General features: G+C 36.3%; 59 protein-coding genes and 2 pseudogenes. 52 read left to right on the top strand and 9 right to left on the bottom strand.

Annotated elements, in window-relative coordinates; translation table 11 throughout:
- Nucleotides 1-278 precede the first annotated feature (278 nt).
- The 5 genes from AB7942_RS18620 (at nucleotide 279) to AB7942_RS18600 (ending at nucleotide 4,427) form a co-directional block, all read left to right on the top strand.
- Nucleotides 279-1,283: a DnaD domain protein gene (locus AB7942_RS18620; protein ID WP_369448045.1), complete on the top strand. Its 1,005-nt coding sequence runs from the start codon at nucleotides 279-281 to the stop codon at nucleotides 1,281-1,283.
- Between the two features lie 296 nt (nucleotides 1,284-1,579).
- The gene (locus tag AB7942_RS18615; RefSeq protein ID WP_369448044.1) at nucleotides 1,580-2,155 is read left to right on the top strand and encodes a LysE family translocator; all 576 of its coding nucleotides are present in this window, start codon (nucleotides 1,580-1,582) and stop codon (nucleotides 2,153-2,155) included.
- Nucleotides 2,156-2,180: 25 nt separating this feature from the next.
- Nucleotides 2,181-2,960, top strand: coding sequence for an AraC family transcriptional regulator (locus AB7942_RS18610; protein WP_369448043.1), 780 nt, complete (start codon nucleotides 2,181-2,183; stop codon nucleotides 2,958-2,960).
- Between the two features lie 45 nt (nucleotides 2,961-3,005).
- The gene (locus AB7942_RS18605) at nucleotides 3,006-3,989 is read left to right on the top strand and encodes an MBL fold metallo-hydrolase (protein WP_369448042.1); all 984 of its coding nucleotides are present in this window, start codon (nucleotides 3,006-3,008) and stop codon (nucleotides 3,987-3,989) included.
- 60 nt (nucleotides 3,990-4,049) lie between these two features.
- Nucleotides 4,050-4,427 (top strand): hotdog family protein, encoded by a 378-nt coding sequence (locus tag AB7942_RS18600; RefSeq protein WP_369448041.1) that lies wholly within the window; start codon nucleotides 4,050-4,052, stop codon nucleotides 4,425-4,427.
- A 249-nt stretch (nucleotides 4,428-4,676) separates the two neighbouring features.
- On the opposite strand, the gene AB7942_RS18595 is transcribed toward AB7942_RS18600, so the two are convergent.
- Together AB7942_RS18595 and AB7942_RS18590 are read right to left on the bottom strand one after the other, a co-directional pair.
- Nucleotides 4,677-5,321 carry a YczE/YyaS/YitT family protein gene (locus AB7942_RS18595; protein WP_369448040.1) on the bottom strand — a complete coding sequence of 215 codons (645 nt, stop codon included), beginning with the start codon at nucleotides 5,319-5,321 and terminating at the stop codon, nucleotides 4,677-4,679.
- Between the two features lie 20 nt (nucleotides 5,322-5,341).
- A complete protein-coding gene (locus AB7942_RS18590) occupies nucleotides 5,342-5,782 on the bottom strand; it encodes a GNAT family N-acetyltransferase (protein WP_369448039.1) in 441 nt (146 codons plus the stop codon).
- A gap of 128 nt (nucleotides 5,783-5,910) precedes the next feature.
- On the opposite strand from AB7942_RS18590, the gene AB7942_RS18585 reads away from it, so the two are divergent.
- The 3 genes from AB7942_RS18585 to AB7942_RS18575 are packed head-to-tail and all read left to right on the top strand — an operon-like array spanning nucleotide 5,911 to nucleotide 7,554.
- Nucleotides 5,911-6,363, top strand: coding sequence for a MarR family winged helix-turn-helix transcriptional regulator (locus AB7942_RS18585; RefSeq protein WP_369448038.1), 453 nt, complete (start codon nucleotides 5,911-5,913; stop codon nucleotides 6,361-6,363).
- A gap of 25 nt (nucleotides 6,364-6,388) precedes the next feature.
- The gene (gene paiA / locus AB7942_RS18580) at nucleotides 6,389-6,907 is read left to right on the top strand and encodes a spermidine/spermine N(1)-acetyltransferase (protein WP_369448037.1); all 519 of its coding nucleotides are present in this window, start codon (nucleotides 6,389-6,391) and stop codon (nucleotides 6,905-6,907) included.
- Between the two features lie 23 nt (nucleotides 6,908-6,930).
- Nucleotides 6,931-7,554 carry an FMN-binding negative transcriptional regulator gene (locus AB7942_RS18575; RefSeq protein WP_369448036.1) on the top strand — a complete coding sequence of 208 codons (624 nt, stop codon included), beginning with the start codon at nucleotides 6,931-6,933 and terminating at the stop codon, nucleotides 7,552-7,554.
- Between the two features lie 141 nt (nucleotides 7,555-7,695).
- On the opposite strand, the gene AB7942_RS18570 is transcribed toward AB7942_RS18575, so the two are convergent.
- Nucleotides 7,696-8,292: a hypothetical protein gene (locus tag AB7942_RS18570; RefSeq protein WP_369448035.1), complete on the bottom strand. Its 597-nt coding sequence runs from the start codon at nucleotides 8,290-8,292 to the stop codon at nucleotides 7,696-7,698.
- A gap of 483 nt (nucleotides 8,293-8,775) precedes the next feature.
- Here AB7942_RS18570 and AB7942_RS18565 point away from each other — a divergent pair, with 483 nt between their 5' ends.
- A complete protein-coding gene (locus AB7942_RS18565) occupies nucleotides 8,776-8,970 on the top strand; it encodes a hypothetical protein (protein WP_369448034.1) in 195 nt (64 codons plus the stop codon).
- 388 nt (nucleotides 8,971-9,358) lie between these two features.
- Here AB7942_RS18565 and AB7942_RS18560 read toward each other — a convergent pair whose 3' ends face one another.
- Nucleotides 9,359-9,631, bottom strand: coding sequence for a YqhV family protein (locus AB7942_RS18560; RefSeq protein ID WP_168242978.1), 273 nt, complete (start codon nucleotides 9,629-9,631; stop codon nucleotides 9,359-9,361).
- Nucleotides 9,632-10,176: 545 nt separating this feature from the next.
- Between AB7942_RS18560 and AB7942_RS18555 the strand changes: the two genes are divergently transcribed.
- The 7 genes from AB7942_RS18555 to AB7942_RS18525 all read left to right on the top strand — a co-directional run bounded on the left by AB7942_RS18555 (nucleotide 10,177) and on the right by AB7942_RS18525 (nucleotide 17,654).
- Complete coding sequence (locus AB7942_RS18555; protein ID WP_098932274.1) at nucleotides 10,177-10,311, top strand: BA3454 family stress response protein; 135 nt, start codon at nucleotides 10,177-10,179, stop codon at nucleotides 10,309-10,311.
- A 42-nt stretch (nucleotides 10,312-10,353) separates the two neighbouring features.
- Nucleotides 10,354-11,028 carry a ribose-5-phosphate isomerase RpiA gene (rpiA, locus tag AB7942_RS18550; protein WP_369448033.1) on the top strand — a complete coding sequence of 225 codons (675 nt, stop codon included), beginning with the start codon at nucleotides 10,354-10,356 and terminating at the stop codon, nucleotides 11,026-11,028.
- Between the two features lie 32 nt (nucleotides 11,029-11,060).
- Entirely contained in the window at nucleotides 11,061-12,563 is a 1,503-nt protein-coding gene (zwf, locus tag AB7942_RS18545) for a glucose-6-phosphate dehydrogenase (protein WP_335439881.1), read from the top strand.
- A gap of 22 nt (nucleotides 12,564-12,585) precedes the next feature.
- The gene (tkt, locus tag AB7942_RS18540; RefSeq protein ID WP_369448032.1) at nucleotides 12,586-14,583 is read left to right on the top strand and encodes a transketolase; all 1,998 of its coding nucleotides are present in this window, start codon (nucleotides 12,586-12,588) and stop codon (nucleotides 14,581-14,583) included.
- A 48-nt stretch (nucleotides 14,584-14,631) separates the two neighbouring features.
- The gene (gnd, locus tag AB7942_RS18535) at nucleotides 14,632-15,525 is read left to right on the top strand and encodes a phosphogluconate dehydrogenase (NAD(+)-dependent, decarboxylating) (protein WP_369448031.1); all 894 of its coding nucleotides are present in this window, start codon (nucleotides 14,632-14,634) and stop codon (nucleotides 15,523-15,525) included.
- Nucleotides 15,526-15,558: 33 nt separating this feature from the next.
- On the top strand, nucleotides 15,559-16,218 hold the full coding sequence (fsa, locus tag AB7942_RS18530; protein WP_369448030.1) for a fructose-6-phosphate aldolase: 660 nt from the start codon (nucleotides 15,559-15,561) through the stop codon (nucleotides 16,216-16,218).
- A 98-nt stretch (nucleotides 16,219-16,316) separates the two neighbouring features.
- Nucleotides 16,317-17,654 (top strand): glucose-6-phosphate isomerase, encoded by a 1,338-nt coding sequence (locus AB7942_RS18525; protein ID WP_369448029.1) that lies wholly within the window; start codon nucleotides 16,317-16,319, stop codon nucleotides 17,652-17,654.
- Between the two features lie 119 nt (nucleotides 17,655-17,773).
- Here the strand turns inward: AB7942_RS18525 and AB7942_RS18520 are convergent, their stop codons facing one another.
- Nucleotides 17,774-18,268, bottom strand: coding sequence for a hypothetical protein (locus tag AB7942_RS18520; RefSeq protein ID WP_369448028.1), 495 nt, complete (start codon nucleotides 18,266-18,268; stop codon nucleotides 17,774-17,776).
- A 233-nt stretch (nucleotides 18,269-18,501) separates the two neighbouring features.
- Between AB7942_RS18520 and cdaS the strand changes: the two genes are divergently transcribed.
- The 3 genes from cdaS (at nucleotide 18,502) to AB7942_RS18505 (ending at nucleotide 20,186) form a co-directional block, all read left to right on the top strand.
- Nucleotides 18,502-19,125, top strand: a complete 624-nt coding sequence (cdaS, locus tag AB7942_RS18515) for a sporulation-specific diadenylate cyclase CdaS (protein WP_369448027.1) — start codon at nucleotides 18,502-18,504, stop codon at nucleotides 19,123-19,125.
- A 36-nt stretch (nucleotides 19,126-19,161) separates the two neighbouring features.
- The gene (locus AB7942_RS18510) at nucleotides 19,162-19,497 is read left to right on the top strand and encodes a LysM peptidoglycan-binding domain-containing protein (RefSeq protein WP_369448026.1); all 336 of its coding nucleotides are present in this window, start codon (nucleotides 19,162-19,164) and stop codon (nucleotides 19,495-19,497) included.
- 365 nt (nucleotides 19,498-19,862) lie between these two features.
- Entirely contained in the window at nucleotides 19,863-20,186 is a 324-nt protein-coding gene (locus tag AB7942_RS18505) for a 2Fe-2S iron-sulfur cluster-binding protein (protein WP_369448025.1), read from the top strand.
- 302 nt (nucleotides 20,187-20,488) lie between these two features.
- On the opposite strand, the gene AB7942_RS18500 is transcribed toward AB7942_RS18505, so the two are convergent.
- On the bottom strand, nucleotides 20,489-20,800 hold the full coding sequence (locus tag AB7942_RS18500) for a winged helix-turn-helix transcriptional regulator (protein ID WP_369448024.1): 312 nt from the start codon (nucleotides 20,798-20,800) through the stop codon (nucleotides 20,489-20,491).
- Between the two features lie 345 nt (nucleotides 20,801-21,145).
- On the opposite strand from AB7942_RS18500, the pseudogene AB7942_RS18495 reads away from it, so the two are divergent.
- From AB7942_RS18495 to AB7942_RS18410, 18 genes and pseudogenes are all read left to right on the top strand, one after another.
- Nucleotides 21,146-21,511: pseudogene (locus AB7942_RS18495) on the top strand (fructose-bisphosphatase class II); the annotation flags it as partial.
- A 251-nt stretch (nucleotides 21,512-21,762) separates the two neighbouring features.
- A complete protein-coding gene (locus tag AB7942_RS18490) occupies nucleotides 21,763-21,978 on the top strand; it encodes a hypothetical protein (protein ID WP_369448023.1) in 216 nt (71 codons plus the stop codon).
- Nucleotides 21,965-23,041 carry a dockerin type I domain-containing protein gene (locus tag AB7942_RS18485; RefSeq protein WP_369448022.1) on the top strand — a complete coding sequence of 359 codons (1,077 nt, stop codon included), beginning with the start codon at nucleotides 21,965-21,967 and terminating at the stop codon, nucleotides 23,039-23,041. The genes AB7942_RS18490 and AB7942_RS18485 overlap by 14 nt, the downstream gene beginning before the upstream one ends.
- 216 nt (nucleotides 23,042-23,257) lie before the next feature.
- Nucleotides 23,258-23,452 carry a hypothetical protein gene (locus AB7942_RS18480; protein WP_369448021.1) on the top strand — a complete coding sequence of 65 codons (195 nt, stop codon included), beginning with the start codon at nucleotides 23,258-23,260 and terminating at the stop codon, nucleotides 23,450-23,452.
- 451 nt (nucleotides 23,453-23,903) lie between these two features.
- Nucleotides 23,904-24,329 (top strand): MarR family winged helix-turn-helix transcriptional regulator, encoded by a 426-nt coding sequence (locus tag AB7942_RS18475; protein ID WP_369448020.1) that lies wholly within the window; start codon nucleotides 23,904-23,906, stop codon nucleotides 24,327-24,329.
- 57 nt (nucleotides 24,330-24,386) lie between these two features.
- Nucleotides 24,387-24,785: a DoxX family protein gene (locus AB7942_RS18470; protein WP_369448019.1), complete on the top strand. Its 399-nt coding sequence runs from the start codon at nucleotides 24,387-24,389 to the stop codon at nucleotides 24,783-24,785.
- A 90-nt stretch (nucleotides 24,786-24,875) separates the two neighbouring features.
- Nucleotides 24,876-25,814 carry a ring-cleaving dioxygenase gene (locus AB7942_RS18465; RefSeq protein WP_369448018.1) on the top strand — a complete coding sequence of 313 codons (939 nt, stop codon included), beginning with the start codon at nucleotides 24,876-24,878 and terminating at the stop codon, nucleotides 25,812-25,814.
- A 23-nt stretch (nucleotides 25,815-25,837) separates the two neighbouring features.
- Complete coding sequence (locus tag AB7942_RS18460) at nucleotides 25,838-26,446, top strand: flavin reductase family protein (protein WP_369448017.1); 609 nt, start codon at nucleotides 25,838-25,840, stop codon at nucleotides 26,444-26,446.
- A 37-nt stretch (nucleotides 26,447-26,483) separates the two neighbouring features.
- On the top strand, nucleotides 26,484-27,428 hold the full coding sequence (locus AB7942_RS18455) for a ring-cleaving dioxygenase (RefSeq protein WP_369448016.1): 945 nt from the start codon (nucleotides 26,484-26,486) through the stop codon (nucleotides 27,426-27,428).
- The gene (locus AB7942_RS18450; protein WP_369448061.1) at nucleotides 27,425-28,039 is read left to right on the top strand and encodes an alpha/beta hydrolase; all 615 of its coding nucleotides are present in this window, start codon (nucleotides 27,425-27,427) and stop codon (nucleotides 28,037-28,039) included. The genes AB7942_RS18455 and AB7942_RS18450 overlap by 4 nt, the downstream gene beginning before the upstream one ends.
- A gap of 22 nt (nucleotides 28,040-28,061) precedes the next feature.
- Complete coding sequence (locus tag AB7942_RS18445; RefSeq protein WP_369448015.1) at nucleotides 28,062-28,487, top strand: DoxX family protein; 426 nt, start codon at nucleotides 28,062-28,064, stop codon at nucleotides 28,485-28,487.
- 215 nt (nucleotides 28,488-28,702) lie between these two features.
- Nucleotides 28,703-29,173, top strand: coding sequence for a CBO0543 family protein (locus tag AB7942_RS18440; protein ID WP_369448014.1), 471 nt, complete (start codon nucleotides 28,703-28,705; stop codon nucleotides 29,171-29,173).
- Nucleotides 29,174-29,573: 400 nt separating this feature from the next.
- A complete protein-coding gene (locus tag AB7942_RS18435; RefSeq protein WP_369448013.1) occupies nucleotides 29,574-29,702 on the top strand; it encodes a hypothetical protein in 129 nt (42 codons plus the stop codon).
- Nucleotides 29,699-30,175, top strand: coding sequence for a PAS domain S-box protein (locus AB7942_RS18430; protein ID WP_369448012.1), 477 nt, complete (start codon nucleotides 29,699-29,701; stop codon nucleotides 30,173-30,175). The genes AB7942_RS18435 and AB7942_RS18430 overlap by 4 nt, the downstream gene beginning before the upstream one ends.
- Nucleotides 30,168-30,848 (top strand): diguanylate cyclase domain-containing protein, encoded by a 681-nt coding sequence (locus AB7942_RS18425; protein ID WP_369448011.1) that lies wholly within the window; start codon nucleotides 30,168-30,170, stop codon nucleotides 30,846-30,848. Before AB7942_RS18430 ends, AB7942_RS18425 begins: the two co-directional genes overlap by 8 nt.
- A 334-nt stretch (nucleotides 30,849-31,182) precedes the next feature.
- A complete protein-coding gene (locus AB7942_RS18420) occupies nucleotides 31,183-31,896 on the top strand; it encodes a pirin family protein (protein ID WP_369448010.1) in 714 nt (237 codons plus the stop codon).
- Entirely contained in the window at nucleotides 31,896-32,171 is a 276-nt protein-coding gene (locus AB7942_RS18415) for a hypothetical protein (protein ID WP_369448009.1), read from the top strand. The genes AB7942_RS18420 and AB7942_RS18415 overlap by 1 nt, the downstream gene beginning before the upstream one ends.
- 86 nt (nucleotides 32,172-32,257) lie before the next feature.
- A complete protein-coding gene (locus tag AB7942_RS18410) occupies nucleotides 32,258-32,911 on the top strand; it encodes a carboxymuconolactone decarboxylase family protein (protein ID WP_369448008.1) in 654 nt (217 codons plus the stop codon).
- 341 nt (nucleotides 32,912-33,252) lie between these two features.
- On the opposite strand, the gene AB7942_RS18405 is transcribed toward AB7942_RS18410, so the two are convergent.
- Nucleotides 33,253-34,179, bottom strand: coding sequence for a LysR family transcriptional regulator (locus AB7942_RS18405; RefSeq protein ID WP_369448006.1), 927 nt, complete (start codon nucleotides 34,177-34,179; stop codon nucleotides 33,253-33,255).
- Between the two features lie 142 nt (nucleotides 34,180-34,321).
- Here AB7942_RS18405 and AB7942_RS18400 point away from each other — a divergent pair, with 142 nt between their 5' ends.
- The 9 genes from AB7942_RS18400 to AB7942_RS18360 all read left to right on the top strand — a co-directional run bounded on the left by AB7942_RS18400 (nucleotide 34,322) and on the right by AB7942_RS18360 (nucleotide 45,567).
- A complete protein-coding gene (locus tag AB7942_RS18400; RefSeq protein ID WP_369448005.1) occupies nucleotides 34,322-35,839 on the top strand; it encodes a long-chain-fatty-acid--CoA ligase in 1,518 nt (505 codons plus the stop codon).
- 249 nt (nucleotides 35,840-36,088) lie between these two features.
- Nucleotides 36,089-37,609: an aldehyde dehydrogenase family protein gene (locus AB7942_RS18395; RefSeq protein WP_369448004.1), complete on the top strand. Its 1,521-nt coding sequence runs from the start codon at nucleotides 36,089-36,091 to the stop codon at nucleotides 37,607-37,609.
- A 191-nt stretch (nucleotides 37,610-37,800) separates the two neighbouring features.
- The gene (locus AB7942_RS18390; protein ID WP_369448003.1) at nucleotides 37,801-39,009 is read left to right on the top strand and encodes an iron-containing alcohol dehydrogenase; all 1,209 of its coding nucleotides are present in this window, start codon (nucleotides 37,801-37,803) and stop codon (nucleotides 39,007-39,009) included.
- Nucleotides 39,010-39,186: 177 nt separating this feature from the next.
- On the top strand, nucleotides 39,187-41,091 hold the full coding sequence (locus tag AB7942_RS18385; RefSeq protein WP_369448002.1) for an alkyl/aryl-sulfatase: 1,905 nt from the start codon (nucleotides 39,187-39,189) through the stop codon (nucleotides 41,089-41,091).
- A 159-nt stretch (nucleotides 41,092-41,250) separates the two neighbouring features.
- A complete protein-coding gene (locus AB7942_RS18380) occupies nucleotides 41,251-42,522 on the top strand; it encodes an MFS transporter (RefSeq protein ID WP_369448001.1) in 1,272 nt (423 codons plus the stop codon).
- 100 nt (nucleotides 42,523-42,622) lie between these two features.
- Nucleotides 42,623-43,333 (top strand): hypothetical protein, encoded by a 711-nt coding sequence (locus tag AB7942_RS18375; protein WP_369448000.1) that lies wholly within the window; start codon nucleotides 42,623-42,625, stop codon nucleotides 43,331-43,333.
- 18 nt (nucleotides 43,334-43,351) lie between these two features.
- Nucleotides 43,352-43,906 (top strand): polyhydroxyalkanoate biosynthesis repressor PhaR, encoded by a 555-nt coding sequence (locus AB7942_RS18370; protein ID WP_369447999.1) that lies wholly within the window; start codon nucleotides 43,352-43,354, stop codon nucleotides 43,904-43,906.
- Between the two features lie 23 nt (nucleotides 43,907-43,929).
- Complete coding sequence (locus AB7942_RS18365; protein WP_369447998.1) at nucleotides 43,930-45,003, top strand: alpha/beta fold hydrolase; 1,074 nt, start codon at nucleotides 43,930-43,932, stop codon at nucleotides 45,001-45,003.
- Nucleotides 45,004-45,171: 168 nt separating this feature from the next.
- The gene (locus tag AB7942_RS18360) at nucleotides 45,172-45,567 is read left to right on the top strand and encodes a YidH family protein (RefSeq protein WP_369447997.1); all 396 of its coding nucleotides are present in this window, start codon (nucleotides 45,172-45,174) and stop codon (nucleotides 45,565-45,567) included.
- An 85-nt stretch (nucleotides 45,568-45,652) separates the two neighbouring features.
- Here AB7942_RS18360 and AB7942_RS18355 read toward each other — a convergent pair whose 3' ends face one another.
- Complete coding sequence (locus AB7942_RS18355) at nucleotides 45,653-46,876, bottom strand: transcriptional regulator (RefSeq protein ID WP_369447996.1); 1,224 nt, start codon at nucleotides 46,874-46,876, stop codon at nucleotides 45,653-45,655.
- A gap of 443 nt (nucleotides 46,877-47,319) precedes the next feature.
- Between AB7942_RS18355 and AB7942_RS18350 the strand changes: the two genes are divergently transcribed.
- The 5 genes and pseudogenes from AB7942_RS18350 to AB7942_RS18330 all read left to right on the top strand — a co-directional run bounded on the left by AB7942_RS18350 (nucleotide 47,320) and on the right by AB7942_RS18330 (nucleotide 55,189).
- A complete protein-coding gene (locus tag AB7942_RS18350) occupies nucleotides 47,320-51,462 on the top strand; it encodes a S8 family serine peptidase (protein ID WP_369447995.1) in 4,143 nt (1,380 codons plus the stop codon).
- 152 nt (nucleotides 51,463-51,614) lie between these two features.
- Nucleotides 51,615-51,992, top strand: a pseudogene (locus AB7942_RS18345) (MFS transporter); the annotation flags it as partial.
- Nucleotides 51,993-52,214: 222 nt separating this feature from the next.
- Complete coding sequence (locus tag AB7942_RS18340) at nucleotides 52,215-53,042, top strand: electron transfer flavoprotein subunit beta/FixA family protein (RefSeq protein WP_369447994.1); 828 nt, start codon at nucleotides 52,215-52,217, stop codon at nucleotides 53,040-53,042.
- Nucleotides 53,043-54,077: an electron transfer flavoprotein subunit alpha/FixB family protein gene (locus tag AB7942_RS18335; protein ID WP_369447993.1), complete on the top strand. Its 1,035-nt coding sequence runs from the start codon at nucleotides 53,043-53,045 to the stop codon at nucleotides 54,075-54,077.
- Between the two features lie 407 nt (nucleotides 54,078-54,484).
- Nucleotides 54,485-55,189 carry a DUF421 domain-containing protein gene (locus tag AB7942_RS18330; RefSeq protein ID WP_369447992.1) on the top strand — a complete coding sequence of 235 codons (705 nt, stop codon included), beginning with the start codon at nucleotides 54,485-54,487 and terminating at the stop codon, nucleotides 55,187-55,189.
- 166 nt (nucleotides 55,190-55,355) lie between these two features.
- On the opposite strand, the gene AB7942_RS18325 is transcribed toward AB7942_RS18330, so the two are convergent.
- Nucleotides 55,356-55,955, bottom strand: coding sequence for a TetR/AcrR family transcriptional regulator (locus AB7942_RS18325; RefSeq protein WP_369447991.1), 600 nt, complete (start codon nucleotides 55,953-55,955; stop codon nucleotides 55,356-55,358).
- A 277-nt stretch (nucleotides 55,956-56,232) separates the two neighbouring features.
- On the opposite strand from AB7942_RS18325, the gene AB7942_RS18320 reads away from it, so the two are divergent.
- A partial coding sequence (locus AB7942_RS18320; RefSeq protein WP_369447990.1) for a DHA2 family efflux MFS transporter permease subunit occupies nucleotides 56,233-57,671 on the top strand: 1,439 nt, incomplete at its 3' end.

Genomic DNA, 57,671 nt, shown 5'->3' with positions numbered 1-57,671 from the left:
GCTGCTCACGATTGATTTAACCTCGACTGGAGAAATACTTCTTTAATAACACTAAACATTCACAAATGTTGTTTTCTAAATGTTTGTGAATGTTTTTTTGTTTGGGGAAAAGAGTACATCATACCATTCTTTTTATAGTAACAGGGAAGTGATCGGTACCACGAAATTATTTTGTCATAAAATCTACACATTATATCTGAAAAACCTATGACCATTTTCATCATTTCATTCTATATCAATTATGAAGGAATTTTATTAGAAGAAAGGCAGGGTCGAGGATGGCAAAATATAGAATGGTGCGTACTGATTTTTGGAAGAATCCGGTTGTTTTAGAAGAGATGAGCCCCGAGGACAAATACTTTTATCTGTATCTTCTTACCAATCCACATACGACCCAAATTGGCATCTATAAAATTACCAAAAAACAAATGGCTTTTGACTTGGGGTATTCGATTGAAAGTGTTCATGCGTTAATTGAACGATTCATCGAGCTCCACAAGGTGATTCGTTACAATCCGGAAACGAGAGAGCTCGCGATTAAAAACTGGGGGAAATACAACCTCCATAAAGGCGCGAAACCGGTTATGGATTGTATTTATTCGGAATTAAAAGATATCGAGGATCTCTCGCTTATCCATTATGTTTCGGAATCCATTGATAAACAGGAAATTCTCAGCTTATTTGAATCTTTTTGTGGACAAGAAGACATGTTTAACAGCAATGATATGATTGAAGAAGAAGAAAAAGATACATATATCGATACTGAGTGCGAAGAGTTAGATGATCCGTTCACGCCTCGTTATACGATACGGGGACAAAAAGAAAAAGGAAATAATAATAAAGTAATTAAAAAACAACAACAAGAACCTTTTCATACAAATATAGAGGAAAATCCAGTCATCGAGAATCCATTACAGAATAATCAAAAAGATGTGAAAGAAATTGTTGAGTTTTGGGACAACAATGGATTTGGTTTTTCAAACGTGAATGCCAAACAACGGTTACTATCTTGGTTAGATCATTCTATCTTTTTACAACCGAAAGGTGTGATTTTAAAAGCGATGAATATTGCTTGTGCCAATAACAAGCGAAAGCTGAGTTATGTGGTTGGGATTCTGAAAAACTGGGTAAATGACTCCTTACAGACCGTAGAAGAAATTGATTCCTTTTATGAGAGTAAAAATTGCGCACCAAAGCATAGGCAATCAACCGAATCGTTTCCTGCCGGTAGACCTATTCCAGGTAGATTTAAACTAGACCTTACGGCAGGTGAAGAGGGATGAGTATGGCGAGAAAGATCTTTTATGAAGCTAGATGAAGGGGAGGTACTTGCTCAAGGATACTGTGGTCTACCGTGAACAGTTGGAATGTACACGGCATAAACTTGAATTAGAAAAGCTTCTTTAATTTCTAAAGTGCCAAAACAGGTCAGGTTTAATAAGAAGAGAATTTTTAAATTAAGGCTAAATTTGTAGAGTTAACTTTACAAGAGTTTTATATAATCATGCAATAATATACTATAAGCGATTTAATTTCTAGATGTATAATTCTATGAGAATACTAGAAAGGAGTTTTCCTCATGAATATTACATCTTTTTTAATTTACTGTATTATTGTTACTTTTACACCAGGACCTACTAATATCGTCATATTATCCACAGTGCATCATTTTGGGACAAAAAAGGCAATGGAATATACGTATGGTGCAACGATTGCTTTTGGTATATTACTTGTTATTTCTGCTATGTTGAATACTGTCCTTATAGAGATCATACCAAAAATATTAATTGTTATGCAGATCATCGGAAGCTTATATATCTTCTATCTCGCTTATCAAATATGCAAAAGGGATTCGTCAAAACCAGTTGTAAACGAAACTGGTACCTTTAGGTCAGGCTTCCTTATGCAGTTTTTAAATCCAAAGGTGGTCCTATTTACAATGACTGTCATTCCTAGCTTTATTATGCCGTACTATACCGCAATGCCTGCGGTGACTATAAGTGTTTTCGCTATAACTCTTATTGGATTTTTGGCATTTATTACATGGGTTCTTTTCGGTACCATCTTCAAGAAGTTTTTACAGAATCATAGTAAGATTGTTAATATAATGATGGCGTTATTTTTAGCTTATTCTGGAATCATGATATGGTTGTAGGAAAGCTACAAAAGAGGTGAATTTAATGGACAAATTTATCTATAAAAAATCAGCAGGTATTACTGCGTTGTCAGCAAGTATTACTGATTTTACATATAAAAAGCATTCTCACCAGGAGTATGCAATAGGGGTAACATTGCGTGGTATTCAACAATATAACCTGGATGGCAGTTTACAATTATCCTATCAAAATGGTGTTATGCTTTTTAATCCAGAACAGGCACATGACGGAATGGCACATGATCATGAGGCAGGACTTGATTATGTCATGTTATATATTGAGCCGCAATTGCTTTTAGAGGTTATGGAGAAAAAGGATATAGTACGTTTTTCAACACCTATTGTCTATGATCATCGACTTGAACAAAGAATATTAAGTCTTTCTAATGCCATATTAAGCGAAAAAGATGAGGATTTGTGCAGTGAATTACTCGTATCCCTCACAGACAGCCTTATGCAAACGAATCTTTCTACAGACGATAAGAAAGATAACGCTCTAATTAGCAAAGCAAAGGATATGATTCATAGTAACCTAGAAAATGTGCTTAAACTTGACGAGATATGTAAAGTGCTTAATTTATCTAAGTTCCAGTTTATAAGATTATTTAATGCTCATACTGGAATTTCACCATACCAATACTTTCTTAACTGCAAAGTAGAACGTGCAAAACAGTTAATAGAAAAAAATAGAGATATTTATTCAGCAGTAGCTGAATGTGGTTTTGTTGATTTAACCCATTTGAATAAACACTTTAAAAGCGTATATGGAACAACAGCATTTGAATATATGTCACATTTAAATTGAGAAGAAGTTTTTGTTTAGTTATTTTAATATAAGGAGGGATAGCCTATGAAAAAATCCAATACTATTTTCTTTGAAAGAAAATTTCCAAGTGCAAATATGATCCTTATCAAGGATCAGCTCCCGATCCTTATTGATACTGGTTTTGGGAGTGATGCGAAAGAAACTGAGCAATTAATTAAAGAAGCCGGCGTTTCACCAGAAGAATTACACCTTATTGTGAACACGCACTACCATAGTGACCATGTAGGAGGCAATTTTCATCTTCAAAAAAATTATGGTGTAACGATTGCTGCTCATAAATGGGACGCCGATTTAATAAATTCTTGTGACCCTGAAGCTTGTAGTGCAGAATGGTTAGATCAGCCTGTAGAACCTTATCGAGTCAATCTAAAGTTGTCAGATAACGATGAGATTAATACAGGAAGTAGAACCTTGAAAGTCTTGCACACACCTGGACATACGTTAGGGCATATTTCTTTATATGAACCTGAAGAAGAGGTATTAATTTGCGGGGATCTCTTTCACAAAAATGATATCGGATGGTTAAATATCTTTCGAGAGGGTGTTTCATCTATCCAACGATCGATGGAAAGTTTGGATCGGTTGTCGATGCTCCGGATCAAGCAGGCATATTCAGGACATGGACCTCAAATGGATAATCCTATGTCGGCCATTGATGCAGCAAGGAAACGGTTTGAAAATTGGCTCAGGATGCCAGAAAAAGTTTCTTGGCATGCCTGCAAGAGGATTTTTTCATTCACATTAATCATAAAAAATGGATTGGCAAAAGAAGAAATCGATAACTACTTACTAAAGTGTGGTTGGTTCCAAGATTTTGCACGTTATTCTTTTCAGCTTCAGCCAGAAGAATTTATTCAAATCCTGCTCGATGAAATGATTCGTTCCGGAGCAGCAAGCTGGCACAATAATCATTTCATCGCCTCCACCCCATACCAAACACCACAAAAGAATTGGATGAATGAGAACATAAAGCCGAAAGATTGGAAACCTCAAGATTTTCTCACATAACTAAATGTAATATTCGATAATTAATAGCCATACTGTATAAAACTTCAGGAGGAGATTTATATGCCATTAAAGGTAGGAGATATTATTACGTTTGAACGGACTCTTACAGTAAGGGATGTTGAATTATTTACAGAGATATCAGGTGATGAAGGAATTCATCATATAACCCCAGATGAACAGGGAAAACTTGTAATTCAAGGATTATTAACTGCAACTCTACCAACAAAAGTAGGTGGAGATGCAAACGTGTTGGCTCGTACTATGAATTTTGAGTTTTTAAGACCTGTGTTTACAGGGGATACAATAATTTGTGAAGTTAAAATTGAAAAATACGAAATGCAAGAAAATAATAGAACAGCTATTATGGCCTCCTTTTTATGTAAAAATCAGAATGAAAAAGAGGTATTAATAGGAAATTTTTCAGGGGTAATACTTTAAATTCCTTATACCTTCTTCAAAAGACCTCTGAAAAGTTGGTTTTTAAATTTAATTACATACGGAACGTTTGTTTGTGTATAATGGTATTGAAGGAGATGATTCAAACTGACAATACGTGACCTTGGTAAAATGAAATGGCAGTCGGCCTCTTTCATACCGCTACATCATGCATTGAGTCAGCCTTGTATTGGTTAGCATTTTTTATTCAACAAAGGGCTGGTTAGTGGAACAAGGACAACAAAAACCATCCTATATTGAATGGTTTTTATCCTTATCATAATTTGGTGATGTACTAGAGTGTGTTAATATGCGGTCTAATACTTTTTCAGTAAATGGCATAAAGTAATTAAGTATTAGCCCCCCTAAACAAACGGTTAATAAAGTCCCAACGCCAATTGGTCCATTTAAAAACATTGCCATTATTAAGAATACGAGGTAAATGAACGTTTTCGAAAAAAATATATTTGTTCTAGTTAATTCTTGTATGATTAAGGTTAATCGGTCAACTGGAATCGGTGCAAAATTTGTGTGTAAATATGTTGCGGTTCCTAATCCTATAACAACTAAGCCGATTCCAAAACAAACAACTTTGCTGTACCATAGATCAGGTGTTATCAAATTGTGCAATAAATAAAGCCACATATCAATACCAATACCCGTTATAAATGCTGTTAACAACCCCAAAACTTCTGGTCTTTGTCTTTTTAAAAATGAATTACAACCTATCAATAGTAAAGCTATTATTATTTCCCAACTTCCCACAGAAAGCCCCACATTTCTGGACAGTCCTACCAAAAGTGCATCAAAGGGTGAAGTTCCAAGATCTGATTGTATAGTGAAAGAAATACCAAGAGTTAATATTAAAATTCCTAATACATAAAAAACATATTTCACTTTACTCGACCTCTTTATCATTATTTACTAGACAATTCTTTGAGCATTAGAATATGTGGGATACCATCTTCCATAAAGATATTAGATGAAGTACGATAACCAAGTTTTTTATAAAAACCTTCCGCCTGTGTTTGTCCATGTAATTTAACCTTCGAGGCTCCCCGTTCTTCCGCGATTTCTTCTAACGCTTTAATAGTGATTTTTCCAAGTCCAAATTTACGATAAGGTTCGAGGATGCAGATTCTTTCCAATTTATGTACTCCATCAATAAACCTTATCCTTCCCGTTCCGACTGGTTGTTCATTGTAATGGACTAATATGTGTTCGCAAAGTCCATTCAGTGTATCAAATTCATCAAATTCATCTTCTAGTGGTACGCCTTGTTCTTTCACAAATACTTCTTTCCTTATTGCAAATGCTACCCTTAAATCTTCATCAATCGTTGCTCTTTTTGCATTCATTTTTATCAGTCCTTTTAAATTTAATTGTCCATCAACATTTTGTTGCAAATGCAATAAAATTAGGTTAAATTTAATTTATATCACTTTTATAGTAAATGCAACAAAAAGTATGGGTTAAGGAGTTAAATATGAAGGAAATTCTTCGTGAAATTGGAATGATAGCAAGGGCATTAGATTCTATAAGTAATATAGAATTTAAAGAATATGATCTTACAAAAGGGCAGTATTTGTACCTTGTGCGAATATGTGAAAACCCAGGAATCATTCAAGAAAAGTTAGCTGAGATGATAAAAGTAGATCGAACAACAGCAGCTCGTGCTATAAAAAAACTTGAAATTAGTGGCTTTATTGAAAAGAAAGAAGATCAACTTAACAAAAAAATAAAAAAGCTCGTTCCAACAGAGAGAGGGAAAAATGTTTATCCTTTTATAAGACGAGAAAATGATTATTCCAATATTGTCGCATTAGCTGGATTTTCCGAAACAGAAGTAGAAACCATTTTTAATCTTCTTCAGAGAGTTAGAAAAAATATTGAAATAGATTGGGAATTTGTAAAAAAGGGAAACAAGAGAAATTATTGATTATATAAAGGAGCGATATATATAAATGACTATAAATATAAAAAAATGTACCCTTGAAGATTTACGCATACTTCAAGAAATTAGTTATGAGACATTTAATGAGACATTTAAGTATCAGAATTCACCCGAAAATATGAATGCCTATTTGGAAAGGGCATTTAACTTAAAACAATTAGAAAAAGAAGTATCCAATATTTCTTCGCAATTCTTTTTTGTTTATTTTAATAATGAAGTCGCTGGATATTTAAAGGTCAATACCAATGATGCTCAGTCTGAAGAAATGGGTGATGAATCACTTGAAATCGAGAGGATTTATATAATGGACAAATTTCAAAAACATGGGCTTGGTAAATATCTGCTAAATAAAGCTATGGAAATTGCGATGGAACGTAATAAAAAGAAAATCTGGCTGGGTGTATGGGGAAAAAATGAAAATGCGATTGCTTTTTATAAGAAAATGGGGTTTGTTCAAACTGGAGCCCACTCTTTTTATATGGGTGATGAAGAACAAGTGGACTTTATATTGACCAAAACACTCATATAACTTTTTTTGAAGGGCGGATTATTATGTATATTCCAAAATATTTTAAGGTAACAAATGTTGATGAAATTTGGGATTTTGTTCAAAAAAACTCTTTTGGCACGATTGTCACAACTGAACAAGGGAAACCAATTGCCACTCATTTGCCTTTGGGGTTAAATAAAAAAGATGATGATTACTATATTACTGGGCATATGGCTTATGGAAATCCTCAGTGGAGAACATTTGAAACCTGTGAAGATGTGCTTGTTATGTTTCAGGGACCGAACGCTTACATTTCTTCTTCTTGGTATGGGAATGAAGAAGTTCCAACATGGAATTATCAAGCCGTCCATGTATATGGTAAAGCAAGCATTTTAGAGAAAGATGAATTAATAGAAGAATTAACAATAATGCTGGAAAAATATGAAGAAAATCGTGAAAATCCTGTTTTATGGGATAAACTTTCTCCTCATCTCTTAGAGAGTGAACTGAAAGGTATAGTTGGATTTAAGATTAAGGTGGGAGAATTTCAGGCTGCATATAAATTAAGTCAGAACCGAAATGAAATGGATTATATTAACATCATTGATAAATTACAAAATGAAGGAAATTCAAATTCGAATCAAATGGCAGAACTGATGGAAAAGAGGTTAAAAAATCACATATAAGCCACTTTTATCCAACCCTTACCATTTTTTCCATCCTTTTTCGTGCCATCCACTTATTCCTTTAGGAAGTGGGTATAGCGAATCCATTATATAAAAGCCCGAAATCATAAGATTTCGGGCTTTACCCATCGGTAATTTGGGTCAGACTCTTCCTTCAAGTATTTGCTTTCGATACTGGACGGCTGTCAGTAATTTATAACCTTTAAGCTTAGCAATCATGTTATCGAGCAGCGCAACCGCCTCTTCCTTTTTCCCATCATAAACAGCTTGATCGACGTCTAACATGTTTAAAAAAAAGGTGTCTGTTATCTTCTCTTTATTTTGTTTGAATGCTTCTATGTCGCCTTCATTAATGGCGATATCCGACAAAACGTACCACTTTGTCTTATGTCCACCCATTTGTGTAAGAAGTTCTTTTGCCTTTCCGTATTGCTTCCGCTCCATCAAGAGCATCAATTCGGAGTTTCGTTTTGATTTTTTGGAACGGATTTTCTCCATCGCTTGTTCCGCTTCCGATAGGTTCCCGTGAAGAAAATGGTAAAGGAATTGCAAATAAGGTGATTTTGATTTTTTTAAGTACGCCATCATCTTTTCGGCATCCTTACCAAATAAAAGCGGGTTTCGAAACATGATAAAAACAAGCACGGCAACCAATACGCCATACATGATCCAGATGGGAACCTGGAAAAATCCCATCAAAAAAGCAAACAGAACGACAAGCAGCAAAAACCAAATCATAGAACCCTCCGTTAACAAGTTATTTTCCTATTTTACCACACTATAATTCGTGGATTAATCAAATAAAGATATCCCATCATCCCTTTAGTTTTTATTAAAAAAATTTACCTAAAGGTATTTAAAATAATAAATTATTCCTATAATGGGGTGTTCGAAAAACTCCGTTTACAGATGAATTTTTTGACAATTAAGAAGGGAGTTTGGTTTTTTTACTTTGCTAATGAAGGGAATTCAATGATACATGAAGTTGGGGTAAATAAGATGGAGGAACTTATAAATGTTTAAATTATTTTTATAGTTGTTTGTAAACATCACCACGGCTACATTTAAGGTACGGTTACTGTGAGAGATACCGCCTTGATAATTCGAAATATTGACAAAATTGAGAACGATTTTGTCGCATTAATCATCATATAATGAACGTAAAGAAGGGAGGGCAAAGATTCAAATAATTCATCAGAACTATGAAAGAAGGTGATGGAAATGTCACTCGCTCACTTTGATGATATTTATGAAATCTGTTGTGGAATGGAAGAGGAAGAACCACTAAGGAAGGTAAAGCTTGCGAAGGAACGGTTAAAACTCATGAAATATCGTATTCCGGATGACTTTCGATGGTGGGAAGAGGCAATTAGAGAGAGTTTAAACGAAAAAGAAAGAGAGGTATTTTATGTCTAAAAAAAATACTAGGTGATCATCCCCCGTTTGTTCCGAATCAAGGAATGATGGAGGATTATTTTTTTGTTGTGGTACTAGTATGCAGAACGGTCCGGGATGGCAATCGTCTATAATGAACAGACTAAAAATGCTAATAACAAATGCAGTAAATGACATTAGACTCCATGTACAAATCGCATGAAAATAATTTCCTCAAGAATAAAATACTTAATTTTAAGACTTTCTTTTTGATCAATGTTTTTTCCTAATGCTACAATTTTGCAACAAAAACCAATGGTGTAAAAGTAACGTATCTAGTCCCTCTATAGATTAATATGCAATTGTTTATTTTTGTTTGTTTTTTCGTGCCATTCCATTTTCTAACCTATAAAGAAACTTAAACGGAAGATTATGATTTTACACCGATAAAAATACAGCCAACTCCGATGAAAATCCAGACTATTTTGGCAAATGAAATATTTCCCGTCAATCCCAGAACACCAATTGTGGTCGTTAAGATGAGAATAATAGGGCCAACGAGTGCTAGAGAACTATTAACTAAAAGGGCCTTTTCAACTGAATTAAACTTAATCATGAGTATAGCTGCAAGTATTTCAATACTTCCTGAAAGTACTCTTAATAAGGCCATTCCCAAAACGGCTATTTCAATAAAAATAAACATATTCTCCTCCTATGTAATACTGTTCATAACTCATCCGTATATGTTTACTATATGAATGAAGGGACAAGAACTTAACGAAATGTATATCTATGGGAACGTCAAAAAAGACAAGATGAAGCCTAACCCCAGTGTGCATAAATCCCTTGGTATCCAAAATATATACCAAACACGATTAATGAAACTCCGGAAACAATAGAGATAGCGATTAGACTCTTGTACATTTTATGAGAAATATTTAGACTCATGCCAAAAAACGAATAACGGCAACCAATACGCCATACATGAACTGGGTAACATAAATTTTTCCCTTAAGAGTTTGTGGCCAATCACTTACCATTGAAATCTTGTAACTGGAGAAAGCTATAAAAAATCTCATAACCTAACTGTAAAAAAAAATAAATATCTTTAATCCGAGATATTTTACTTGACGATAATTCATTCGGAAGATATTATAGGTTACATAAAGTAACTAAACATATTTAAAGTTCCTTGGTGTATAAATGTTATATTAAAATATTTAATTAATATGGATAGGGGTGAAACAAATGATCGAAGTGACTGTGAAATTAAATTATAAAGGAAAATATTATTTAACGAATGTAATTGTTAAAAAGGACACACCTGAAGAACAAATTTTGCATTTCGCACAAGAGCAAATTAAGAAACAATGGTTAAATTAAAAAATGAATCTCCAGACCTTTAAGTGAAAGGGGCAAATGGCCTTGAATGAAAAAAAAGAAGTCGGAGAAAAAGCTGTAGATTATGTGAAAGAAGGAATGATAGTTGGACTTGGAACTGGCTCCACTGTTTTTTATACCATTTCTAAACTTGGGAAATTAGTTCAACAAGGATTTTCTATTAAAGGAATACCTACGTCCAAACAAACGGAAAAATTAGCAATAGATGTAGGAATCCCACTTGTTTCATTAAATGAAATTGATCATATTGATCTAGCCATAGATGGTGCGGATGAAGTGAATCGAGATTTAGACCTTATTAAAGGAGGAGGCGGAGCCCTTTTAAGAGAGAAAATAATCGCGAAAGCAGCTAAAACCTTTATTGTCGTTACAGACTCCCATAAAAATGTAGATACATTAGGAACTTTTCCACTGCCGATAGAAGTGGTCCCATTTGGATATGAGATGACCATAAAGTACATTCGAGAGCTTGGAGGAAATCCAAAGCTGCGGGAAAAGGATGGGAATCCTTTTCTTACCGATAACGGTAACTATATTATAGACAGCAGTTTTCAAGAGATTAAGCATCCAAATGAATTAGAAAAAAATCTGAACCTTATACCTGGTGTGGTTGATAATGGATTATTTATTGGACTTGCTGATGCTGTTATTACCATTATTGATAAAAAACTTGTAACGAATGTCCGAAGATTGATATAAGAGAAAATAGATACGAACATGGGGGAAGCATGATGGAATCAATGACCTTTGTCTTATTTGGAGCAACAGGGGATTTAGCAAAGAGAAAAATTTTCCCTGCTCTATACAATTTATATGTTGATCAAAAATTACCGCAGTCCATTTCTATTATCGGACTCGGACGTGGGGAACTTTCTCAAACTGATTTTCAAGAAAAAGTGAAAGATTCTATCTTGGATTTTTCACGACGCCTAGAACATGAAGCTGCTAATATGGGGGAATTTTTAGATTACTTCCGCTACAGTACATTGGATGTAAATTGTGAAGAAGATTATCAAACATTACTTCAGTTAGTGCAGCAGCGTGAAAAGCAACTACATTTGGAAGAAAATCGCATGTTTTATCTTTCGGTTGCTCCAGATTTTTTTGAAACGATTGCCTTGAACATAAATAGTAGTGGACTTGGTCAGACAACGGGCTGGAAACGGTTGATCATTGAAAAGCCATTTGGCCATGATCTTCAATCTGCACGTGACTTGAATGAACAACTAAGTCGTACCTTTGAGGAAGAAGAAATCTACCGAATCGACCATTACTTAGGAAAACCGATGGTTCAAAACCTTGAAGCCTTAGTATATGCCAACCCCATTCTACAGACGGTTTGGAATAAAGAACATATTGCAAATGTCCAAATTACAGCGAGTGAAACGGTTGGGGTAGAGAAAAGAGCGGGTTATTACGATCAAGCTGGTGCAATTCGTGACATGGTTCAAAACCACATGCTGCAAATTCTAATGATGACAGCTATGGATATGCCTAAAAAAATTAATGCAGCAGAAATTAGACATGAAAAGCGGATGGTCATGGAGTCTCTTCGTCCCTTAAAAGAAAAAGATGTCCAATACGATATTGTCCGCGGCCAATACATTTCAGGAGAGGTAAACAGTCAAAAGGTTCCAAGCTACTTAGAAGAGCCAGGGGTAAATTCTTATTCCAAGACAGATACATTTGTTGCTGCCCGTTTGTGGATCGATCATCCATCATGGACTGGGGTTCCCTTTTACATCCGTACAGGAAAAAGAATGAAGGAAAAATCAACTAGGATTGTAATTGAATTTAAAAATAAGGAAAACCAACAATATAAAAATAATCAAATTAATCCTAACTTATTAATTATAGAAATCAATCCTAATGAAAATATTTCCTTACAATTAAACAGTAAAAACCCATTGAATAATGGAAAGGTTACGCCAATTAGGATTAATTTTTCTAATGATCAAATAGGATTAGGAGTGCCTGAAGCGTACGAAAGACTAATATATGATGCTTTTAATGGGGATTCTACCTTCTTTGCTCATTGGAAAGAAGTTGAATTGTCATGGGAATGGGTTCAGCCGATTCTTAATGTATTTGAGAATAACCTAGTACCGCTTCATGAATATCAGTCAGGTTCCTACGGTCCCGCTGCGTCTGATTCCTTGCTCTTGGAAAATGGCTTTAAATGGTGGCTGGATGAAAATCTTTATGAAAGCAAGACAAAGGTAATACAAAACTAAGAACCCTCAGGAGGGACTATAAATGTCACATACCACTGATAATCTATCTGTTACTACTATAAGAACTTTATCTATTGATGCCATTAATGCAGCAAATTCAGGTCATCCTGGTCTCCCGATGGGTGCAGCGCCAATGACATATGCATTATGGGCAAAGCATCTGAATCACAATCCTGAAAACCCAAAATGGTTTAACCGCGACAGATTTGTCTTATCTGCGGGACATGGATCAAGTTTGCTGTATAGCATGCTGCATTTAGCTGGCTACAATGTCACTATTGATGATTTGAAAAATTTTCGAAAGTTAAATAGCAGAACACCAGGGCATCCTGAATTCGGTCATACAGCTGGCGTAGAGGCAACTACAGGTCCATTAGGGCAAGGGATTGCGAATGCTGTTGGTATGGCGATGGCAGAAGCTCATTTAGCAGCAAAGTTCAATAAAGAAGGGCACCCGGTAATTGATCACTACACCTATGCGTTAGTCGGGGATGGCGACTTAATGGAAGGTATTTCCTATGAAGCCATGTCGATGGCAGGCCATATGAAACTTGGGAAGCTAGTTGTTTTATATGATTCAAATGATATATCACTGGATGGGGAATTAAACGCTTCATTCTCTGAAAATATCGAGAAAAGAACAGAATCAGCAAACTGGCACTATTTGAGAGTGGAAGATGGAAATGACCTTGAAGCCATTTCTAATGCAATCGAAGCAGCCAAACAAAAAACAGACCAGCCAAGTTTGATTGAAATCAGAACGATTATTGGATATGGCAGTCCAAAGGTAGCAGGAACTAATAAAGCACATGGTGCACCACTGGGAGCTGAAGAAGGAAAAGCAACAAAACAAGCCTATAACTGGCTCTATGAAAAAGATTTCTTTGTACCAGAAGAAGTAAAGGAAAACTTTGCGCAATTAAAACGTAAGGGAATCGATACTGAACAAAACTGGAATAACTTATACCAATCTTATAAGCAAGCATATCCAGAGTTAGCTGATCAATTAACAGATGCCATAAATGGAAAAGTTCTTATTGATACAAAAGATTTATTAACGTTTGAAACTGGGAAAAGTATATCAACACGAGTTGCAAGCGGAGATGCAATCAACCATTATGTGAAATCTGTGCCAGCAATCTTTGGTGGGAGTGCAGATCTTTCTCATTCTACAATGACAGAAATTAAAGGTGAACAAATGTACGCGGTAGAATCATACGGTGCACGTAATGTTTACTTCGGTGTCCGTGAACACGCTATGGGAGCTGCTGCTAATGGTATGGCCTATCATGGAGGTGTGAAACCTTTTGTAAGTACATTCTTTGTTTTTAATGATTATCTGCGACCATCAATCCGCCTTGCTGCATTATCTAAACTTCCAGTGATTTATGTATTTACACATGATTCCATCGCAGTAGGTGAGGATGGTCCAACACATGAACCGGTTGAACATTTGGCTGCACTTCGATCCATACCAGGATTAACGGTGATAAGACCAACCGATGCAAATGAAACAGCTAGTGCTTGGGCGTATGCTCTTCAGCAAACTGATGGTCCGGTTGCCTTGATCCTAAGCCGTCAAAACTTACCAGTGTTTAATGAAACAAAAGCAAATATAGAGAACCTTTCTAAAGGTGCCTATGTTTTGGATGAGACAAATTCAAATCCAGATGTCATTTTAATAGCTACCGGTTCCGAAGTATCCCTGGCCGTAAATGCAAAGACCGAACTTGAAAAAGAAAAAATATCGGTCCGTATCGTTTCTATGCCAAGTTGGGAATTATTTAGTCATCAATCAGCAGAATATAAACAAAAGGTACTTCCTTCTTCTCAATCTAAACGTGTTGCCATTGAAATGGGGATCTCACTTGGATGGGAACGATTTGTTGGATTTGAAGGAAAAATCTTATCCATAGAAACATTTGGTGCTTCAGGTGATGGAGCTGCAGTCATGAAGGAATTTGGTTTTACAACGGATAATATAGTACGAATCACGAAAAGTGTCTTAAATCCTTCTTAAGAAGGTTAGTTAACAAAATAAATATTCAAACTGTTGGAGGGAAACATAATGAAGGTTGGACTTATTGGGTTAGGAAAAATGGGATTAAATTTAGGACAAAATTTATTGGATCACCATCACGAAGTGGTAGCATTTGATGTGAATCCAAGTGCAGTCGAAAATATGAAGCAATATGGAGCAACTGGTGTTTCAAGTTATAAAGAACTCATCCAGTCTTTGGATCATCCAAGAATTGTATGGATTATGGTCCCACATGCAGTGGTTGATTCCGTTATCGGTGAAATTTTACCCTATTTGGAAAAAGGAGATATTGTCGTTGAAGCAGGTAATTCTCACTATAAGGAATCGATTCAACGCTACAATGAATTAAAGGAAATAGGCGTGAGATTTATGGATGCGGGTACTTCAGGCGGTATGGAAGGGGCTCGAAATGGAGCTTGTTATATGATCGGCGGGGATCCTGAAGCTTGGGAAGTGGTCCAACCCCTTTTCAAAAATACAGCTGTAGAGAATGGTTTCTTATATGCGGGCAAAGCAGGCAGCGGGCATTTCTTAAAGATGGTTCATAATGGAATCGAATATGCCATGATGGCTGCCATTGGAGAAGGCTTTGAGGTCCTGGAAAAAAGTGAATTTGATTTTGATTACGAAAAGGTCGCAAGAGTTTGGAATAATGGTTCCGTTATTCGTTCATGGCTGATGGAATTAACAGAAAATGCATTCTCAAAATATCCAAATTTGGATGAAATTAAAGGGATTATGCATTCCTCAGGTGAAGGTAAATGGACAGTAGAGGCAGCATTAGACCTTAAAACCGCAACACCAGTCATTGCCATGTCATTATTAATGCGTTATCGCTCCCTGGAAGATGATACCTTTACAGGAAAAGTTGTAGCCGCACTAAGGAATGAATTCGGCGGACATACTGTCGAAAAAAACTAAAAATATTATTTAATAAAAAATGAGGGAATAGAGATGAAATTTTTTATCGATACTGCAAATCTAGATGAAATTAAAAAAGCTTATAAAATAGGTGTGTTATCAGGTGTAACAACCAACCCTTCTTTAGTTGCTAAAGAAGGCGTGAAATTCGAAGATCGTATCGCAGAAATCCTAAATGCAGTTCCAGAAGTTGAGTCAGTTTCTGCCGAAGTAACGCCTAATGCATTAATAGCGGATCAAATGATTGCGGAAGCAAACGAGCTTATTAAAATCAATGGCGGTGATAAAAATATTACCATCAAACTTCCAATGACGTTAGATGGGTTAGAAGCTTGCCGCTATTTAACAAAAAAAGGTGTTAAAACAAATGTAACTTTAATTTTTAGTGTTAATCAGGCATTGCTAGCTGCACGTGCAGGAGCTACTTATGTTTCGCCATTCTTAGGACGTCTAGATGATATTAATGAAGATGGTGTAGAACTAGTCGCAAAAATTGCTGAGATGTTCCGTGTTCAAAATTTAGATTCTCAAATCATTGCAGCTTCTGTTCGTCATCCTGACCATGTTACCCGTGTGGCAATGGCAGGAGCACATATTGCAACCATTCCATTTAAGGTCATTGAGCAACTATCAAAACATCCGTTAACAGACCAAGGAATTGAAAAATTTGCTGCTGATTGGAAAACTGTCTAAAATTTGCAAAAAAATTAAAGGGCGTTACCATTTATCCTTGCTAGGCAAGGTAATAACGCCCTTGAACATTATTTAAATATAAAAGAGGAGAACCAATAATGGCTATTACTTTTGATTATTCTAATGCACTATCTTTCATTCAGCAGCATGAAGTGGATTATTTAGGAGAATTTGTGAAAACAGCACATGACATGCTCCACGAGAAAAAAGGACCGGGGTCTGAATATCTTGGATGGGTAGATTTACCATATAATTACGATAAAGAAGAATTTGCTCGAATCAAAGCTGCTGCTGAAAGAATTCGCAGTAATTCAGATGCTTTGATTGTAATCGGTATCGGAGGCTCTTATCTTGGTGCAAGAGCTGCGATTGAAGCATTATCTCATACCTTCCATAATCAAATGGATGACAAAACAGAAATTTATTTTGCAGGACAAAATATCAGTGCTACCTATATCTCACACTTATTTGATGTACTGAAAGACAAAGATATATCAGTCAATGTGATTTCAAAATCAGGTACAACAACAGAGCCTGCCATTGCGTTCCGTAGTTTCCGTGATTATATGGAGAAAAAGTATGGAAAAGAAGAAGCTAGAAAACGTATTTATGCCACAACGGATCGTGCTAAAGGAGCTTTAAAAACACTTGCTGATGAGGAAGGATACGAAACCTTTGTCATACCTGATGATGTTGGCGGCAGATACTCTGTGTTAACCGCAGTAGGATTATTACCGATTGCAACTGCAGGCTTAGATATTGATAAAATGATGGCTGGGGCTGCTGCGGCTGCGGATAAGTATAGTAATCCGAACTTGGCAGAAAATCAAAGTTATCAGTATGCTGCAGTTAGGAATGCTCTCTACCGAAAAGGAAAATCGATTGAGCTTCTAGTGAATTTTGAACCATCCCTTCATTATGTATCAGAATGGTGGAAACAGTTATTTGGTGAAAGTGAAGGAAAGGACCAAAAAGGTCTCTATCCTGCTTCTGTCGATTTCACCACGGATCTTCATTCGATGGGACAATATGTCCAAGAAGGACGCCGTGACCTTATTGAGACTGTTGTATCTATAAAAGAGCCTAAACTAGACATTACCCTTGGGGAAGAGGATTCTGATCTGGATGGATTGAATTATTTAGCTGGGAAGACCATGGACTATGTTAATAAGAATGCGGCACAAGGTACAGTTTTAGCCCATGTGGATGGTGGAGTTCCCAATCTATCTGTCGAGCTGGATCAATTAAATGAGTATACCTTCGGTGAGATGGTTTATTTCTTCGAAAAAGCATGTGGAATCAGCGGCTTGCTCATGGGAGTAAATCCTTTTGACCAGCCAGGTGTTGAAGCTTATAAGAAGAACATGTTTGCACTCCTTGGAAAACCAGGTTATGAAGCAGAAAGAGAAGAATTACAAAAACGGATTTCTAAATAATTGATTGTTAGCACCCTTGTCTCAGATAAGGGTGTTTTAATATATTCAAGTATGAAACAATTCGAAAAAAGGGAGAGAAGCCAATTACGATAGGCTTCTCTCCCTTATGAATGCTATAACTAAGCTATATGCTCCTTTCTAATCGTGAATTTTATATCTTCATCACTGACATTTAATAATCTTTCTAGCACAGCTAGTTTAGCCTTTACTTCCTTGATTTCAAATCCAGTAACGACATTTAATTTTTTTAGGTTATTGATCATTTCTGAGACCAATTGTTTAAAAGTTTGTGAATCAAGCAATAAATAATGAATTAATTCAATAGCTGCTTCTTTTTCTTGTTTATTTTTGATGGCAAAAATACTTTGGACATCAGGCTCTAATACGAAAAGAGATTGTAAATCTTCAGAAATTCTTATACTAACGTAACTTTTCTTTGTTCCATAATATTCATTATCCCTAATCCGAATTAAATGCAAACCTATCATAAATTCATAAAAAGGAGTGTTCTTATAAAGAGAACGAAACCCATTAATGTTAATATTTGATTTTTCTTCAATAAAAATTTCTTTTTCAAATCTTGTTTGAATTACTTTTGATTCTAACATATTCATTTTCCATACCTCGCTTCTAAAATAATATTATATTAAAAGTAACATGTATACTTTTGGTAACCTAAATACATTATAGTAAATATGAATAAATAAATCAATTAAAGTTGCGTGAGATTTGTCGTAATGCACATTAATATTTTAAAAACAACAAACTACTACTATTTCTAACAAGTACGATAAATAAAAAATGCTGGAAATAAAGTCTTTTAGCTAATAGTTGGAGGAATATCTACATGGAGAGTAATTGTGATTTTTCACCATTAAAGCAAAATTTGGAGGATGGTATTAAAAATATAATTGATTTACTCCAAACCAATTTAAATGTCCTAGGTAACGAAAACCACTGTGTATTAGGGAGTTTAGAGGATGTAAAAGAACATCTAATAAAAATTGAATCCATGGCGGCTTCCTTTTATTTAAATTGTTACTTATCGTCCTTTACAGATACATATGATGATTTATCTGTTGCTGCTCAAATCCTATCGAAACAAAAACATGGTGCACTTATTGTAGTTGAACGTAGTGATTCTGTTGACACCATTATACAAAAGGGAACAACAATAGGAGCTCTTGTAACACCAAAATTATTGGAATCCATTTTTTATCCTGGGAACCCATTACATGATGGAGCTGTTTTAATACGGGGAAATACCGTCGACTCAGCAGCAAATGTTCTCCCGCTGACAACTGTAGTAACTGGAGATAAGAAACTTGGAACACGCCATCGTGCTGCCCTAGGAATATCCCAAAAAAGCGATGCACTTGCTCTTGTTGTTTCTGAAGAAACGGGTAAAATTTCATTTGCGTTAGATGGGAAACTATATCCTATAAACACAAGAAACCCTATTTTGTTTTAATGCCTGAGAATGATTTAAAAAAAAGGAGATAAATTTATGGTAAAAAAATTTAAATGGTTATTTATTTCAGTTTGTATCATTTTGTTGACCCCAAGTTTGACAAATGCACAAGTCATTCATGAAGTGAAATATGGAGATAGCTTAGGTAAAATATCTAAACAATATAAAATTAATAAAGACGAACTTGCAAAGCTAAATGGTTTAGCTAAAAATATGGGACTAGTTCTTGGGCAGGCAATGTTAATACCGGGTTCCACCTACATAGTGCAGCCGGGAGACAGTATTTGGGAGATTGCAAAACGACATGCAATTAGTGAAGAAACTTTAATGAACCAAAATGGGTTGAAAAATAGAGTTATTGTTCCTGGGTAAAAATTGAGTATCCCCCGTCCACCAAAAATGGATATTTGGGCTGGAACCTACTTTGTTCCAAAAGATAAGAATGCGAATACCTGGATGATTAATAATTATAAAAGTACTCTCTCGGGGATTTTTGTGTTTGAGTATAAACCTGATGTACAAGGCAATTTGATTGAGGTGCAGGAGAATCAAGCACATAAAATCGCTTGGGAAAAGAATCTGACTCGAAGTTGAAGCAAAACAGGTACAGTTAGAAAAATTGTTAAATGTACAAATTGAAAATGTTAAATTTCATATCGAAATGAAAGCTTAAGTTGTATTACAATCAAAGGACTCTTTTAAGATAAATTCAAACTTTATTTTGTGGGGGAATAGAAATGTCCAAAATCACTGTTCTTGGATATGGAACTTTTGAAGTTGAAAAAGGAAGAAAGCTGGTACTAGCATTAGAAGACAACGGTGTAAATATCCTCCACCAATGTGGAGGAAAAGCAAAATGTACAACTTGTAGAGTTGAAATAACAGGTGGTGAATTTTGCGTCGAAACAACTACTGAAAAAAACGCCTTTAATAAGAAGGGAATTTTTGATGATAATTTACGACTATCTTGTCAAGTTCGAATAGATGGAGATGTAGAAATTATCCCAATTATGACGTTGGAAAATTCCGGAATGGAACCAGGGCCAAGACCAGATGAATGAAATGATTAATTGTAGTTATGTTTAAATAAATCAAAAGAATAAATTTATAAAATGGGAGAGGTAAAGAGTGTTTACGCACATACTGCCATATTGTCTCATGAATGAATTGAAGTGGAGGATGTGGCTGTTGCCACGGTAAAATTTAAAAATGGCGGTGAACCATTGTTGGAACTACAGCTGCTTAACTTCCGCATTACTTGCAGGAGGAGCTTATGCTCATATCGCTAATTTGATTCAGAGCTATGGTGATTAATATAAAAATACAGTAAAAAACCTCTCCATAAATTAGAGAGGTTTTTAATTTACAACCATTTATCTGCCCATTCTTCTAAAGCTTTGAGTGATCGTCCAAGTTCTGTCCCTTTTTTGGTTAAAGAATATTCGGTCCTAACAGGACGGTCAGCAATTACATTTCGTAACACAATTCCAGTGTCCTCGAGCTCTTTCATGCGTTCATTTAATACTCTTTTACTTAAATCTGGTATAAAGGAATGGATTTCACTAAATCTTTTTGGTTCCTCCATTAATGTATGGATAATCAATCCTATCCATTTTTTTCCCATAATATGATAGCACTCTTCAACCTTGCTGCATAATTTATTTTCTTTATCCATTCACAAATACCCCCAAATAGTATCTTGGTTATTTTTAATAACTGTATATTTATAATAGCAAACCTAGTGATTAAAATAAAGTATTAACTGGAACAATATTACCAATTAGGTCGAAATCGCGCTTTTTTTGTTCACGGATTTGACACAAATAAATTGACAATAGAAATTTTAATAGTAATTATGGTTACATAAAGTTACCTAGTTATTAATTAAATTAACTTATAAAACTAGAATTGGAGTAAAATTTTTTATAAAAATATCTTAATTCTAGATTATTAAATTTGAGAATAATGAAAATGAAATAAATTACAGGAATCATTTTTACAAAACAGGGAGGCAGTAAAAATGGATAGAAATTTATCAATGGAACTCGTTCGAGTAACCGAAGCTGCAGCACTAGCTGCCGGACGGTGGATGGGCAGAGGAAAGAAAGAAGAAGCAGATGCAGCCGCTACACAAGCCATGAGAGAAATGTTTAATTCAATTTCAATGAGAGGAACGGTTGTTATTGGAGAAGGTGAAATGGATGAAGCACCGATGTTGTATATTGGAGAACAACTAGGAACATGTAATGGGACAGAAGTGGATATTGCCGTAGATCCATTGGAAGGAACCAATATTGTTGCTGCAGGTTCTTCGAATGCTCTTGCTATCATTGCAGTAGCAGAGAGGGGTAATTTATTGCACGCACCTGATATGTATATGGAAAAGACCTCAGAATATCAAATTCCATTTCATGTTCGCTATTCTAAACCTGGTTTCGAAAAACTAACATTTTATAAACATGCCATAACGAATGACCTTAGTAATTTTCATCCGTAAATCGAGCCGTTTACACCAGTTAGTTTCAAGTTAAATAGCGGAATGAAAACGATTGATGTCGTTGTTAGTGACTTAAATGGGAAACCAATTGGTTACTATGGACCTATAATTTAGAGGAGGCTGCCGTTGATACTGAATATATGATATTTTTCGGATTTACAGGCGAGGTAAAATATTTTACCGGTGATCCTAATAGACCTTTATCACTCGAATATGAATCACTTAAAGAAGGGAAGTACATTGTTTCATATATTGGTACAGGTGTAGATGGTAAAACATATAAAATTGATAATGACATGGTGATCGATAATACAGCTCCAACTGTAGCAAACGAATATCGCAATGTACACGTATGATTATGCGACTGCAGGAAACCCGACTTTCCCAGACTTTACGATTATCAATAAAGGGACCAAGTATGCAACCTTAAAACCGGAAACAAAGGGAGTAAGTCTTGGATCAGAGTTTGTCAATACATTTACAGTTCATAACGCTAAGGATTTAACAAGTGCGAATGTAATGATCGATATTCCGAATTTCTATAACGTTGTTGACGTTAAACCATCACAACAATTAGAGAATTTGGCAAAGAAAAATAATTGGAATATTCGTGTTGCAAAGCCAGAAATAACAAAAGACTTATGGTCAAATCTTGTAACGTTCGCTGTAGATATTTCTGACAAAAAAACGAAATTACCAGTTTCAATTGATGGTGATATTAATTTGTTAGATATTAATTTAAAAGTGATTGATGATCATAATTACTCCATAGAAAGTGGATTCAGGTATCAAGAATCATCTTATCAAACACGTTCTGGTAGTAAGTTTACTTTACCAACCTTTGCAGATCGATTTAAATTCACCTCTCAGCATTCAATGTTAGAGGGTTACTATCATGGTGAAGCTGTAAACTTTGAAAATTATGATCTAGACTATTCGAAGATTGGTGTAAATGCTTATCTTGTTGATAAAAAAGGTAAAAAATATAGTGCATCTATCTCAGAAAATGGTTATATGACGATCACAGATATTCCTGCAGTTACGGATGAATATACATTGGTGGTCAATATTCCAGGGCATTACCAATACAACAAAAAGATACAATTAAGTAGAACCATTGATGGAAAAGTACAAGGAGGTATTTACTATAGCTTGTATACGGATACAGCCGCCGCAGGAGATATTAACGGAGATAATGTAATTGACATTTATGATGCGAAGCTTGTTGCAAATAATGCAGGAAATACGGGAGAAAGAAAAAAAGAAGATCTTAACAAAGACGGGGTTATTGACATTATTGACTTTAACTATATTGAAAAGAATTTTATGACAACAAATCCATATATCTCAACTTCGAATAAGCCAGTTGAAAAAATGGGTAATCTTACTCTAAAAGAATTAAAAACACGTTTTAATTAATAATTGAGTCCTATAAAGAAAAATCCCTTCAGTTGAAAGTTCCTGCAGGGATTTTTACATTTAAGGTACGGTTACAATGAGAGATACCGCTTTGATAATTCAAAATATTGGCAAAATTGAGAACGATTTTGCGCTTTAACCATCATATAATTAACGTAAAGAAAGGAGGGCAAAGATTCAAATAATTCATCAGAACTATGAAAGAAGGTGATGGAAATGTCACTCGCTTACTTTGATGATATTTATCAAATCTGTTGTGGAATGGAAGAGGAAGAAACATTAAGGAAGGCAAAGCTTGCGAATGAACGGTTAAAACTCATGAAAGATCGTATTCCAGATGACTCTCGACGGTGGGAAGAGGCAATTAGAGAGAGTTTAAACGAAGAAGAAAGAGAGGTATTTTATGTCTAAAAAGAATACTAGCTGATCATCCCCCGTTTGTTCCCAATCAAGGAATGATGGGGGATTATTTTTTTGTTGCGGTATCTAGTATGCTGAACGGAGCGGGATGGCAATCATCTATTATTGAACAGACTATAAATACTATTAACAAATGCAGTAAATACATTAGACTCCATATACAACTCGCATGAAATAATTTCCTCAAGAATAGAAGAAATTAAAATACTTAATTTTAAGACCTTCTTTTTGATCATTGTTTATTTCTAAGGATCCAATTGCTAAAATACGTGTATTCCAACTTGAGGAAGTCCATAGCTTTATTGAAGAAGCTCAATAAAGTCCGTGATTCGGCTGGGGTTATTTGGAGAAAAACAGTTTTTGATTAAATTATAAACATGTATTGACAATATCTCAAATTCAAGATATATTAATTAAGGATATTTAATTAGGAGGTGTGAATATGGAAAGGAAATGTACTAACCATCCATTTTTGCTACTAATGCAAACCTCAAAGGGCATTCAGGAACGAATAAGAGACGAAATGTCCAAATATAATCTTAGTATTACCGAGTTTTCTGTTTTAGAGGTACTTTTCTACAAAGGGAAACAAACAATTCAGCAGATTGGAAATAGAATCCTGACCTCTAGCGGCTCGATGACGTATGTGATTGATAAACTTGAACAAAAAGGAATCATAAAAAGGAATGACTGTAGAGAAGACCGGCGGGTTATACATGTAACCTTAACAGCTGAAGGATTGGAAATGATGAAAAACATCATGCCGAAGTATCAAGACATGGTTAATTCTATTTTTGAAGATTTAACAGAAGATGAGTCCGAGTTGATGGTCCATTGTTTAAAGAAAGTTAGAAACAGAGTGGAATAATATATTTTTTAAATTAATATCTCGAAGTCGAGATAAATGAAAATAGGAGGTAATAAAATGATGAGTATTGGATTATTAATTATAAGGTTAGTCGTTGGTGTGTCATTCATGGCTCACGGTGCACAGAAATTATTTGGCTGGTTTGGGGGTTACGGCTTAAAGGGAACAGGAGGCTGGATGGAGTCGCTCGGTATGAAACCAGGTGTGATGATGGCCCTCATGGCAGGATTTGCAGAATTAATGGGGGGATTATTGTTTACATTAGGACTTCTTACTCCCCTTGCAGGAATCATGATTGCAGCTACAATGGTAATGGCAATTGTAAAGGTTCATGCTTCTAATGGCTATTGGGCAACACAAAATGGATACGAATATAATTTGACGTTGATAGCGGTTGTAATTGGTATAGCATTAAGTGGACCTGGAAAATATGCATTGGATGCTTTTTTATTCTAAAATATCTCGAATTAGAGAATCCCGATTTTTAATAGTATCAATAATTTAGTTATTGAATAGACATCATAATTTTAAAAGGAGTGTTTCAAAATGAGTAAGAAAACAATGGGGATTCATCATATCACTGCAATTGTAGGACATCCACAGGAGAATGTTGATTTTTATGCAGGTGTTTTAGGATTACGCTTAGTGAAACAAACAGTAAACTTTGATGACCCTGGAACGTATCACCTTTATTTCGGTGATGAAGGAGGAAAACCAGGAACCATCATTACGTTTTTCCCTTGGGCAGGAGCTCGTCAAGGAACCATTGGTGATGGTCAAGTAGGAGTTACCTCTTATGTTGTTCCAAAAGGTTCTATGAAATTTTGGGAGAACAGGCTAGAAAAGTTAGAGGTTTCATTTACGAAAATGGATCGATTCGGTGAGCAATATTTGGAATTTGATGATCCACATGGCCTTCACCTTGAAATTGTTGAAAGAGAAGAAGGAGAAGTTAATAATTGGAACTTTAGCGGGATAACTCCAGAGGTTGCCATCAAAGGGTTTGGCGGAGCTACTCTATTATCAACACAGCCCAATAAAACGGCAGATTTGTTAGAAAATGTTATGGGACTTGAATTCGTAGGTAAAGAAGGAGATTTCGCCCGTTATCGTTCTTCAGCTCAGATCGGAAATGTCATTGACCTGAAATTAACTCCGATAGGACGCGGAAGAATGGGTGTGGGGACCGTACATCACATCGCTTGGCGGGCTAGTGATGACCAGGATCAATTGGAATGGCAAAAGTATGTTGCAGGAAATGGATATGGCGTCACTCCAGTACAAGATCGAAACTATTTTAATGCCATTTATTTCAGAGAACACGGAGAAATCTTATTTGAAATTGCAACAGATCCTCCAGGCTTCGCTCATGATGAGTCACAAGAAACCATGGGAGAAAAATTGATGTTGCCTGCACAGTATGAACCAAAAAGAGAACAAATTGAACGCGGATTAATGCCATTTGAAGTAAGAGAACTAGACTGATTATACGAAAAGGAATGATTTCTTTGCTTTCAATTGATCCAGCCTTAATGTCTGAAAGAGAAAATTATAAGTTTCTAATAGGAAGCATCATACCTAGACCGATTGCTTTCGTGACAACCATTTCAAAAGATGGCGTTTTAAATGGTGCACCATTTAGTTATTTTAATATCGTCTCATCCAATCCGCCGATGATTTCATTATCTATTCAACGTTCAGCGGGGATTCAAAAGGATACAGCGAGAAACATCATCGACTCCAAGCAATTTGTGGTCCATATTGTTGACGAACATAATGTTGAAAAAATAAATAAGACGGCTGCAAGTCTTCCTTCTGATCAAAGTGAAGTTAAGTTAGCAAACTTGACTTCACTGGATAGTGTAAAAATTTCGGTACCAGGTGTGAAGGAAGCAAAAATTCGAATGGAATGTTCATTAGAGCATTCCTTAGAATTGGGAAGTTCGGATAGTCCTGGATGTGATTTTATTATAGGAAGAGTGGTTCAATTTCATATTGAAGATGAAATTTATGAAAATGGAAGAATTGATGCTAGAGGTTTAGCTGCGGTAAGTCGATTAGCAGGGAATAATTACGCCAAAATCGGTGAGATTTTTGAAATAGAAAGGCCTAAATAACTTCTTAAAATCCCATTTATGAAGTGGAGAGTAAAAAATGCAGAAAACAGCAGGCATTCATCATATATCAGCGATGGTAAACGATGCACAAAGGAATATTGACTTTTATGCAGGTGTACTTGGGTTAAGGCTTGTTAAAAAAACAATCAATTTTGATCGTCCAGAAGTGTATCATCTTTATTTTGGGAATGAAACAGGAGAACCAGGAACAGTAATTACGTTTTTCCCATGGGCAAAACAGCTAAAAGGTCGAATTGGTACAGGTCAGGTTGGTGTCACTAGCTACATTATTCCAACAGGTACAATAAAATTCTGGGAGAAGCGTTTCCAACAATTCAGAATTGAATTTACTTCAGCCAATCGCTTTGGTGAGAAATATTTGAAATTTAACGATCCAGACGGACTCCAGCTTGAACTGATAGAAAGAGATGAAGGTCCAATAAATACTTGGAACTTTGGGGGAATTCAAGCTGAGAATGCGATAAGAGGGTTTGGCGGCGCTGTTCTGTTTTCTGCACAGCCACATAAAACGACGGAAGTGCTGGAAAACACTTTAGGAATGGAATGTATTGGGCAGGAAAATGAATTCCTAAGATTTAAATCTGAAGGACATTTTGGAAATACGATTGATATTCAGTTAAACCCTTCAGTCAGGGGACTGATGGGAGCAGGAACAGTTCATCATATAGCATGGAGATCAAAGGATGAAGAGGATTTACTCAGATGGAGATCTCTTCTTCAAGACAAAGGATACTATCCAACAGAAGTTCGAGATCGAAACTATTTCAAAGCAGTGTATTTTCATGAAGAAGGGGGTATCCTCTTCGAAATAGCTACCGACCGACCAGGCTTTTCAGTGGATGAACCAGTCGCTGAACTTGGGGAAAAACTTATGTTGCCATCTTGGCTAGAGTCAAAAAGAGAAGAATTAGAAGAAACCTTACCGCCTGTAAAGGTTCGAGTTCTGGAGGGAGATAAATAATGAAACATATATTCAATAAGGGGCAAAATCAAACAAAACCCACGTTGTTATTGCTTCATGGTACAGGAGGCAATGAATTAGACCTGCTGCCACTTGCAGGAATGATTGATGATGAGGCAAATGTACTAAGCGTTCGTGGGAATGTATTAGAAAATGGAATGCCTCGATTTTTTCGCAGATTAGCAGAAGGGGTATTTGATGAGGAAGATCTTATTTTTCGAACAAAAGAGTTAAACGAGTTTCTAGATGAGGCCTCCGAAAAGTATGATTTTGATCGAGATAATATTCTTGCGATAGGTTACTCAAATGGAGCTAATATTGCTGCGAGTTTATTATTTCACCATCAAAATGCTTTAAAGGGTGCGATTCTTCATCATCCCATGGTGCCGCGAAAAGGAATTGAACTACCTGATTTAACAGGGAAATCAGTATTTATTGCAGCTGGTACAAATGATCCAATCTGCTCGCCATTAGAATCTGCTGAATTACAATCTTTATTAGAAAAGGCAAATGCGAATGTAGAAATTCATTGGGAGAATAGAGGTCATCAATTAACCTCTCAAGAAGTTGAAGCCGCAGCTCAATGGTATCAAAAAGGTATAAACAAATAATTATTTTATGGAGGAGAAAATAATGTTGGTAAAAAACGAAATCGGAGCACTGATATTAAGAGTAACATTAGGGGCATTATTTTTAATACATGGAATCGTAAAGTTTCAAGGTGGAATTGAAAATATTGTAGGTTGGTTTGAAAGTATCGGGTTGCCGGGATTTATGGCATATGGCGTTGCACTCGTTGAAATCGTTGGCGGCGTCGCATTAATCATTGGATTGGCTACAAGACTAGTCTCCACTTTGTTTGGACTATTAATGATTGGGGCAATATTAAAAGTAAAACTTTCTGTTGGTTTATTAGGAAATGGTCAAATGGCAGGATATGAGTTGGATTTAGCATTTTTAGCAATGGCAGTTTATCTTGCAATCAATGGAAGCAAGCTATTATCAGTTAGTGACTTGATTTTTCAAAAGGATTCAATTGAGTTAAAAAAAGCTGCTTAATATTGAAAGATAATTTTAAAAGAAAGCTAATCGGAACCTTTCGATTAGCTTTTTAATTACATAGAAAATACTTTTATAATCGAAGGAATAGTAAATACTACCTAAAGAAATAATAGGTAGGAAATTATTTTTACTCTGCTTGATTTGATGGGGTTTTACAGTACATAGTAAGGCGGGAGCATATCAAATTTTGATTCATATCGGAGGATGTTTTTATGGAAAAGAAACTGTTGAATTTACTTACTGTTTTGTGTGTGGTTTCCTTCCCATTTTTATTTAAAGGATCTAAAATGCGAGAAAATCTTGTTATTTTTTTCTCAAAAGGAGTCATTGCAACTCTAATTGATGCTTTTGTGGTTGGTACCAAAAGACTAGAATATCCAGTTCGTCCTTTTCCAAAAATTTTTAAGACAAACATCATTTATGACATATTGTTTTTCCCGCTTTTAAGTGTTATATGGGTGAAACTGACCTATAAAGATCATTTAGGCAAAATACTTTTGAAAAGTTTACTTTTTAGTGTTCCCATGAGTATCGGTCAATGGTACTTTGAAAAGAATTCCCAATTATTTAAATGGAAAAAATGGACCGCCTTTCATACTTTTGCAAGTGTAAATTTTACTTTATTTATTATAAGAGGTTTAGTTGGATTTTTAAAAAAATTAGATAAGGTAAAGAATGCATGAATCTCCCCATCGCTAAAGCGAGGGGTTTCATAAAGAATACCGTTTAAGTGGCATTGTCTTTATGTGGGTGACCACAAAACCCACTAATACATCAGGTCTTTAGAGAAGACCTTCAGCTTTGCTTTAATCAAAGCCTATTTGATTCACGTTAGAAAACGTGTCATAGCTCTTAATAGGCTTGAACATTTTACGTGGCAGAGCTCTTATACATGCCACAACCTTCTATGTTCAGTTATCAAAGAACAAGTGTTCGTATTAATGGCTATTATATTTCAAATTGATTGAAAGGTCAAGTGATATGCTTATATCCCCATGCCTAAAGTCAGGGGTATTACGCGCAGCATGATAAGTTTATAGAAAGCTAATCCAAAGGTGAATAGAAGAAATGGGGGAGAATGAAATGACTAGTCTAATTTTAGATAATCCGAAAATTGGGGAAGAAGCATATGAACTAATCAGGGAGAATACCAATGATGCAATTTTTTTATTGGACAGGATGGAGCTATTCTACAGGCAAATCCAACTTTGACAGATTTACTAGGCTGGTCAATCGAGGAACTGAAAGGACTGACCCTGCCGCCATCTTTGCATAATATGACGAAAGAACAACATGATGTATTTTTAAATAAATTAAGAGACGGAGAAAATGTTAATTATAGTCTTACAAAAAGAAGATGCAAAGATGGGGAAATCCTGGATATCCGAGCAACCTACAGAGCCATTAACAAGGGTGAGATTCTTGCTGTAGGTATGTATAAAGACTTTACAGAACAAATGGAAATACAGAGGAAACTTGAAGAAAGTGAAGTTTGTTATCGGAAACTTGTTGAATTCTTACCTGACGCTGTTATTGTTCAAAATAAACATCATATTGTCCTTGTAAATCCTGCAGGTGTAAAGATTCTAGGTCAAGAATGTTCTAAGGACATGATTGGCAGATCATATGGGAGCTTATTGATTCGGAAAATAAAGTATCAAGGACAAATTTTTAGAAATGATTGAAAAAAATAATGAAGCTAAACCGGAGCCGATTGAAGAAAGATTGATTCGATGGGACAATAAGGAGTTTTATGCGGAAATTACGGCTATTCACATGGTTTTTAACGGTGAACCGGTCATGCAAATTCTAATTAAGGATATAACGGATAGAAAAATGATTGAGTCAGAGTTAGAAAATTTGGCCTACTACGATTCTCTTACAGGGCTTAGAAATAGACGAAGCTTTCACGACTTGCTGGAATTATCGATTGAAACTGCAAATAAAAAGGGTGAACAGTTTGCCATATTGTATATGGATTTGGACAAGTTCAAAGAAGTAAATGATACATTAGGGCATGAAATAGGTGATGAGCTTCTGAAACAGTTCTCGAATAGATTAATAAATAATGTAAGGGGAAATAGTGTCATTGGCCGTATTGGCCGTGATGAATTTTTAATCCTGTTAAAAGACATTAAGCATTCTCAAAACGTTGCAAAAATTGCACGGAGGCTGTATAAAGCACTTCAACAGCCTTATCAAATTAAGCGGCATTATATTAAAACAACAGCGAGTATTGGAATCTCCATTTACCCTAAGGATGGAACGAGAGGCGAAACATTAATAAAATTTGCAGACCAAGCTTTATATTCAGCTAAAGAAACGAGAAACCAACTTAAATTTTATAGTTTGAATTAAAAAAGTCAGCATTTTTAAATTTAATAAATTTATCAGTTCGGAGAAGCTTTTTTTGACAATTAAATTTACTCCGAATACAATTATTTCGAATTAAAAATAATAATTGATGGTAAAGGTTGATATAAAATGACCAAAATTGGTATTTTAATTGGATCTCTACGGAAAGATTCTTTTTCTAAGATTAAAAAATATCAAGCATAAGGAAATTCTAGGAAAGAAAGAGTTGGAGCATATAGCAGAAGAAATCCTGTTATATATTCCAACTTTTTGTTTTGAATGAAAAAAATAAAGCTCGATATTCATGACTAAGAAATTCAGATAAGGAGTGACAAAATTGATTCAAGTTTATCCTGCAGGTACACGATACACAGTAAAAAATGAATGGCTGGAGAGTAATTTAAGTTTTTCTTTTGGTGAGTATTATGACACTTCCAATATCCGATTTGGTCCACTGCGTGTCTTTAACGACGACACCGTCCAAGGTGGTCGCGGCTTTGGAATTCATCCACATCGGGAAGCGGAAATTGTTTCTATCGTATTAAAGGGGCAGCTAAAACATGAAGACAACTTGGGGAACTCTGGAATTATCAGCTACGGAAATATACAGCGAATAAGTGCTGGAACGGGAGTGCTTCATTCTGAATTCAATGCTTCCAATGATGAAGAAGTCCGATTTTTACAACTATGGTTTTCACCAAATGAAAAAAAGTTAACTCCATCCTATGAAGATATCTCATATTATGTTGAACAATTACAAAATAACTTATTACCTGTAATATCCCATACTGCCTCCGAGCGGGTGGCAGGAATTCATCAAGATTTAACCCTTTATTTATCAAAGTTGGATGGAAATAAGACATTGAACTTTCAACTGGAAGAAGGCAGGAAGATTTACATCTTTACTATAGAAGGAGAAATTTCAATTAATAAGGATTCCATTTTACAATCCCAGGATGCAGCACGGATCACAGACATCCATGAAATTACGATTCAGGCAAATCAAGATAGTTTCTTTTTATTAATTGATTTACCTGGGGGTGAATTTTAATGTTAATGATTCGTCACTCTATAGGCAGCCGATTGCTTTGTCAAACTACTAATTACCGTATTGAAAAGCAAGACGATCGTTGGCTGATCTCCTTATCTGTTGATGAAGAAACTGCTTCGACAGTTTTAGATTTTAAGGATGAGTTAAATATATTTGAAGCAAAGGAAAACGAAAAGAATTGGTATTACTCATCTGATTCACAAATTGATTTTCAACCAAATGAAAAACAATTGGTGATCCTTGCTGATCATAAAACTGTCTATCCGACTCAATGATTAACTCTATTAAGTTGAGTAAATATAAAAAGTCTGATGGGATTTACAAGCCACTTTATTTTTATTAGAAAGAAAGGATGTCTACAATGACAAACAATTTATATGAAAAAGGAAATTTAAAAAATCTTAGTAAACTTAAAGAATTAGCACCAGAACAGCTTGAAGCTTTTTCGGATTTTAATACGGCGGTCATGACAGATGGTGCACTGAGTAAAAAGGAAAAAGAAATCATAGCGGTTGCAATTGCCCATGTAACGGAATGCCCTTATTGTATTGATTCACATACAAGACGTGCAAAAGCTGAAGGAGCATTACTTGAAGAATTAGTAGAAGCGATCTTTGTTGTAGCAGGAGTAGAAGCAGGTGGGGTAGTGACCCATAGTACTCATATACAAAATGCGATGGATGCAGAAGCAGAGGATTCACTTTATAGACGTTCAAATCTAAAAAACCTTAGTCAATTAAATAAATTTGCCCCTGAAGGCTTTAAAGGTTATTCTACGTTTAGTAGAACAGCAATGAAGAAAGGCAAATTGAGTGGAAAGTTTAAAGAGATTATTGCTGTGGCAGTTGCTCATGCTACGCAATGCCCATATTGTATAGATGTCCATACGAAAAATGCCATGAAGCTTGGATGTACAAATGAAGAGCTTGCAGAAGCAGTAATGGTTACTTCAGCATTACTTGCAGGAGGAGCTTATGCACATATCGCTAATTTGATACAAAGCTATGGTGATTAACAAAAAGATATTAAAATACAGAGAAAAACCTCTCAATAAAATAGAGGCTACTGATACCTTCCCACCACCGGGAAGGCTTTTTTGTTTCAAAGGGGTAAACTACGGCGTATTCCTTTTTATCATATTTTTACCAAGGAACCTCGGGTAATTTTTATATATGCGAAAGAGATAAAAGAGAAGTGGCATATTGGAATGAATGAACGATTAAGAGGGAAATAAGAACTAAAAAAATATATTTGCTCTAAAGATGGTTTTATGATTGAATGGTGCACCACCTTTTAAAACGAGAAAAGATGGTGCTTTTTTTGTTATTTATTTTAAGAGTTCAATCCATTATTACATTAATCATTAAGAGGTGAATGAGTCAGCATGCGGGAGTAGAATTTAAAGTGCTCTAAAAATTTCCTTGTGTTTAGTGAATAATGAGTATTCTCTGAGCGTACCCATCCTAAACCTATACTTTCCTGATCATACTCTCTTAGTTCGATTGGGACTATTTCGCCTCTTAAAACATCAGGATCATTTATTAAAGTAAAGTCAGGTACTAAACTAATTCCAAGCCCTTCTACAATCGCTTTTTTTATTACCGCTGAATTGTCCGTCGTAAATAAAATATTCAATGGCCCAAATTGACTGATTAATTTATTTGCAAATCGTTTCACATAATCACCATTATATAGAATAACGTCTTGAGTCATTAGTTGTTGAGGAGTTATCGTTTTATGTAACGCTAATGGAGACGTTTTGCTGACGGCCACCATCATCTTTCCTTCAAGTATTACCTCAAATAGTAGATCTTCTCTTTTTTTCAATAAATCTTCATAAATCGTGATTAGGCCTATGTCAATCAGATTATTTTGGACATGTTCAATAATATGCTGTGTGGTTTTTTCAGAGATTTCTATATTCACATTTGGATAGGCTTTTTTATAGGCGGATAAAGGTTCTAACAAAAACAGCATAAAGCCAGGGATGGATGATAATTTTAAATTTCCGGTATGGACAGTGTTATATGTTTGGGCTTCTTCTTTAAATTCGTGAAGCTTCATTAATACCTCATATGCCTTTTTAATTAACGTTTTTCCTTCATTCGTGGGAACGGCACCAAGTCTCCGGTTGCGTTTAAATAGTTTAACCCCCAGCTCATCTTCCAATTTAGTAATGGATTGACTGATTCCAGATTGAGAAACATGGAGGCTTTGTGCAGCTATAGAAATAGATCCTGTTTCTGCAACCTTTACAATGTACTCTAGTTGTTCGATATGCATAGGTTTCTCCTTTTAATATAGAAGTATGGCTTATATATTCATTAGTAATGGTTGATTTATTTAAGTGTAAATTATATATATAATAAATTCAAGTAATTCCTAATTTTCTTAGAATTGAAAAGATTGGAGGAGAAAGAAAAGAATGGTTTTGAATTTGAATGAGAATTTAAAGAACAGTGCAGCAAGATTTCCTAGTAATATCGCTTATACGTTTCTGAATCAAAGCAAAACGTATGCAGAACTTGATAAAGTGGTAGATTGTGTTGCTGCTGGGTTAGCCGCTCAAGGAATCAGAAAAGGGGATAAAGTTGCGTTACTCCTGGGGAATTGTCCTGAGTTTGTAATAGCTTTCTATGGGATTCTTCGGGCAGGGGCAGTGGTTGTTCCAATTAATCCAACCTACACTTCAGGAGAAATTTCTTATATTTTATCAAATAGCCATGCGAGAGCTGTGATTACTCATTCTTCTTTAGATTCAACAATATCTCCATTGAGAGAGCAACTAGAACATTTGACAATGGTCATCTATACAGATTCGATCAAATCTGAATGGACATGGGAGAGTCTCTTACAAAAAACAAATGATATTTTTGTAAGCCCTTGCATCGATGAGGATGATCTGGCAGTCATTCTCTATACTTCCGGAACAACTGGAAAGCCGAAAGGGGCCATGCTATCCCATCGAAATTTAGCGTCTAATGTTGAATCATTATCAAGGCTTACAGAGTTCACAGAAGAAGATCGTTTGATTACGGTTCTTCCAATGTTTCATGTGTTTTCTATGACGGTTTGTATCAACATGCCTATTGCTTGTGGGGGGACAATTGTCATTGTTCCGAAATTTAGTCCTGCTGAGGTGGTTAATACGATTAGAAGAGAGAAAGCGACTTTGTTTGCTGGGGTTCCAACCATGTTTAACTTCATGCTTCAGTTGCCGGAGCAGACCGCAGCTGATTTCTCTTCTATTCGCGCTTGTTTTTCAGGTGGTGCTTCGATTCCGGTTGAACTGCTTCATAAATTTGAAGAGAAGTATAACGTTCGCATTATAGAAGGCTATGGCCTTTCTGAAACTGCCCCCGTTACAGCTTTCAACCCATTGCGAGGGACACGCAAACCTGGTTCTGTTGGTATAGATATACCTGATGTAAAGAACAAAGTGGTGGATCCGGATGGAATTGAAGTTCCAAGAGGAGAAGTCGGAGAATTGATTGTAAAAGGTCCGAATGTGATGATGGGGTATTTAGGAATGCCGGAAGCTACATTTTCAGCCTTGAAAGATGGATGGTTTTATACAGGTGATTTGGCCCGAATGGATGAAGAAGGGTACATATATATCGTGGACCGTAAAAAAGATATGATTCTCGTTGGCGGGTACAACGTCTATCCGAGAGAAGTGGAAGAAGTATTATATCAACACCCGGCCATTGTGGAAGCAGCTGTAATAGGGATTACGGATAATGAATATGGAGAGATTGTAAAGGCTTTCGTTGTAACGAACAATGAAAGTATAACGATCGATAACATCTTGCATTTTTGCCAGGACAAGCTTGCAAAGTACAAGCTGCCAAAACAAGTGGAATTTATGAAGGAATTACCTAAGAACAGTACAGGTAAAATTTTGAGAAGAGCTTTGCGGGTTGAACAAGTGGAAGTTAAGTAGTTTGATAGCGAACTTTTCTTAAAAATATGTGGATCTTAAAAATGTAGGCTGTGTTAAAGATCAATGTTGAATTTGTAACCAAATTGATTGGAGCGGAAGGCGCGAGACTCCTGCGGGAGTACGGGACAGGGGAGACCCCGGAGGGGCACAACTCGCCGAGAAGGCTCCCCGAACCGTACGCGCGCCTGGAGCGGAAATCAACTGGCAACTTTAACACAGCTAAAGAGCAAATAATAAGGAGGAATTTCGATGAAAGCAGCGTTACAAGTATTGGAGTTTCCACTCTATATTAACGGGGAGTGGAAGCCTGCGATTAGCGGAGAAACGTTTGAGGTAGTAAACCCTGCAACTGGTGAAGTCGCGGCAAAGGTAGCGAAAGCCGGGATAGAAGATGTGGAATTGGCCGTTTCATCTGCTCGACAGGCTTTTGATTCGGGAGTATGGTCGAAAAAATCTCCACAAGAACGTGCTCACGTACTTGTCCAATTTGGAAACAAGATTATTGAACATGCTGAAGAATTGGGTTACTTAGAGTCTATTAGTTCGGGGGCTACAGTTCGACGTATTTCAAACTTAGACATCCTATCCATTGTGGATCTCTTACAGCAAACAGCAAAGTTTACTGTAGAGTATCCGTATGTCGAGTCTCTTCCTACTGTACCATTTCCTGGACCAAGCAATAACCAAGTCTGGCGTGAGCCGCTTGGGGTTGTAGCAGCTGTGACTGCTTGGAACTTTCCAATGATTTTAGCTATGTGGAAAATTGCTCCTGCGTTGGCTATGGGTAACTCGATCGTAGTCAAACCAGCATCCAATACACCGCTATCTACCTTGAAATTAGCGGAATTGGCTGCTGAAGCAGGATTACCAGCAGGTGTATTCAATGTTTTATCTGGCCCTGGTGCCAGCATTGGAGAAGCTCTTGTCACGCATCCAAATGTAGACAAAGTCGCTTTTACCGGTTCTACAGAAGTAGGGAGCCGCATTATGCAATTGGCATCTAAAACAGTGAAACGCGTCACGCTGGAGTTAGGTGGAAAATCACCGGCAATCGTATTGCCAGATGCTGACATGAGCATTACCATTCCTGGTATTTTATTCGGATTCTTGACACACTCTGGCCAAGTTTGTGAATCCGGGACTCGTGTTCTAGTTCATGATTCCATTTATGAACAAGTAATTGAACAATTATCTGAACTTGCCAGCACGATTAAAATTGGAAATCCATTAGATATCGCAACAGGAATGGGCCCGATGGTATCAAAGCAACAATTGGAAACCGTCCTTTCTTATATAGATTCTGGTATTCAAGAAGGGGCACGATTGGTTTGCGGAGGTAAGCGGACAATTGTTGAAGGGTTTGAAAATGGTTATTATATTGAGCCTACCATTTTTGCCGATGTTCATAATGACATGAAGATTGCTAGAGAAGAAATTTTCGGTCCTGTTCTCTCAGTTATCCGTTACTCCACTGTTGAAGAGGCGATCGAAATTGCGAATGATACGATTTATGGATTAGCAGGTGGGGTTTGGACAAAGGATGTAAATAAAGGATTGAAAATTGCCCGTGAATTAAAGGCTGGGACGATTTGGATCAATGATTGGCATATGCTCCGTAGTGATGCTCCATTTGGTGGATACAAGCAAAGCGGTTTCGGGCGAGAATTAGGCCGCTATGCACTAGACGAATATTCGCAGCTAAAGCATGTTCACTGTTCACTCGTACCTGAAGTAAGCCAAAGACCTTGGTACCAAATCTTATTGGGATAAAACAGATTAATTTATTAATACAAGGCTATGTTAAAGCTTAATGTTGATTTTGGCACCCTGTTGACTGGAACGGAAGGCGCGAAGACTCCTGCGGGAGGCCCCCGGACCGCCCGCGAACCGCACGCGCCTGGAGTGGAAGTCAACAGGCAACTTTTTACCTAGCCTATACAAAAATAATAAAGGGTGATTCTATGTCGACATCATTTTTTCAATTTTCTGTTCGAACAGTTGTAAATAGCGGGGCGGGATCAAGAACTTTGCTTCCTGAAATGATTAAAGGGCTTGGCGGTAAACGAGCAGTACTTTTCACGGATAAAGGGTTAACCCAGGCCGGAATTACAGCTCAAATTAAAGAATTGTTTGAAATCATGCCGGGTACACCGCAGCTCGTTGGGGTGTTTGAAGATATTGAACAGGACGCAAAAGGCGAAATTATTAATCGCGGGGCTCGTTTCTTTAAAGAGTGCAATGGTGATTCATTAATCGCACTTGGCGGCGGCAGCGTTTTAGATACGGTAAAAGGGATCAAGTGGATGCTCCATAAAGGTTTGGATGATATACGTGATTCCCTTCTTACCGGAAATGTGATGGAGTGGTGGCCGGAAGCCCAATATATTTTTATTCCGCATGTAGCTATTGCGACAACAGCGGGAACAGGTGCTGAAGTATCACCGGTAGCCGTAATCCTTAATGAAAAGCTTGGAATAAAAACAAATCTTCTTCATCCATTTATCAATGCAGATATGGCTATTCTGGATCCGGATTTAACGGTAGGGCTTCCTCCTAAAATCACTGCTTTTACAGGATTTGATGCATTAACTCATGCAGTGGAGGCTTATTTTTCACAAAAGGCCAATCCGATGACAGACGCCTATGCAATTCAATCGATTCGTATGATTGTAGACAATTTAGAGACTGCGGTTCGAAAAGGGGACGATCTTTCAGCAAGAGCGAATATGCTAATGGCAAGTTCGATGGCTATTTCTGCTTTTTGCCTTGCGATGAATGCGGTTCCAGTCCATAACATGGCACATGCGTTAGGGGCAAAATTTCATATCCCGCACGGGCTAGCTAACGCTGTATTGTTGCCTAATGTAATGGAGTCCTTGCCAATGTACTATTTGCCAAGAATTACGGGGTTTGCCCAAGCGTTGGGTATCGCAAATCCATCAGAACAACCTGAAAAATGTTTAGAGGAAGTTATCCAATATATAAGAGATCTCCGCAAAGCAGTGAATTTGCCAGACACTTTTGGTGAATTTGAATGCAACGAAGATGCACTTCAACAGTTGGTACCGGCTGTTCATAATGACCCTGCCGGTGTTTTCTTCAAGATACCAGAACCTATTATTACAAAAGTGATAAACGAAGTGTTCGAGGTAAATGCTTTAAAGGCTTAACCTCGATCACAAGATGTAAAGCGCTAATTTTACATTTCGAAATCTGGCAATCTAGTTATATGGAAAACACTTGAAAACCTCCTCTTAATGTTTGGTCGGAGACCTGACATTATTGCCAGGAGGTCAAAAGTGTTTTCCTTTTTTAAAATTTTAAAATAATAATCCTTGGAGGTTTGTATGATAAGTAAAGTTTCAACTCAACCTATGTCCGCTACTTCTTTTACAAAAAAGGCAAATTTAGCAGTGTACGAATCTTTAAATTTTGATGATCGACAGGATTTCGAAGATGCTAACCGAGGATTTATTGCACCTTTAGAATCTACCATTATTAAAGATGATTCTGGGGAAGTCGTCTGGGACATCGATAAGTTAGAATATCTAAACGACACTGCTCCTGACACAGTGAACCCAAGTTTATGGAGAAATGCACAATTACAGGCTATCTCGGGTTTGTTTGAAGTAGTAGAAGGTGTTTATCAAATTCGTGGACAATCAATCGCCACCACTTTCTTTTTTGAAGGTAAACAAGGAGTCATTGTCTGTGATGCATTAGGAAGTAATGAATCTGCTAAAGCCGCAATGGAATTATATTATAAGCATCGACCAAGAAAGCCAGTTTCAGCCATCATTATAAGTCAAAGTCATGCGGACCATTTTGGCGGTATTCAAGCAGTTCTAAAATATGCAGAGAATCCGGATATTCCAATTATAGTTCCCCAATATTTTACAGAAGAAGCGTTAAGTGAAAATGTGCTTTTAGGTACAATCATGGCGCGCCGAGCAGAGTATCAGTTTGGTAAAAATTTACCAGACGGCAGGAAGGGCTCCGTATCTATAGGTATTGGTAATACGATGAGTTCAGGGACGATGAGTTTTGAGAAACCTACTGTTGAAATAGTAAACGAAATCCAAACGATGGAAATCGATGGGGTAACCTTTCAATTTTTATTAACTCCAAACACAGAAGCACCAGCTGAAATGCATTTTTATATCCAAGAGTACAAAGCATTATTCGTATCAGAGAACGCCAATAAATTGATGCATCAAATTTATACGGTAAGAGGGGCAAAAACGCGGGATGCCCTTCATTGGGCTAATTCACTCGATAAAACCATCGATTTATTTGAAAATGTAGAGATTGATGCATTGCTCATGATCCATGCATGGCCTGTTTGGGGTAAAAATCAGGCATTAAACCATTTGAAATTGCAACGGGATTTATATAAATATATGCACGATCAGACAGTGCGTTTAGCCAATCACGGATATACTATGGATGAAATTGCTGAGACAATCAAGCTTCCAAAAGCATTAGATACTTATTGGGGGAATCGTGGGTATTATGGTACGTTAAAGCATAATTCAAAGGGCGTATACAATTTTTACTTAGGTTATTATAGTGCTCATCCTTCAGATTTAGATCCATTACCACAAGTGGAAGCTGGTCTTAAATATGTAGAATACATGGGTGGAACGGCTAATATTTTGAAACAAGCAAAAGCTGACTTTGAAAATGGTGAGTATCGCTGGGTAGCTCAAGTATTAAAAAATGTTGTAATGGCCGACCCAGAAAATTCGGAAGCAAAAAATTTATTAGCAGATGCATTCGAACAATTAGGATACCAAGCTGAATCAGCCAATTGGCGTAATATTTATCTTGTTGGTGCATCCGAACTAAGAAATGGAATTAATAAAGATAATTCCCCATTAGACGTTTCTGGAATCATTAAAAATATGCCAGTAGATGAATTCTTAAAGCTGATCGCTGTTAAACTAAACGGTCCAAAAGCAGATTGTAAAAAAATTACGCTGAATGTTACGCTATCAAATTCCAATCAAGAATACGCTGTTTATTTAGAAAATTCTGTTTTGTATTATAAAGCAGATAAGTTAGACGCTAATCCAGATGTTTCCTTAACTCTTGATCAATTCACATTATATGGAATTGGACTTGGTCTTCTCTCACCAGAACAAGCACTAGCAGCAGGTAAATTAATGATTTCTGGTGACCAAACGAAACTGAATGAATTTTTATCACTCTTAGATGAGTTCAATCGTTTTCTCAATATCGTAACGCCTTAAATATCAATGGAAAATAATGTATGATTCTATTTTTCACAATATGCACCTGCTCAATCTGCTCGCTATTAAGGCGGGCAAAGCAGGTGTTTTTTCACCTTAGGTATGATTGCTAGTTTTATCGAAAAAAATGAAAAAATTCGATGAGAGGCAGGAGTTGGAATGAAAAGATGGACGAAATGGATTATTTTACTTGCCATTTTTATTATGTCTATTATTAATTTTGCTGATAAATCAGTTACAGGTTTAGCCGGAATTCATATTATGAGGGATTTGAATCTAACCTCCACTCAATTTGGCATTGTTGGCAGCAGTTTTTTTTGGTTGTTTTCAATAGTTGGAATAATAGGTGCTTCTATATCAGACCGTTTTGGAACTGGAAAATTACTGGCTATAATGGCGATTATTTGGACAATTGCGCAATCTATGTTGTTGTTTGTATCAAGTCTACCGCTGCTTATATTTAGTAGAGTATTGCTGGGTGCAGGAGAAGGTGCTTTTTCTGCAACCGCAGTCAGCCATATTAGTAAATGGTTTAAACCGGAATCACGTGGACTTGCCATATCAATCATAAATTTTGGTAATGTTGTGGGTATCGCTGTTACAGCCCCGATTGTGGTTTTTCTAATCTCAAGTTATGGGTGGAAACAAGCATTTTTTATTTTTGGTATTTTTAGCTTTGTTTGGTTAATTTGTTGGCTTTGGCTGGGACGTCTGAAACCACCTGTTTCTTTTGAAGAAGAAGCAAGTAAACAGGAAAACAATCTAAAGATAAATAGGAAAGATATCTGGAAAGCTTTACAATCTCCTATTTTTATTTTTACAACCCTATCTTCATTTATTGCTTATTCTTTAATTGTATTTGGACTCACCTTTAATCCTTCATACCTAATGAAAGTAAAGGGATTTTCTGAGCAACAGTCTGCCATAATTATTGCCATTTCCGGATTAATAGGAGCGATTCTTGGAATGGTACTAGCGATTATTTCAGATCGCTTATACAAAAAAACTAAAAGTTTGTGGAAGTCTCGAATTCTATTTACTGCTATTTGTGTGATTCTAGCAGGGATTTTGTACTCAATGTATCCCCTTGTAAATGGATCGGGTTCAATCATCATCATTCTTTCTTTAGTAAATACATTAGTAGTTACAGTAAACACACTTAATCCTACAGTAGTCATTAGTTTACTCCCACAGCGGAGAGGAGTTATGACAGGTACTTATTACGGAGTAATGTCTTCATCAGGTATATTTGCTCCAATTATTTTTGGAAAACTCATTCAAGCTTCTGGTACAAATCCAGCAGGTGGTTTTAGCACTGCCATTTATGGTATGGCAGTTGCTATGGTGATGGCAGCTATATTATTATTCCTTTTCGGAAGACACAAACAACCAGTCTCAACAGAGAATGATAAAAAGCTAGTGAACCTCTAATGGCAACTTTGATTTGTGATTATTTCACTGGACTAATTAATAACCTAGATTTCAAACTAAACCAAAATCTTCAAGAAATTTTAAAAGGATGTGAGTAAAATTGGCTGCAAAAAAAGATAATTTAAAAGAATCATTGAAAGAAACAATAACGCGAAAGAAAAAACAAGAAGTTGACAAAACGGTAGAAACTGTAGAAGAAGCATTACTAGTGGAAAAACAGGACGAAAAAATCAATGTCGATGGCGAAAATGAAGCATCGCTTTCTAGCCTAGACCTGCTCTGGAGATATGCATTTGATGAATTAGATGAATGGGAAAAGTGTGCTGATCATCGCGACGAAGTCTTCTTAAAAGAGGTGAGACGATGCTCTGAAAGTGTACAACGGAATCAGGGAAATATAAAAGCGATAGCAGAGCAATTTACAAAGGAATTTACTGAATGGGAAAAGACTGCACGAGATGAATTTTTAATGTCAACCACCACCTTGCAGCATTTCTTTCCAATTCGTTCTTATGAGGAAATTAATGCGCAAATTGATCAGATTGAAAAGAGAGTATTGTCTCTCTTAAGTACTCCGTGTCAAACCATTGCAAATTGCCAGGCGATTGAGAAATACCAAGAAATGATGGATCATTATATTGAGCTTAGGAAAAAAGGAAGATTGCAATATATCAAAACTGTTAAAAAAGCTGGAAATCCGCTCTATGAATATCAAAAAGGATTTGTTAATCAGTTTGCAACACAATTCAAAGAACTTATCTTCCCGCTAAATAAATATATGGAAAAAACGGAAGAACCTACAAAGTCTTAATATAAGGAGAACAACAACATGTCAAACGAAAAAATCTTTGATTCATCTTTTGGATTCAACCAATTAAGTGAAATGTGGGACAAACAATTAAATGGCCTATTATATAACCTGACAGACAACAAAGAATTTGTTCGCACAGCAAGTTCAGGCCTTAACACCTATTCATTTTACCTAGAGCGACTTAGAAAGAGCCAAGAGCAAATTGCGACACTAATGAATATCCCGACAAAGAAAGATGTCGCTAATGCCGCAAAGCTATCTATTCAGACAGAAGAAAAAATTGATATTTTAGAAGAACAAATTTGGAAATTACAAGACAGTGTAAGCTCCATTTCTAAAGAAAATGTAGGAATGTTCGAAGAGATATTAAATATTGTCATGCAAATGAAGAATGAATTCCAAAAGATGTCCCAAGAGATGGCGAAAGCCAAAAAAATGAATGATGACCTTCAGGAATTGCGGAAAGAAATAGAGAGAGGTCTTATTGAAATAGAGCGGGAAAAGCAGAAAAAAGAACCGGGAAAAAAGCAAGATAAAGATCTAGTGCTCACCGGTATTAAGAAAATTAAATAACTTCGAGGAGAGCAGTGATAATAATGAAAGCATTAGGAACAAACCTTTTTCCAATCTTAAACTTAGAAAAAGAAACGAAACGGTGGAACCAGCTTTATAAAATTGTGACCGAGCCAAAGCCAGATATTGTACCTACACCGAGACAGAGTGTCTGGAAGAAAAATAAAGCAACTTTATGGTATCATCCTGCAAAGGAAATAAGACATGCCATCCCCGTATTTCTAGTCTACTCCCTGTTAAATAAGGCGTACATTCTTGACATCGGGGAAGGAAGCAGCGTTGTAGGCGGACTTACCGAGCGCGGCTATGATGTCTACCTATTGGACTGGGGTTCCCCTGGGCTTGAAGATTCTGATATCACCCTTGATAATTATATCATTGATTATTTGGAGAACGGCCTTAAACGAGCTTTAAGACATTCAGGTGAAAAGGAAATATCCCTTGCCGGTTATTGCCTAGGTGGAACCATTGCAGCCATTCTGGCTTCCATAACCGAACTGCCCATTAAGAATTTATCACTTGCAGCCGTACCAATCGATTTTAGTATCGGCGTCTTTCCTGATAAATTGTTGGAAGGACTACAAAAAGGGCAGCTAAGTCTTGACCGTTTTGCCGATGCACATGGGACCATTCCATCAGAAATTATGTATTTGATATTTAGGATGGTATCACCGGGTTTTGCAAGTTCTAAAATCAATCTGGTCACCCGTGCACATGATGAGAAATATGTAGAAAAGTGGCGCCGAATGGATAAGTGGACGAAGGACTCTGCTTCGTTTGCAGGTGCTGCATTCAAACAGATGTTTAACGATCTCTATCAAGAGAACAAACTCTTGAAGGGAGAATTGGTGATTGGCGGCAGGAAGGTGGATTTAAAGAATATAAACTGCCCGCTTTTTGTCTTCTCTTGCTCACGTGACACAATTATATTAGAGAAGCAAAGTCTTCCGTTGATGAACCTTGTTTCAAGTAAGGATAAAACTTATGAGGTGTTTGAAGGTGGACATGTTTCACTGGTCTTGACCGGGGTATTCGCTGAAGTTTGGGATAAGTGGCTTTCGGCTCGATCACAGGAAATTAAAGAAGTACTTGTATAATTTTTAATTTACAAGCATAAAAGATAAGCGGAAAGGATATATATCCTTCCCGCTTATCTTTTATAGGCAGCAAAGTTGAAAAGCCAAGAAGTAACGACAGGAGAAATTGGCCCATTGTTGATAAAAAAGGTTTTTCAATATAAGTTTATGAAGGGGAATTAATAATTAATGAAAGCTTTTTATAGAATAGAAGAGTCATCAGGAGATAGTGTAAAGTATGCACAGCAGCATTTGGCTAATGAAAGAACCTTTCTAGCCTGGATTAGGACGGCGATATCCATTACAGGAGTAGGCTTTTTAACGACTTCATTGCATTTTACTAGTAAAATTAGCTCTAATACATTTATCAATACCTTAGTAATCATTCTCGGAATTTTTGCTTGTGTTATTTGTTTTATTATTTGCGTATTTTCTACTTTTCAATACACAAAGAAGAGAAAGGAAATCCAAGAGGGTATCTTCATACCTTCTAACCATTCTATTATTTTTGTTTCAATTTTATTATCGTTGTTAGTTTTTATGATTTTTATGTACCTCTCTTTCTTATTATTGATGAAATCTTAATAGAATTGTAATATGAAAAAGCATACTTATTCCAAAGAGAATGAATAAGTCCAGGCATGTCACTGTAGTATGTGACATGCCTTTACTATTTAACATTTATCAATAAATTGGCCATTTTTAATGCTTTACCAGTTTTTTTCTGTTCAAGATAATAATTAAACAATTCTTTTTTTGAACGTTTAATTAAATAAACAAAGCCAAATTTTTTGAAAAATGGTAATGAATGTTCGGACAAGTATTGATGGTATTCCTGTTCTTTATCTTGAATTAAAAAACTAAGTAAGGTAAATAAGTTTATATATAATTGTTCATTTTTCTTAAGAGCTGTTTCTAGTCCTTCATTTGCGAGTTGTAATAATTCATCCCTTGGAAGTAAACTCCCATAAAATGCACTGTTTATATACCCTTCTAAAGAAAGTAAGTATGGGCTTGATTCATTATCTTTAAGACTCATTGACTCTTTATAGTATTTATTAGCTGGTTCATAATTTTTTCTTCTAAAGTGTTCAAAAGCTAAGTTGTGTAATACCTTTGCTTTTCGAGCAGGTGAATGACAGAGGTCACAGCTTTTGATCAAGCTTTCAAACCTCTGAATAGTTTCTTTAAAATCTCCATCATCTTTTACTTGAATGGCCATCAGCATTTCTGCATCAATCACTCTAAGATAGTTATTAATTTCTTTAAAAAATTGACGCGATTTATCTGCGAAAAAATAAGCCATAACGGGAGATTCAATGGAATGATACGCGACTGCTAAATGATAGGTATATTCCTTGTTATCGTAATCTGCCTCATTAATTGATTTTAATGCTTGAATTGCTTTCAGATTTTCATGTTTAGCTAAATAATAAACGCCTAAAACATGTTTAAACAAACTAGCTTCGTAGGATGATAATTTATGTTCTTTCTTTTGGATTTCAACGATGATATCCAATGCTTCCTCGGTCAAATTATGCATTAGTAAATACCTAACCCGCAGTAATTTATAAAGATTAATATAATCAGAGATTTGGATTAAATCTTCTTGCTCAAGTTCATGATTAGTAAGGTCCATTTCTTCAAATAATTGCATGACAATCACATCATGCCAATGATTTAATCGCTTTTTTATATTTTTAAGTTTTATTATTTCATTTTCGATATTAATTTCTAGTCGCTCGGATAGAAGAGTGACAATTTCAGGTGCATATTCAGTATGTAAACGTTCAATTTTACTAATATGTGTTCCAGAACAAATCCCTTTTCCTAATTGCTCTTGAGTCATTTGGTATTTTTCCCGATAAAACTTAATGATTTTCCCCTCATACATATTGAAATTCTCCTTTTAGAAAAATTATATTTTGATAGTTTTGAGAATAGGAAAACCAAAATTCCCCCAAGTACAAAAATGATTTTTTCTATATAATATAAAAAATGTCATTTTCTAGTAATATATCTTGATAAATAATCGTCAATTCTTCAAAGTTTTACAATTTTCTACAAGGTATTCTTCAAATCGTATAGTCGAATTAGGACAACTCGTAGAACGATTCCCCCAATTTACCGACACTAAAAGCTCAAGTACAATAGGAATTAATAGAGTTATCTAATTATTCACACTCTTATTTTACACTATCTTTCTTTGGGGAGGAAAGCGATGCTCATAGGAATATGTAACCGTTTTATTAGGGAGAACCTGCCAGATTGTTATTTTTAAAAAGTAAAAGGGTTAAAATTTGCAGCTGAAATCAAAAATATAAGGAGCGTTAATTTATGAAACTGCGAAAGAAACAATTTCTAAATGTTATGGTATCAGGTGTAATAGCATCAAGCCTTCTAACATCTTATTTAATGCCTCAGCAAAAAACCTATGCTATATCAAATTCTGCAGAATCGATTTTAAAAGGACTAACTGAAGAACAACGACAGTCTATAAAACGATTAACCCCACAAGAAGGATTCATCATTGATCCAAGTTTGTTGTCACTTAAAGATAAAACCGCAAATGTCATTGTTGAGTTCAAAACAGCTCCGGTCGAAAATGCCCAGCAGTCAAAATCAAAAGGTATATCTAAAAATAAAGCAGAAAAGATAAAAGGGGAACAAGAACATTTTAAACAACGATTAACTGAAATTTTTAAGAAGAAAGAGGAGTTAAACCAAAATAAAAAAGAAAAGTCAATTAAATATCAAATTAAACAAACTTACCAGAATGTATTTAATGGAATGGCTATGACGATTCCTACAAATGAAATTAATACCTTGCTTGAGACTGGTGTAGTTAAAAGGATTTGGAAAGACAATGTCGTTAGGTTACCAATAAATGAATCGACTACTACTCAAGAACCAACACCTGGAAAAGTAATTCCACCAGCGCTTCCTCATATAGGAGTTGATCGTTTACATAATGAGGGCTTAAAAGGACAAGGAATAAAAGTTGGGGTAATTGATACAGGGATTGACTATAATCACCCTGATTTAAAAGATGTTTATAAAGGCGGATATGATTTTGTCGATAATGACTCCGATCCAATGGAAACAACTAGAGCGAAATGGCTTGCATCTGGTCAACCTGAAACGATAGATGGTAGTTCATACTATACAGAACACGGAACTCATGTTGCTGGAACAATCGCATCTAACCCTAAAAATGATGTTGAATATGCAATGACAGGTGTAGCTCCGAATGTTGACTTGTATGCATATCGAGTATTAGGAGAATATGGATCAGGATATGATTCATCGGTTATCGCAGGAATAGAAAGAGCTGTAGAAGATGGAATGGATGTTATTAATCTATCATTAGGTAATGGTAATAATCATTCCCTAGACGCTACATCTGTAGCAATCAACAATGCAGCATTAAAAGGGGTCATACCAGTAATAGCCGGAGGAAATGCAGGGCCAAATCCTGGTACGTTAGGTTCACCAGGTGCTTCTCCACTAGCAATCACTGTTGGCGCTAGTGATGTGCCGACTGATATTCCAACCGTTAAAGCAAGTTTAGCAGATATTTCAGTTCAAAATACTTTAATGGGGCATGGCCTTGGTATGGATTATCTGAAGTTAATGGATAAAGAGTATGATGTTGTTGAAGTAGGAATTGGTACAGAAGAGGATTATACTGACAAGGAGATTAATGGAAAAGTGGCATTAATTTCTCGTGGCACGATCTCATTTGATGAAAAAATCCGACGAGCTCATGATAAAGGTGCTGTAGCTGTATTGATTTACAATAATGTGGATGGAGAAATTCCATTTTTCTTGGGTGAAAATCATGGCTATGTCCCAACATTTAAAATGTTACAGGCCGACGGAGTAAAACTTTCAGAAAAATTAAAAGCAGATCCTACAGCTAAACTTAAATTAACAGACTTACAGTCAAATATGTCTACAGGTGATGTGTTAGCTGATTTTAGCTCACGTGGTCCAGTTAGTAATAACTTTGATATTAAGCCAGATGTAGTAGCACCTGGAGTTTCTACATTCTCTACTGTCCCAGAATATATTAATAGTCCAGAAGATGGTGTCGATTATTCTAGTGGTTATGCGAGTTTAAGTGGAACATCCATGGCAACACCACATGTTGCTGGAGTTGCAGCCCTATTATTACAATCCCATCCAGATTATACAGTTGCAGATGTAAAAGCTGCGCTTATGAATACGGCTGATCCTTTAAAAGGTCGTATGTACAATGTGAATGAAGTTGGAGCAGGACGCGTAGACGCTTATGAGGCAGTCCACAATACCACGATATTTGAAGTACAAAATAAGACGACTACCTTAGATGAAAATGGATTAAAAATTGAAATCGATGACATTTCAGGATCTCTACCTTTTGGTAGTATTGCACAATCAAGTGAAACTCAAAATAGGACAACCTCGATTTCTATTAAGAATTTAAGTAGTGAACTAGAAACATATCATACAAGGGTAGAATTTTTAACAATCGATGGTGTCTCAAGAGAAGCTGGTAAGAATGGTGTGACGCTTCAATTACCATCGACGATTGAAGTGAATGGAAATGAGAGTAAAAATATTAATGCAGAAATATCAATTCCAGCTAATGCAGAATTTGGTATATATGAGGGATATATTTATATTGAAAATGAATCGAAAACTGCAGAATATCAAATTCCTTTCCATGTTCGTTATTCTAAACCTGGATTCGAAAAACTAGAATTTTTTAAACATGCAATTACGAATGACCTTAGTAACTATCATCCATACATCGAGCCGTTTACACCAGTCAGTTTCAAGTTAAATAGTCATATGAAAACGATTGATGTAGTGGTTAGCGATCTAAATGGAAAACCAATTGGGTTTTATGGCACATTTAATTTAGAAAATGCTGCAGTTGATACGGAGTACTTAATATTTTTCGGGTTTTCTGGTGAGGTAAAATATTTTACCGGTGATCCGAATAAACCGTTATCACTTGAATATGAACCACTTAAAGAAGGTAAATACATTGTTTCTTATATTGGTACAGGGGTGGATGGTAAAACATATAAAATCGATAATGACATGGTGATCGATAATACCGCTCCAACCCTGGAATTTGATAAGAAAACAGGAATCAAAGAGCTCACCAGTTCAGATTTAACAACTGAAAATTATGACGGACAAGATTATACAGCATATTGGGTACATGGAAAATTATATGATGATACGATTGACTATTTAAAAAGTAGAGGGCATGACATCACTCAACAGGCAAATACCGTGTACGCCTATCAAGATTCTTATTGGCCAACAGCTGAATTTTTCCCAAATGCAAATGGTGAATTTAAATTTGGTGTCCTACCAGAAGAATATGCAAACTATCCAACAAATGTAGCTATCTATACTTATGATTACGCTACAGCAGGAAATCCGACTTTCCCAGACTTTACTTTTATAAATAAAGGAGATAAATATTCCTTAATTAAAAACAATACAAAAGGTGTAAGTCTTGGATCAGAGTTTGTAAATACATTTACTGTTCAAAACGCGAAAGATTTAACAAGTGCTTCTGTAACAATCGATGTCCCTAATTTCTATAAAGTTGTAGACGTTAATCCATCAAAACAGCTAGTGGATCTTGCAAAGAAAAATAATTGGACTATTAATGTCGCAAAGCCACAAATTACAGAAAACACGTGGTCTAATCTTTCAGCATTTGCTGTAGATATTTCAGACAAAAAGACAAAATTACCAGTTTCCATTAATGATGATATTGATTTATTGGATATCACATTAAAAGTAGTCGATGACCATAATTACATGGTAGAAAGTGGATTCTATTATCAAGAATCTTCATATCAAACAAGCTCAGGTAGTAAGTCTTCTTTACCAACATTTGCTGAAAGGTTTAAATTCATTTCCCAGCACTCATGGTTCGAAGGTTACTATCATGGTGAAGCAGTTAATTTAGATAATTATGATTTAGATTATTCAAAGATTGGAACAAAAGCTTATCTAGTTGATAATAAAGGTAAAAAGTACCTTGCTGATATTTCAGAAAATGGTTATATGACAATAACGGATATTCCTGCAACGAAGGATGAATATACATTAATTGTCGATATTCCTGGGCATTTCCAATACAGCAAAAAAATAACTTTAAGCAGGACGATCGATGGAGTAGTCCAAGGTATTTTCTATAATGTCTATACGGATACGGCTGCTGCTGGAGATGTCAACGGAGATCATGTAATCGATATTTATGATGCAAAGCTAGTTGCAAACAATGCTGGAATTACAGGGGATAGATTGAAAGAAGATCTTAATAAAGATGGAGTCGTTGACATTATAGACTTTAACTTCGTCGAAAAGAACTTCATGTCCATCAATCCATACTTCCCAACGTCCAATAAACCAGTTGAAAAAACTAAGAATCTAACATTAGAAGAATTGAAAAAAAGTTTTAATTAAAAAAGAGGGTGCCTTTTTATCAAAGGCATCCTTTTAAGATTGTATTCATATTTAGTCCCATATCATCGTTTCCGCAACCTTTACAATGTATTCCAATTTTTAGGTATGCAAAGGTTTCTCCTTTTTATATAGAAGTGAAGCTTATATAGGCCTTGATGATGGCTATACAGACCGCTGTTTTGAATCAACTGCCACAAGGGTTAAATGCACACGGAACAGCCATAAGCAATACCATTCGGCAGGTTGCTGGTGCCGTCGGTACTTCGCTTCTTGTTACCGTTATGTCGGACCGAACAAAATCACATCTGCAGGATATGATTCCTAATGCAGCTGCTAAAGGCTTGACTCAAGGGAAGCTTATAAAGGAAGCGAGTATACAGGGGATTAATGACGCATACCTGGTCATTATTGGGATTGGCATCATCGGATTACTTCTATCCTTCTTTATCAAGAAGGTAAAACAAGCTTCCGAATCAGAATCTAAAGCGAGTTTGGAAAAGGTAACAATAAAAAATCTACGAACAAACTAAATGGTTTATGATCCATAAACAACTTCTAGAGTTTAGGCCAGAGCTGTCATTGTGGCAGCTTTTTCTAATTTTTACATAGATATTTATCAGAAAATTCGAATGTAAGGACATCTCTTTTAATAAAGTAAATGTAAACGGGCGTAAAAAGGCTTTCAGCCGAAAAGTTTCATATTGAGGAAGTAAAGGAACCATGTTCTTTTTTAAATAAAAGGGAGGGGTAAAATGCTGCATATTGTAGCCTGTATCAAGCAAGTACCTGACACCAAAATTATCAAGATGAATCCAAAGACAAACACGATGGACCGGAGGACGGCGCCTGCGATATTGAACCCGTATGATGCCCATGCTGTTGAAGAGGCGGTTCGTCTAAAGAATAGGTATGGGGGAATCGTATCTGTTGTTACAATGGGGCCGCCTCCAGCGGTTACCGCAATTAAAAAGTGTATTGAAATAGGCGCCGATGAGGGCTATTTAATCACGGATCGCCGGTTTGCGGGTGCGGATACATTGGCAACGAGCTATGCCGTGACAAAGGCGATTGAAAAAATAGGAAAACAACAGCCCGTAGATTTGATCATTTGCGGAAAAATGTCCATTGATGGAGATACCGGGCAAGTCGGACCAGGAATTGCACGAAGGCTCGATATTCCACCGCTGACTTCTGTGAACAAAGTAGTGGAAATTAATCAAGAAGATGGATTTGCCATTGTCCATCGCAAGTTGGAGGATGGATATGAAGTCGTTCGATCCACATTGCCGTGTTTGTTTTCCGTTGAAAAAACTATCAATGAAGTGCCGTATTCTCCGTTTCCAAACATGATAAAAGCTGCCAGGTATAAACCTCATATCTGGTCTGTTGATGACCTGGAAGAGGTTGATGTGAAGCAACTTGGTTTGAAGGGATCTCCAACGATTGTCTCCAAAGTTTGGGCTCCGCAAAAACCGGCAGGGGGAACATTCCTTGAAGGCAACCCAACGTCACAAGTAGAGCAATTGCTCTCAGTCCTTCTTGAAAAGAAAGAACTGTTTGAAACAAAGGAGGGAGTGTAAGTGGATTTCCAAGATTATAAAGGTGTTTGGGTATTCATTGAACAAAAAGATGGAGTTGTTGCTTCCGTATCCCTTGAACTATTGGGTGCCGGCAGAAAGTTGGCAGACAAACGGGGAGTGGAATTGGCCGGTATTCTAATAGGAGAAAATGTTAAACATTTAACGAAGACCGTTTTTGAATACGGAGCAGATACAGTGTATGTATATGATCAACCCATCTTTAAACATTACAGGACCGAGTCCTACATGAAGGCGCTATTGGAATGCACGGAAAAATATAAACCAGAAATTATCCTCTACGGGGCCACCTCAACAGGAAAAGACCTGGCAAGTGCGGTAGCCACCGATATGCCGACAGGTTTAACGGCGGATACGACGGAGCTGGATGTTGAAGAGGAAACAGGGTTACTATTAGCGAGCAGGCCGGCTTTTGGCGGAAATATTATGGCGACCATTTTATGTAAAAAATATCGGCCCCAAATGGCGACAGTACGCGCCAAAGTCATGAAAGCGCTGGCCCCAGAGTCCGGGAGAACAGGCAAGATCATCGAAGAAACAATATCCCTAAAGGAAGAAGATATTCGGACAAAAGTCTTGGATATTGTAAAGGAAACTGTAAAGAAAGTAAGAATCGACGAAGCGGATATCATTGTTGCAGGTGGAAAAGGATTAGGGAGTCACGAGGGGTTTCAGTTAATACACCAATTAGCAGAAACTCTTGGAGGAGCGGTGGGTGCCAGCAGGGATGTGGTGGAAGCAGGTTGGATCGACCACCCTCATCAAGTAGGTCAAACCGGTGTGACGGTAACACCAAAAATTTATTTTGCAATTGGAATTTCCGGTGCGATTCAACATATCGTGGGAATGAAAAATTCCGGTTTAATTATTGCCATTAATAAGGACAAAGATGCCCCTATTTTTCAGACCTGTCATTATGGAATTGTTGGTGATGCCTTTGAGATCGTTCCTATTCTAATCGAACAGTTTAAAAAGGCTTTATCCAGAGAAAAGGTAGGCAATACCAGCGAAGGTTGATGGAATGATGCCGGGGCTAGAAACATAAAACAGAAATTCTCAAAAAGTTCGGAGTCTTAAGTTCCCACAATGAATTATTTGTTACTCTCGATAACTCTATAAAAAAGCCTCATAGTGATTTTTCACCAATGAGGCTTTTTCCTATGTATACCTATAATTGAAGCCTAATGAAATCTGAAATAGATGGATAAATAAATTACCTTATTGGAAAGATAAATTAATTAAAAGGGGATATTTTATGATAAAAACAGCCTTTTGCCATCATTCTCTTTAATTCCATTCTTAAGTGCTGACAAAAAATAATTAACGATATTTGGATGTTTACATTTCTTTTAAGCTGCTGTTTTATACTATAGTTGAGTTCAAATACAAGATGGTTAAACAATATCAGTAAACAGGAGATTTAAATGGAAGATACACTTATACCCATTCTGAGAACAGCTGTCAGCTTTATGCTTTTAATACTTGTTACTCTGGTTATTGGAAAGCATATTAACTCTCATAAAAACCACTATAGCTTTGCCTTATCCATTACGATTGGTTCCTTTATAGCTAACATGGGGTTTGATACGAATTTAAAGTTCAAAGAAATGCTAATTTCATTTCTCGTATTAGTTTTAATGTTTTATTTGTTCATGGTGTTATCTTCTAGGAGTCGAAGTTTTAGAAAATGGTTATCTGGTAGACCTACCCTGCTAATAGAAAAAGGAAAATTACTAGACAATAATATGAAAAAGGTAAAGTTCTCGATTGACGACCTTAATCAGCTTTTAAGGGAAAAGAATATCTTTAATATATTTGAAGTGGAATACGCATTACTAGAAGTGAACGGGGAATTATCCATTCTTAAAAAGATACCGTTTCAAAATGTTATAAAAAAAGATTTAAATTTGCCCAATTCATCAGAGGCGCTGCCAGTTGAACTAATTATGGACGGGAAAATCATCGAAAAGAACGCTACTGGCATCTATAACCGTGAGTGGATTGAAGCTGAATTCAAAAGAAGAAATTTACGAATAGAAGAAATATATTATGCTGTAGTCAATAGCGGTGGTTACCTTTTTGTAGACAAATATGAAGATAAAATAACTTCACCTACAGATGTTGAATAATTTGGAAAGGCTTATTGATAAAAAGGTTTGAAAATAGGAAGGAAACAATTCGGTTTATACGAACAAAAAATCCCCGGAATTTGTCAAAAGGGGATTTTTTATTTGCAAAGGAAAAGCACAGTAGTTAACAACTACCAAAAATGTCCAACTGGTATAGTTGCTTTTTTTATGTTGATTTCCTATTATCCTTACTTAAATGAAAAAGCATATACAACTGCTTAGCAAGAAATTGCGGTGTATAAGGCATGTCCTTACGCAACCAAGCTACGATCGTGCCGATAAGAGCTGAAGAACCATGCCAAATAGCAATATCCCTTTGGATATCGGTAGTAGCGAGCAAGGAGTCTATCTTTGTTCTCTCTGTTATTGATTTTGTTAGGATATTTAATAACCGCTCTGTAAAGATTGGCGTTCGTGTGGAACCAAGAACAACTTTATAGAATTTGGCATTCTCGGCTATATGTTCAAGCAGGTTTATTAGCTTCAACGAATCAATTTCTTCAGTTGAATTCATGTTTGTTGTCGTACGCATCATAATGCACTCAATATCCTCGGCCATTTCCTGCGCCATTTTCTCCAACATGTCTTGTATATCATGATAATGTAGATAAAACGTAACACGGTTGATGGTTGCGCGTTCCGCAATCCGGTTAACCGTTATTTTATTTAATTCCAACTCCTGCAGTAAATCTATTAAAGCGTCTTTTATTAATTGGCGTGTACGAAGTACCCGAGGATCTACTCGCTTCTTTTCATTGTCTTTCATTTCTAATCACCATTCCTATTTATTGGTAATTTACAATAATTTTAGTTCTGTCTATTTTTTTGGGCTTTCTCAACAAAATTGAAATAAATGATAACTAATTTACACTTCTTAAGAAATTGTCTGTTGTCAGAACCAACGGTCTTATTATAATGTAATTTATACAATGTTAATTATTAAACACATTGTAAAAAAAGTCTATATTCAAGTTAGAAAGGATAGGAGAGAATTGAAAAATAATCCTAAAACTGTCACAAATTCGATAAAAAAAGGACCTATTATGTTCATTATGATTTTAGGTGCTTTCATTGCAACCTTAAATCAAACACTCATGAGCGTCGCCACTCCCGAACTAATGGTTGAATTTAAAATCTCAGCTGCAACAGCACAGTGGTTAACGACAGGTTATATGCTCGTAAACGGTGTCTTGATTCCCATTACCGCCTATTTAATGCAGCGGTTTACCACACGTCAGCTTTTTCAAGCTTCCATGTTTATCTTTCTAGCCGGAACCATCGTTTCAGCTATTGCAGCGGGATTTCCTTTATTATTGACCGGACGCATGATTCAGGCGGCTGGTGCAGGAATCATCATGCCGCTGCTTACGAATGTGATTCTGACCATCTTTCCTCCCAACAAACGAGGAGCTGCTATGGGGATGGTCGGGCTTGCGATTATTTTCGCCCCAGCCATTGGGCCTACAATTGCCGGTTATATTATTGAAAACTACAAATGGGAAACGATGTTTTACGGGATGATTCCATTTGCTGTCATTGTTATTGTATTGGGATTCATTTATCTCCGAAATGTATCCAATCCAATCAAGACAAAACTGGATATCCTAAGTGTCGCACTCTCTACCATTGGTTTCGGTGCATTACTTTATGGTTTCAGCCGAGCTGGAAGCCTTGGATGGTCGGACATGGAGGTACTAAGTACGATGGCTGTAGGCATCTTTGCCCTAGTACTCTTTTCATGGAAGCAGATGAAATCGCAAAATCCACTGCTTGACTTGCGTGCATTCAAGTACAATATGTTCTCCTTAACAACAATTATCAATATCGCGGTTACGATGGTGATGTATGCAGATATGATGCTGCTTCCGCTTTACCTTCAGAATATCCGTGGTTACACAGCTATTGAGTCCGGTCTACTCCTTCTTCCAGGTGCGCTAATAATGGGCTTCCTTATGCCAGTTACAGGGAAGTTGTTCGATCGCTTTGGAGCAAAATGGCTAACTGTTATCGGAATGATAATTACCATTCTGACAACGATGGGCTTTACCAACTTGACAGATTCGACAAGCTATACTTTTTTGGTTCTGATGTCAACAGGGCGTCGCATTGGGATGGCCTTGATGATGATGCCTTTACAGACCGCTGGTTTGAATCAATTGCCACAAAAGTTAAGTGCTCACGGAACAGCCATAAGCAATACAATTCGGCAAGTGGCTGGTGCCGTCGGAACTTCACTTCTCGTTACCGTTATGTCAGACCGAACGAAATCACATCTGCAGGATATGGCTCCTAATGCAGCTGCTAAAGGCTTTACCCAAGGGCAGCTTATTAAGGAAGCCACCATCCAGGGTATTAATGACGCCTATCTTGTCATCGTCGGGATCGGCATCATCGGATTACTTCTTTCCTTCTTTATCAAGAAGGTAAAACAAGCTTCCGAATCAGAATCTAAAGCGAGTTTGGAAAAGGTAACAATAAAAAA

This window comes from Neobacillus sp. BF23-41, assembly GCF_041106275.1.
The sequence above is the reverse complement of the archived record's forward strand: the minus strand, read 5'-3'. Positions and strand labels throughout refer to the sequence as shown.

Excerpts from the sequence above, each read along its gene's own strand:
- AB7942_RS18620 (WP_369448045.1), top strand. The coding sequence starts at position 279 with ATGGCAAAATATAGAATGGTGCGTACTGATTTTTGGAAGAATCCGGTT.
- AB7942_RS18615 (WP_369448044.1), top strand. The coding sequence starts at position 1,580 with ATGAATATTACATCTTTTTTAATTTACTGTATTATTGTTACTTTTACA.
- AB7942_RS18610 (WP_369448043.1), top strand. The coding sequence starts at position 2,181 with ATGGACAAATTTATCTATAAAAAATCAGCAGGTATTACTGCGTTGTCA.
- AB7942_RS18605 (WP_369448042.1), top strand. The coding sequence starts at position 3,006 with ATGAAAAAATCCAATACTATTTTCTTTGAAAGAAAATTTCCAAGTGCA.
- AB7942_RS18600 (WP_369448041.1), top strand. The coding sequence starts at position 4,050 with ATGCCATTAAAGGTAGGAGATATTATTACGTTTGAACGGACTCTTACA.
- AB7942_RS18590 (WP_369448039.1), bottom strand. The coding sequence starts at position 5,782 with ATGAATGCAAAAAGAGCAACGATTGATGAAGATTTAAGGGTAGCATTT.
- AB7942_RS18585 (WP_369448038.1), top strand. The coding sequence starts at position 5,911 with ATGAAGGAAATTCTTCGTGAAATTGGAATGATAGCAAGGGCATTAGAT.
- paiA (WP_369448037.1), top strand. The coding sequence starts at position 6,389 with ATGACTATAAATATAAAAAAATGTACCCTTGAAGATTTACGCATACTT.
- AB7942_RS18575 (WP_369448036.1), top strand. The coding sequence starts at position 6,931 with ATGTATATTCCAAAATATTTTAAGGTAACAAATGTTGATGAAATTTGG.
- AB7942_RS18570 (WP_369448035.1), bottom strand. The coding sequence starts at position 8,292 with ATGATTTGGTTTTTGCTGCTTGTCGTTCTGTTTGCTTTTTTGATGGGA.
- AB7942_RS18565 (WP_369448034.1), top strand. The coding sequence starts at position 8,776 with ATGTCACTCGCTCACTTTGATGATATTTATGAAATCTGTTGTGGAATG.
- AB7942_RS18560 (WP_168242978.1), bottom strand. The coding sequence starts at position 9,631 with ATGTTTATTTTTATTGAAATAGCCGTTTTGGGAATGGCCTTATTAAGA.
- AB7942_RS18555 (WP_098932274.1), top strand. The coding sequence starts at position 10,177 with ATGATCGAAGTGACTGTGAAATTAAATTATAAAGGAAAATATTATTTA.
- zwf (WP_335439881.1), top strand. The coding sequence starts at position 11,061 with ATGGAATCAATGACCTTTGTCTTATTTGGAGCAACAGGGGATTTAGCA.
- tkt (WP_369448032.1), top strand. The coding sequence starts at position 12,586 with ATGTCACATACCACTGATAATCTATCTGTTACTACTATAAGAACTTTA.
- gnd (WP_369448031.1), top strand. The coding sequence starts at position 14,632 with ATGAAGGTTGGACTTATTGGGTTAGGAAAAATGGGATTAAATTTAGGA.
- fsa (WP_369448030.1), top strand. The coding sequence starts at position 15,559 with ATGAAATTTTTTATCGATACTGCAAATCTAGATGAAATTAAAAAAGCT.
- AB7942_RS18525 (WP_369448029.1), top strand. The coding sequence starts at position 16,317 with ATGGCTATTACTTTTGATTATTCTAATGCACTATCTTTCATTCAGCAG.
- AB7942_RS18520 (WP_369448028.1), bottom strand. The coding sequence starts at position 18,268 with ATGAATATGTTAGAATCAAAAGTAATTCAAACAAGATTTGAAAAAGAA.
- cdaS (WP_369448027.1), top strand. The coding sequence starts at position 18,502 with ATGGAGAGTAATTGTGATTTTTCACCATTAAAGCAAAATTTGGAGGAT.
- AB7942_RS18510 (WP_369448026.1), top strand. The coding sequence starts at position 19,162 with ATGGTAAAAAAATTTAAATGGTTATTTATTTCAGTTTGTATCATTTTG.
- AB7942_RS18505 (WP_369448025.1), top strand. The coding sequence starts at position 19,863 with ATGTCCAAAATCACTGTTCTTGGATATGGAACTTTTGAAGTTGAAAAA.
- AB7942_RS18500 (WP_369448024.1), bottom strand. The coding sequence starts at position 20,800 with ATGGATAAAGAAAATAAATTATGCAGCAAGGTTGAAGAGTGCTATCAT.
- AB7942_RS18490 (WP_369448023.1), top strand. The coding sequence starts at position 21,763 with ATGATATTTTTCGGATTTACAGGCGAGGTAAAATATTTTACCGGTGAT.
- AB7942_RS18485 (WP_369448022.1), top strand. The coding sequence starts at position 21,965 with ATGTACACGTATGATTATGCGACTGCAGGAAACCCGACTTTCCCAGAC.
- AB7942_RS18480 (WP_369448021.1), top strand. The coding sequence starts at position 23,258 with ATGTCACTCGCTTACTTTGATGATATTTATCAAATCTGTTGTGGAATG.
- AB7942_RS18475 (WP_369448020.1), top strand. The coding sequence starts at position 23,904 with ATGGAAAGGAAATGTACTAACCATCCATTTTTGCTACTAATGCAAACC.
- AB7942_RS18470 (WP_369448019.1), top strand. The coding sequence starts at position 24,387 with ATGATGAGTATTGGATTATTAATTATAAGGTTAGTCGTTGGTGTGTCA.
- AB7942_RS18465 (WP_369448018.1), top strand. The coding sequence starts at position 24,876 with ATGAGTAAGAAAACAATGGGGATTCATCATATCACTGCAATTGTAGGA.
- AB7942_RS18455 (WP_369448016.1), top strand. The coding sequence starts at position 26,484 with ATGCAGAAAACAGCAGGCATTCATCATATATCAGCGATGGTAAACGAT.
- AB7942_RS18445 (WP_369448015.1), top strand. The coding sequence starts at position 28,062 with ATGTTGGTAAAAAACGAAATCGGAGCACTGATATTAAGAGTAACATTA.
- AB7942_RS18440 (WP_369448014.1), top strand. The coding sequence starts at position 28,703 with ATGGAAAAGAAACTGTTGAATTTACTTACTGTTTTGTGTGTGGTTTCC.
- AB7942_RS18435 (WP_369448013.1), top strand. The coding sequence starts at position 29,574 with ATGACTAGTCTAATTTTAGATAATCCGAAAATTGGGGAAGAAGCATAT.
- AB7942_RS18425 (WP_369448011.1), top strand. The coding sequence starts at position 30,168 with ATGATTGAAAAAAATAATGAAGCTAAACCGGAGCCGATTGAAGAAAGA.
- AB7942_RS18415 (WP_369448009.1), top strand. The coding sequence starts at position 31,896 with ATGTTAATGATTCGTCACTCTATAGGCAGCCGATTGCTTTGTCAAACT.
- AB7942_RS18410 (WP_369448008.1), top strand. The coding sequence starts at position 32,258 with ATGACAAACAATTTATATGAAAAAGGAAATTTAAAAAATCTTAGTAAA.
- AB7942_RS18405 (WP_369448006.1), bottom strand. The coding sequence starts at position 34,179 with ATGCATATCGAACAACTAGAGTACATTGTAAAGGTTGCAGAAACAGGA.
- AB7942_RS18400 (WP_369448005.1), top strand. The coding sequence starts at position 34,322 with ATGGTTTTGAATTTGAATGAGAATTTAAAGAACAGTGCAGCAAGATTT.
- AB7942_RS18395 (WP_369448004.1), top strand. The coding sequence starts at position 36,089 with ATGAAAGCAGCGTTACAAGTATTGGAGTTTCCACTCTATATTAACGGG.
- AB7942_RS18390 (WP_369448003.1), top strand. The coding sequence starts at position 37,801 with ATGTCGACATCATTTTTTCAATTTTCTGTTCGAACAGTTGTAAATAGC.
- AB7942_RS18385 (WP_369448002.1), top strand. The coding sequence starts at position 39,187 with ATGATAAGTAAAGTTTCAACTCAACCTATGTCCGCTACTTCTTTTACA.
- AB7942_RS18380 (WP_369448001.1), top strand. The coding sequence starts at position 41,251 with ATGAAAAGATGGACGAAATGGATTATTTTACTTGCCATTTTTATTATG.
- AB7942_RS18370 (WP_369447999.1), top strand. The coding sequence starts at position 43,352 with ATGTCAAACGAAAAAATCTTTGATTCATCTTTTGGATTCAACCAATTA.
- AB7942_RS18365 (WP_369447998.1), top strand. The coding sequence starts at position 43,930 with ATGAAAGCATTAGGAACAAACCTTTTTCCAATCTTAAACTTAGAAAAA.
- AB7942_RS18360 (WP_369447997.1), top strand. The coding sequence starts at position 45,172 with ATGAAAGCTTTTTATAGAATAGAAGAGTCATCAGGAGATAGTGTAAAG.
- AB7942_RS18355 (WP_369447996.1), bottom strand. The coding sequence starts at position 46,876 with ATGTATGAGGGGAAAATCATTAAGTTTTATCGGGAAAAATACCAAATG.
- AB7942_RS18350 (WP_369447995.1), top strand. The coding sequence starts at position 47,320 with ATGAAACTGCGAAAGAAACAATTTCTAAATGTTATGGTATCAGGTGTA.
- AB7942_RS18340 (WP_369447994.1), top strand. The coding sequence starts at position 52,215 with ATGCTGCATATTGTAGCCTGTATCAAGCAAGTACCTGACACCAAAATT.
- AB7942_RS18330 (WP_369447992.1), top strand. The coding sequence starts at position 54,485 with ATGGAAGATACACTTATACCCATTCTGAGAACAGCTGTCAGCTTTATG.
- AB7942_RS18325 (WP_369447991.1), bottom strand. The coding sequence starts at position 55,955 with ATGAAAGACAATGAAAAGAAGCGAGTAGATCCTCGGGTACTTCGTACA.